Annotated in this window: 55 protein-coding genes and 3 tRNA genes (1 of these 58 running past the window's edge); 19 read left to right on the plus strand and 39 right to left on the minus strand. The window is 48.3% G+C overall.

What is annotated here, in order from left to right; translation table 11 throughout:
• The 7 genes from hflX to nnr form a co-directional block, all read right to left on the minus strand.
• Positions 1-508, minus strand: the beginning of a protein-coding gene (gene hflX, locus M988_RS18000; protein ID WP_004093608.1) for a ribosome rescue GTPase HflX. 773 nt of this gene lie to the left of the window's left edge; the window shows 508 of its 1,281 coding nt (coding positions 1-508); it begins with the start codon at positions 506-508; its stop codon lies beyond the left edge, outside the window.
• A 98-nt stretch (positions 509-606) separates the two neighbouring features.
• Positions 607-912 (minus strand): RNA chaperone Hfq, encoded by a 306-nt coding sequence (gene hfq, locus M988_RS18005; RefSeq protein ID WP_004093606.1) that lies wholly within the window; start codon positions 910-912, stop codon positions 607-609.
• A gap of 230 nt (positions 913-1,142) precedes the next feature.
• Positions 1,143-2,093 carry a tRNA (adenosine(37)-N6)-dimethylallyltransferase MiaA gene (gene miaA / locus M988_RS18010; RefSeq protein ID WP_008814847.1) on the minus strand — a complete coding sequence of 317 codons (951 nt, stop codon included), beginning with the start codon at positions 2,091-2,093 and terminating at the stop codon, positions 1,143-1,145.
• Between the two features lie 23 nt (positions 2,094-2,116).
• Complete coding sequence (mutL, locus tag M988_RS18015; protein ID WP_064575188.1) at positions 2,117-4,033, minus strand: DNA mismatch repair endonuclease MutL; 1,917 nt, start codon at positions 4,031-4,033, stop codon at positions 2,117-2,119.
• 54 nt (positions 4,034-4,087) lie between these two features.
• A complete protein-coding gene (gene amiB, locus M988_RS18020) occupies positions 4,088-5,854 on the minus strand; it encodes an N-acetylmuramoyl-L-alanine amidase AmiB (protein ID WP_064575194.1) in 1,767 nt (588 codons plus the stop codon).
• A gap of 3 nt (positions 5,855-5,857) precedes the next feature.
• Positions 5,858-6,328: a tRNA (adenosine(37)-N6)-threonylcarbamoyltransferase complex ATPase subunit type 1 TsaE gene (gene tsaE / locus M988_RS18025; RefSeq protein WP_008814844.1), complete on the minus strand. Its 471-nt coding sequence runs from the start codon at positions 6,326-6,328 to the stop codon at positions 5,858-5,860.
• A gap of 91 nt (positions 6,329-6,419) precedes the next feature.
• Positions 6,420-7,928 carry a bifunctional ADP-dependent NAD(P)H-hydrate dehydratase/NAD(P)H-hydrate epimerase gene (gene nnr / locus M988_RS18030; protein WP_039187845.1) on the minus strand — a complete coding sequence of 503 codons (1,509 nt, stop codon included), beginning with the start codon at positions 7,926-7,928 and terminating at the stop codon, positions 6,420-6,422.
• On the opposite strand from nnr, the gene queG reads away from it, so the two are divergent.
• The gene (gene queG / locus M988_RS18035; RefSeq protein ID WP_061059262.1) at positions 7,927-9,072 is read left to right on the plus strand and encodes a tRNA epoxyqueuosine(34) reductase QueG; all 1,146 of its coding nucleotides are present in this window, start codon (positions 7,927-7,929) and stop codon (positions 9,070-9,072) included. The genes nnr and queG overlap by 2 nt on opposite strands.
• A 309-nt stretch (positions 9,073-9,381) precedes the next feature.
• Here the strand turns inward: queG and M988_RS18040 are convergent.
• The 4 genes from M988_RS18040 to orn all read right to left on the minus strand — a co-directional run bounded on the left by M988_RS18040 (position 9,382) and on the right by orn (position 10,560).
• Positions 9,382-9,457 (minus strand) — tRNA-Gly (locus tag M988_RS18040).
• Positions 9,458-9,516: 59 nt separating this feature from the next.
• A tRNA-Gly gene (locus tag M988_RS18045) sits at positions 9,517-9,592 on the minus strand.
• A 55-nt stretch (positions 9,593-9,647) separates the two neighbouring features.
• Positions 9,648-9,723: transfer RNA gene (locus M988_RS18050), tRNA-Gly, on the minus strand.
• 291 nt (positions 9,724-10,014) lie between these two features.
• Positions 10,015-10,560, minus strand: coding sequence for an oligoribonuclease (orn, locus tag M988_RS18055; RefSeq protein WP_008814841.1), 546 nt, complete (start codon positions 10,558-10,560; stop codon positions 10,015-10,017).
• A gap of 237 nt (positions 10,561-10,797) precedes the next feature.
• Between orn and rsgA the strand changes: the two genes are divergently transcribed.
• From rsgA to mscM, 3 genes are all read left to right on the plus strand, one after another.
• The gene (gene rsgA / locus M988_RS18060) at positions 10,798-11,835 is read left to right on the plus strand and encodes a small ribosomal subunit biogenesis GTPase RsgA (protein ID WP_004093595.1); all 1,038 of its coding nucleotides are present in this window, start codon (positions 10,798-10,800) and stop codon (positions 11,833-11,835) included.
• Between the two features lie 246 nt (positions 11,836-12,081).
• The gene (gene asd, locus M988_RS18065; protein ID WP_248846524.1) at positions 12,082-13,026 is read left to right on the plus strand and encodes an archaetidylserine decarboxylase; all 945 of its coding nucleotides are present in this window, start codon (positions 12,082-12,084) and stop codon (positions 13,024-13,026) included.
• A gap of 112 nt (positions 13,027-13,138) precedes the next feature.
• Complete coding sequence (gene mscM, locus M988_RS18070; RefSeq protein ID WP_039187840.1) at positions 13,139-16,456, plus strand: miniconductance mechanosensitive channel MscM; 3,318 nt, start codon at positions 13,139-13,141, stop codon at positions 16,454-16,456.
• A 331-nt stretch (positions 16,457-16,787) separates the two neighbouring features.
• On the opposite strand, the gene epmA is transcribed toward mscM, so the two are convergent.
• Positions 16,788-17,765, minus strand: coding sequence for an elongation factor P--(R)-beta-lysine ligase (gene epmA, locus M988_RS18075; RefSeq protein ID WP_061059264.1), 978 nt, complete (start codon positions 17,763-17,765; stop codon positions 16,788-16,790).
• A gap of 413 nt (positions 17,766-18,178) precedes the next feature.
• Between epmA and frdA the strand changes: the two genes are divergently transcribed.
• The 5 genes from frdA (at position 18,179) to blc (ending at position 22,151) form a co-directional block, all read left to right on the plus strand.
• Complete coding sequence (frdA, locus tag M988_RS18080; protein WP_004093588.1) at positions 18,179-19,978, plus strand: fumarate reductase (quinol) flavoprotein subunit; 1,800 nt, start codon at positions 18,179-18,181, stop codon at positions 19,976-19,978.
• On the plus strand, positions 19,971-20,705 hold the full coding sequence (locus M988_RS18085) for a succinate dehydrogenase/fumarate reductase iron-sulfur subunit (RefSeq protein ID WP_004093586.1): 735 nt from the start codon (positions 19,971-19,973) through the stop codon (positions 20,703-20,705). Before frdA ends, M988_RS18085 begins: the two co-directional genes overlap by 8 nt.
• Positions 20,706-20,719: 14 nt before the next feature.
• Positions 20,720-21,118, plus strand: a complete 399-nt coding sequence (frdC, locus tag M988_RS18090; RefSeq protein WP_008814836.1) for a fumarate reductase subunit FrdC — start codon at positions 20,720-20,722, stop codon at positions 21,116-21,118.
• A gap of 17 nt (positions 21,119-21,135) precedes the next feature.
• Complete coding sequence (gene frdD / locus M988_RS18095) at positions 21,136-21,492, plus strand: fumarate reductase subunit FrdD (RefSeq protein ID WP_004093581.1); 357 nt, start codon at positions 21,136-21,138, stop codon at positions 21,490-21,492.
• 110 nt (positions 21,493-21,602) lie between these two features.
• Positions 21,603-22,151, plus strand: coding sequence for an outer membrane lipoprotein Blc (gene blc / locus M988_RS18100; RefSeq protein WP_008814835.1), 549 nt, complete (start codon positions 21,603-21,605; stop codon positions 22,149-22,151).
• A 29-nt stretch (positions 22,152-22,180) separates the two neighbouring features.
• Here blc and sugE read toward each other — a convergent pair whose 3' ends face one another.
• The 4 genes from sugE to efp form a co-directional block, all read right to left on the minus strand.
• Entirely contained in the window at positions 22,181-22,498 is a 318-nt protein-coding gene (sugE, locus tag M988_RS18105) for a quaternary ammonium compound efflux SMR transporter SugE (protein ID WP_004093577.1), read from the minus strand.
• Positions 22,499-22,676: 178 nt separating this feature from the next.
• Complete coding sequence (locus tag M988_RS18110; RefSeq protein ID WP_008814834.1) at positions 22,677-22,808, minus strand: entericidin A/B family lipoprotein; 132 nt, start codon at positions 22,806-22,808, stop codon at positions 22,677-22,679.
• Positions 22,809-22,904: 96 nt separating this feature from the next.
• Complete coding sequence (locus M988_RS18115) at positions 22,905-23,036, minus strand: entericidin A/B family lipoprotein (protein ID WP_008814833.1); 132 nt, start codon at positions 23,034-23,036, stop codon at positions 22,905-22,907.
• An 88-nt stretch (positions 23,037-23,124) separates the two neighbouring features.
• Entirely contained in the window at positions 23,125-23,691 is a 567-nt protein-coding gene (efp, locus tag M988_RS18120; RefSeq protein ID WP_004093570.1) for an elongation factor P, read from the minus strand.
• A gap of 44 nt (positions 23,692-23,735) precedes the next feature.
• Between efp and epmB the strand changes: the two genes are divergently transcribed.
• Positions 23,736-24,770 (plus strand): EF-P beta-lysylation protein EpmB, encoded by a 1,035-nt coding sequence (epmB, locus tag M988_RS18125; RefSeq protein ID WP_008814832.1) that lies wholly within the window; start codon positions 23,736-23,738, stop codon positions 24,768-24,770.
• A gap of 92 nt (positions 24,771-24,862) precedes the next feature.
• Here the strand turns inward: epmB and hemW are convergent, their stop codons facing one another.
• From hemW to M988_RS18150, 5 genes are all read right to left on the minus strand, one after another.
• Positions 24,863-25,993: a radical SAM family heme chaperone HemW gene (hemW, locus tag M988_RS18130; protein ID WP_008814831.1), complete on the minus strand. Its 1,131-nt coding sequence runs from the start codon at positions 25,991-25,993 to the stop codon at positions 24,863-24,865.
• The gene (gene rdgB / locus M988_RS18135) at positions 25,986-26,579 is read right to left on the minus strand and encodes an RdgB/HAM1 family non-canonical purine NTP pyrophosphatase (protein WP_064575197.1); all 594 of its coding nucleotides are present in this window, start codon (positions 26,577-26,579) and stop codon (positions 25,986-25,988) included. Before rdgB ends, hemW begins: the two co-directional genes overlap by 8 nt.
• Before the next feature lie 52 nt (positions 26,580-26,631).
• Entirely contained in the window at positions 26,632-26,931 is a 300-nt protein-coding gene (gene yggU / locus M988_RS18140; RefSeq protein WP_008814829.1) for a DUF167 family protein YggU, read from the minus strand.
• Positions 26,932-26,936: 5 nt separating this feature from the next.
• The gene (locus tag M988_RS18145; protein ID WP_004093560.1) at positions 26,937-27,491 is read right to left on the minus strand and encodes a YggT family protein; all 555 of its coding nucleotides are present in this window, start codon (positions 27,489-27,491) and stop codon (positions 26,937-26,939) included.
• A 66-nt stretch (positions 27,492-27,557) separates the two neighbouring features.
• Positions 27,558-28,271, minus strand: coding sequence for a YggS family pyridoxal phosphate-dependent enzyme (locus tag M988_RS18150; RefSeq protein WP_064575198.1), 714 nt, complete (start codon positions 28,269-28,271; stop codon positions 27,558-27,560).
• A 22-nt stretch (positions 28,272-28,293) separates the two neighbouring features.
• Here M988_RS18150 and M988_RS18155 point away from each other — a divergent pair, with 22 nt between their 5' ends.
• Positions 28,294-29,319 (plus strand): type IV pilus twitching motility protein PilT, encoded by a 1,026-nt coding sequence (locus tag M988_RS18155; RefSeq protein WP_008814827.1) that lies wholly within the window; start codon positions 28,294-28,296, stop codon positions 29,317-29,319.
• Positions 29,320-29,354: 35 nt separating this feature from the next.
• Here M988_RS18155 and ruvX read toward each other — a convergent pair whose 3' ends face one another.
• The 8 genes from ruvX to M988_RS18195 form a co-directional block, all read right to left on the minus strand.
• A complete protein-coding gene (ruvX, locus tag M988_RS18160; protein WP_008814826.1) occupies positions 29,355-29,777 on the minus strand; it encodes a Holliday junction resolvase RuvX in 423 nt (140 codons plus the stop codon).
• Positions 29,777-30,340, minus strand: coding sequence for a YqgE/AlgH family protein (locus M988_RS18165; protein WP_064575322.1), 564 nt, complete (start codon positions 30,338-30,340; stop codon positions 29,777-29,779). The genes ruvX and M988_RS18165 overlap by 1 nt, the downstream gene beginning before the upstream one ends.
• Positions 30,341-30,482: 142 nt before the next feature.
• Positions 30,483-31,436 carry a glutathione synthase gene (gene gshB, locus M988_RS18170; RefSeq protein WP_008814824.1) on the minus strand — a complete coding sequence of 318 codons (954 nt, stop codon included), beginning with the start codon at positions 31,434-31,436 and terminating at the stop codon, positions 30,483-30,485.
• Positions 31,437-31,445: 9 nt separating this feature from the next.
• Positions 31,446-32,177, minus strand: coding sequence for a 16S rRNA (uracil(1498)-N(3))-methyltransferase (gene rsmE, locus M988_RS18175; protein WP_008814823.1), 732 nt, complete (start codon positions 32,175-32,177; stop codon positions 31,446-31,448).
• Between the two features lie 123 nt (positions 32,178-32,300).
• On the minus strand, positions 32,301-33,011 hold the full coding sequence (gene endA / locus M988_RS18180; RefSeq protein WP_064575201.1) for a deoxyribonuclease I: 711 nt from the start codon (positions 33,009-33,011) through the stop codon (positions 32,301-32,303).
• A gap of 128 nt (positions 33,012-33,139) precedes the next feature.
• Positions 33,140-33,673 carry a SprT family zinc-dependent metalloprotease gene (locus M988_RS18185; protein ID WP_039187826.1) on the minus strand — a complete coding sequence of 178 codons (534 nt, stop codon included), beginning with the start codon at positions 33,671-33,673 and terminating at the stop codon, positions 33,140-33,142.
• Positions 33,674-33,906: 233 nt separating this feature from the next.
• A complete protein-coding gene (locus tag M988_RS18190; protein WP_064575203.1) occupies positions 33,907-34,404 on the minus strand; it encodes a hypothetical protein in 498 nt (165 codons plus the stop codon).
• Positions 34,405-34,506: 102 nt separating this feature from the next.
• A complete protein-coding gene (locus M988_RS18195) occupies positions 34,507-34,740 on the minus strand; it encodes a hypothetical protein (protein WP_061059272.1) in 234 nt (77 codons plus the stop codon).
• Positions 34,741-35,554: 814 nt separating this feature from the next.
• Between M988_RS18195 and cadB the strand changes: the two genes are divergently transcribed.
• The gene (gene cadB / locus M988_RS18200; protein ID WP_064575205.1) at positions 35,555-36,880 is read left to right on the plus strand and encodes a cadaverine/lysine antiporter; all 1,326 of its coding nucleotides are present in this window, start codon (positions 35,555-35,557) and stop codon (positions 36,878-36,880) included.
• 92 nt (positions 36,881-36,972) lie between these two features.
• Positions 36,973-39,192: a lysine decarboxylase gene (cadA, locus tag M988_RS18205; RefSeq protein WP_008814817.1), complete on the plus strand. Its 2,220-nt coding sequence runs from the start codon at positions 36,973-36,975 to the stop codon at positions 39,190-39,192.
• A gap of 79 nt (positions 39,193-39,271) precedes the next feature.
• Here the strand turns inward: cadA and M988_RS18210 are convergent, their stop codons facing one another.
• Both M988_RS18210 and M988_RS18215 read right to left on the minus strand, forming a co-directional pair.
• Positions 39,272-40,432 (minus strand): glutathionylspermidine synthase family protein, encoded by a 1,161-nt coding sequence (locus M988_RS18210; protein ID WP_008814816.1) that lies wholly within the window; start codon positions 40,430-40,432, stop codon positions 39,272-39,274.
• A gap of 2 nt (positions 40,433-40,434) precedes the next feature.
• The gene (locus M988_RS18215; protein WP_004093532.1) at positions 40,435-41,118 is read right to left on the minus strand and encodes a DUF1190 family protein; all 684 of its coding nucleotides are present in this window, start codon (positions 41,116-41,118) and stop codon (positions 40,435-40,437) included.
• Between the two features lie 517 nt (positions 41,119-41,635).
• Here M988_RS18215 and M988_RS18220 point away from each other — a divergent pair.
• The 4 genes from M988_RS18220 (at position 41,636) to dhaM (ending at position 46,034) form a co-directional block, all read left to right on the plus strand.
• Entirely contained in the window at positions 41,636-42,736 is a 1,101-nt protein-coding gene (locus M988_RS18220; RefSeq protein ID WP_004093530.1) for a glycerol dehydrogenase, read from the plus strand.
• A 101-nt stretch (positions 42,737-42,837) separates the two neighbouring features.
• Complete coding sequence (gene dhaK, locus M988_RS18225) at positions 42,838-43,908, plus strand: dihydroxyacetone kinase subunit DhaK (RefSeq protein ID WP_008814815.1); 1,071 nt, start codon at positions 42,838-42,840, stop codon at positions 43,906-43,908.
• 1 nt (position 43,909) lies between these two features.
• Positions 43,910-44,539 carry a dihydroxyacetone kinase subunit DhaL gene (gene dhaL / locus M988_RS18230; RefSeq protein WP_004093526.1) on the plus strand — a complete coding sequence of 210 codons (630 nt, stop codon included), beginning with the start codon at positions 43,910-43,912 and terminating at the stop codon, positions 44,537-44,539.
• A gap of 34 nt (positions 44,540-44,573) precedes the next feature.
• Positions 44,574-46,034 (plus strand): dihydroxyacetone kinase phosphoryl donor subunit DhaM, encoded by a 1,461-nt coding sequence (dhaM, locus tag M988_RS18235; protein WP_064575207.1) that lies wholly within the window; start codon positions 44,574-44,576, stop codon positions 46,032-46,034.
• Between the two features lie 44 nt (positions 46,035-46,078).
• Here dhaM and M988_RS18240 read toward each other — a convergent pair whose 3' ends face one another.
• From M988_RS18240 to M988_RS18250, 3 genes are read right to left on the minus strand one after another with little or no spacing between them, the layout of a single operon-like run.
• Complete coding sequence (locus M988_RS18240) at positions 46,079-47,269, minus strand: glycoside hydrolase family 88 protein (protein WP_064575210.1); 1,191 nt, start codon at positions 47,267-47,269, stop codon at positions 46,079-46,081.
• 59 nt (positions 47,270-47,328) lie between these two features.
• The gene (locus M988_RS18245; protein ID WP_008814812.1) at positions 47,329-48,618 is read right to left on the minus strand and encodes an oligosaccharide MFS transporter; all 1,290 of its coding nucleotides are present in this window, start codon (positions 48,616-48,618) and stop codon (positions 47,329-47,331) included.
• Between the two features lie 46 nt (positions 48,619-48,664).
• Positions 48,665-50,494 (minus strand): DUF2264 domain-containing protein, encoded by a 1,830-nt coding sequence (locus M988_RS18250; RefSeq protein WP_064575212.1) that lies wholly within the window; start codon positions 50,492-50,494, stop codon positions 48,665-48,667.
• A 226-nt stretch (positions 50,495-50,720) separates the two neighbouring features.
• Between M988_RS18250 and M988_RS18255 the strand changes: the two genes are divergently transcribed.
• Positions 50,721-51,581, plus strand: a complete 861-nt coding sequence (locus tag M988_RS18255) for an AraC family transcriptional regulator (RefSeq protein WP_039187810.1) — start codon at positions 50,721-50,723, stop codon at positions 51,579-51,581.
• Positions 51,582-51,652: 71 nt separating this feature from the next.
• On the opposite strand, the gene M988_RS18260 is transcribed toward M988_RS18255, so the two are convergent.
• The 5 genes from M988_RS18260 to M988_RS18280 form a co-directional block, all read right to left on the minus strand.
• Positions 51,653-52,273, minus strand: a complete 621-nt coding sequence (locus M988_RS18260) for a LysE family translocator (protein ID WP_064575213.1) — start codon at positions 52,271-52,273, stop codon at positions 51,653-51,655.
• Between the two features lie 150 nt (positions 52,274-52,423).
• A complete protein-coding gene (locus M988_RS18265; RefSeq protein ID WP_008814808.1) occupies positions 52,424-52,771 on the minus strand; it encodes a DUF4156 domain-containing protein in 348 nt (115 codons plus the stop codon).
• 234 nt (positions 52,772-53,005) lie between these two features.
• Positions 53,006-54,649: a chaperonin GroEL gene (gene groL / locus M988_RS18270; RefSeq protein ID WP_004093509.1), complete on the minus strand. Its 1,644-nt coding sequence runs from the start codon at positions 54,647-54,649 to the stop codon at positions 53,006-53,008.
• A 61-nt stretch (positions 54,650-54,710) separates the two neighbouring features.
• The gene (locus M988_RS18275) at positions 54,711-55,004 is read right to left on the minus strand and encodes a co-chaperone GroES (RefSeq protein ID WP_008814807.1); all 294 of its coding nucleotides are present in this window, start codon (positions 55,002-55,004) and stop codon (positions 54,711-54,713) included.
• Positions 55,005-55,239: 235 nt separating this feature from the next.
• The gene (locus M988_RS18280) at positions 55,240-55,746 is read right to left on the minus strand and encodes an FxsA family protein (protein ID WP_174705382.1); all 507 of its coding nucleotides are present in this window, start codon (positions 55,744-55,746) and stop codon (positions 55,240-55,242) included.
• 365 nt (positions 55,747-56,111) lie between these two features.
• On the opposite strand from M988_RS18280, the gene aspA reads away from it, so the two are divergent.
• Positions 56,112-57,548, plus strand: a complete 1,437-nt coding sequence (gene aspA, locus M988_RS18285; RefSeq protein ID WP_008814805.1) for an aspartate ammonia-lyase — start codon at positions 56,112-56,114, stop codon at positions 57,546-57,548.
• Positions 57,549-57,671 lie beyond the last annotated feature (123 nt).

A 57,671-nucleotide genomic window follows, 5' to 3' on the forward strand; every position in this document is an offset into this window, starting at 1 on the left:
GATCGCGCAATAAGCGGCGGTCTGTTTCAAGCTGAGTCTCCCCCGGTCCACGCAAACCAATCCCACCTTTTTGACGTTCAAGGTGAGTCCAGCCCCGCACTAAACGCGTGGCCAAATGGCGTAACTGGGCAAGCTCAACCTGCAACTTACCTTCATGGGTACGCGCACGCTGGGCAAAAATGTCGAGGATCAGGCCGGTGCGATCAATAACACGACACTGGCATAATTTTTCCAGATTGCGTTCTTGAGCAGCAGATAAGGCATGATCAAAAAGGACGACGGAGGCACCTGTTTCCTGAACCGCCTGAGCGATTTCTTCAGCTTTGCCTTCGCCAACAAAATATTTAGGATGCGGGGCCTTGCGGCTGCCGGTAACAACGCGCAATGCTTCAACGCCCGCTGAGGAGACCAGGGACTCAAACTCTCTGAGATCTTCAATATCTCTTTCTTGGGAGAAATAGACGTGAACCAGTACGGCCTGCTCGCCGGCTTCGTAACGGTCAAACAAACGTGAAACCTCTCAAACGGATCGGACCGATGAGAACGGAGAGCATCAATGACAAACGATCATCAACACTCTCCGACTGAGATAACAAACGATGCGGCTTATTCAGCGTCATCGCTGTCCTGAGACGACTGTGAAGGCGCCTGATTGCTACCGTGGTAGTTGCTGCTGCCGCCAGTTCCCGGATTATTGCTATGATGAGAAACAGGACGAGACGGAACAACGGTAGAAATTGCGTGCTTATAAACCATCTGGCTAACAGTGTTTTTCAACAGAATGACAAACTGATCAAAAGACTCAATCTGGCCTTGCAGCTTAATACCATTCACCAAATAGATTGAAACTGGGACACGTTCACGACGCAGTGCGTTCAGGAACGGGTCTTGTAAAGATTGCCCCTTAGCCATTCTATCTTTTCCTTATTTGCTAGTTGTTTGTTGTATGTTACTAAGAACCCTAGTGGTTCTAATCAAAATAAACTGCGTAAAAATTTGCGCACTGAGTACTTTACTCTCAATATTCTAGCGCCAAGCAATACACCTGAAACTGGAACTATGATGAGTATATGGAGCACGAATCTCCCTGATTCAAGTACCCATCGGCCTAATTACGGCCCAATCACCTCAATTGTACACAATCAATCAAGCGATGCACTAACAACCTGTGCCACACTTTCCAGAGCCTGTGCAGGTTTGTCACTATCTAGCCACTGCACTGACTCCCAACCGCGCAACCAAGTCATCTGACGTTTAGCCAACTGACGCGTCGCACAAATTCCACGGTAGACCATTTCATCGTAATCGATTTCGCCTTCAAAATATGACCACATCTGGCGGTAACCGACACAGCGTACAGAAGGTAAGTCTGTGTGCAAATCACCACGCTCAAACAGTTTTCTGGCTTCGGCTTCAAAACCCGAAGCCATCATCTGCTCAAAACGCAGGGCGATCCGCTGGTGTAACTGTTCGCGAGTTGCAGGTGCAATCGCAAACTGATGCACATTGTAGGGTAGCGTTTCACCTGAAATTTTAGTCAGTTCAGTTAAAGTTTTACCCGAAATGAGAAAAACTTCCAGTGCACGACTCAGTCTCTGTGGATCATTTGGATGAATCCTAGCCGCAGCGACCGGATCAACCTGCTGCAATTGGCGATGCAACGCATCCCAGCCCAGCTCTTGCGCCTGCTTTTCTATCTGCTCACGAATCTGTGGATTCGCCGCCGGCAAAGGCGAAAGTCCTTCAAGCAATGCTTTAAAGTAAAGCATGGTTCCACCAACAAGCAGGGGAATTTTTCCCTCTGCGGTAATAGATGCCATTTCACGCAGCGCATCAGCACGAAAATCAGCGGCAGAATAACTTTGCGCAGGATCGCGAATATCGATCAATCGATGCGGAGCCTCAGCTAATTCTTTAGCAGTCGGTTTGGCAGTACCAATATCCATTCCACGGTAGATTAGAGCAGAGTCAACGCTAATAAGTTCAACAGGAAATCGTTGACGTAGCGCCATCGCTAACGCCGTTTTTCCTGACGCCGTAGGCCCCATAATAAAAATGGCTGGGGGGTAAATATGGTTGGCGTTGTTAGTCATAAAATATCTTATTCAGCTCTTAATCAATCGGCCTGCAACGAAACCATCGCCGGCTTTAAATCTACAGGGTGCAGTAGTGCGGAAGGCGGCGACTTTACCAACTCAGGACAGAGTCGTTCAAGCTCAGCCAACAGTTGAATCGCTTGAGAAACAGTCCATTGCTCACGTTCAGTGATCAGATGGCTGGCGAGCCACTTGCTAATTGCCTCTGATTCGGCGTTAGGCTGCTCGGCCAAAAAGCTCAGAAATGCGGGAATCAACTGGGGTAAATTTTGATGGCGTAGCGGCAAAGGTACGGCGCGTAATGTCACTCGCTGACGCTCAAGCACCAAATCAACGCCTAAGTGTTTAAGCCTCTCGCTACAGCTTTGCACGCCTTTAATTTCATCGGCGCTCAGCGTGAGTTTGACGGGAATCAGCAGCGGCTGTGGTCGCAAACCTTCTGTTCCAGGCAATAGCTGTACCCGACGCAATTCTATTTCTGCCGCATCCAGGTTCAATAGCGCTATGCCGTGTTGACGCTCAAGCAAAGCAAAATGCTGCTCACAGATAGTGAGAACACGACCGAAACTACTCTCACCGTGTTCAAACAACGCAGGCGCTGGCTGTGGAAACAGTTCAGGCTTGCGCGGGTTCACGACGGGGAAAAGCTCGCTGCTACTCTGTATCTCCTGTGATTGAGGCATCCGCTTTTCGGGTACCTGCATCAAACGTTGATAGAGCTGCCCTTCTCGCTTCTGATAGCCATCGCCGCTGGAGAAATGGCGGTTGTCACTTGGCTTTTTCTTATCAGACGCCTGCCCTTGGGTTGAAGAGTGACCGTATGCCGGAGAGGCCTCGCGTAACGGGGTTTTACTGAACTGATTCACGCCTGCAGCCACTCGATTTTCGGGTTCCCAGCGTGGAGCCTCGTCCGCTGCCACTTCCGGTAAAGCCGGTTGTTCAGACTGTTGCAGAACAGAAATAACAGCCTGATAAATAAAATCATGGACTAAGCGCGCCTGATGAAAACGAACTTCGTGCTTGGCCGGATGGACATTCACATCAACCTGATGCGGATCAACGGTCAAATACAATACGTAAGCAGGCTGTTGATCGTCTTTCAACTGATCCTGATATGCCTGCCGGATAGCGTGCGTAATGAGCTTATCCCGCATCATGCGGCCATTTACATAGCTATACTGCATTTCGGTCAGTTGACGGGAACCTACAGGATCGGCGACCCAGCCGTGAATAGCCAGATCGCCATGTTCCCATTTAATCTCTAGCGCATGCTGAATAAAGGCCGTACCACAAATTGAGCCAAGACGGCGATCTTTTTGCCCATCTTCTTTCACCGCACGGTACTGGCGTATCATTTTCCCGTTGTGGTGAAGCTGGATAGTCACATCAAATCGAGCCAATGCAATGCGTCGCACGACTTCATCAATATGCCCAAACTCCGTTTTCTCAGTGCGCATAAATTTGCGGCGCGCGGGAGTGTTGTAGAAAAGATCCAACACTTCAACCGTAGTACCAACCGGATGAGCCGCAGGCTTGACCGTTACCGCCATGTCACGACCTTCAGCATAGGCCTGCCAGGCCTCATTCTGCTCCGCGGTGCGTGAAGTCATGGTTAAACGCGACACCGAACTGACGCTTGCCAGCGCTTCACCGCGAAATCCCAGACTCATGATCGCCTCAAGGTCATCTAACGAGGTGATTTTGCTCGTCGCATGGCGCGCTAATGCTAATGCCAGTTCGTCTTTGTTAATACCGCAGCCGTTATCGCGAATACGGATTAGCTTAGCGCCTCCGCGTTCTATCTCAATATCGATACGTGTAGCTCCGGCATCTAAGCTGTTTTCAACCAGCTCTTTAACCACCGAAGCAGGGCGTTCCACCACTTCACCAGCGGCGATCTGGTTGGCAAGCTGCGGAGGTAAAACCTGAATCGGCATATGATTTCCTTGGTTTACAGAACCTAAATAACAAAGTACGGGATCAAGTCGAGTTTAAGCCTGCGGGATCACCAACGTTTGCCCAATCTGAACTTCGCCGGATTTCATTTTATTCGCCTGCTGTATTTTACTCATACTAACCCCATAACTCGCGGCTATCTTGGTTAAGGTATCGCCGCGCTTGACCGTATGTGTAACACGTTTTGGCTTGCTGCTCGCGGTCTTGCTTTTTGCCGTTGACGTCGCCGTAGCGGCAATGTTGCTACCTGCTGGTACTTTTAACTTCTGACCAACCCAAACGCCCTCTTTCTTCAGGCTATTCTGCTGCATCAACTTGGTCATTGTGGTGTCATAGCGGTTTGCAATACCTAGCAACGTCTCACCGCGTTTCACCACGTGAATTTGCGTTGCTCCAGCGGTGGCACTGCTATTCGACGTACGGTTATTACTGACAACACGCTGAGGCTCTGTTACTGGGTTGGAGCTACCGGCCGACACTAATCTCTGCGGCCGGTTTTCGACCTTTGGGCCGTTTTGCAATGGATGCGTTACGAAATAGTTTCGCACCCCCTTATAGATAGCCTGCGCGATTTTCTCCTGATAGGCGGCGCTGCCTAACAAGCGTTCTTCACCGGCATTACTGATAAACCCAGTTTCAACCAAAAGTGAAGGAATATCCGGGGAGCGCAAAACTCCTAAGCTGGCATGCTCAGGACGGCGTTTATGTAGGTTACCAATTGACTGCATTTGGCGAATAACCTGTACCGCCACGTCATAGCCCACTCGCTGTGAGTGACCAAACTGCAAATCAAGAACCGCCTGACTCAAATATTTATCATCTCCGCTATTAGCTAACACATCCCCCGCACCACCAAGCAATTCAGACTGTTTTTCATGCTGCTCTAGCCAGCCCGCCATTTCGCTATTTGCACGACGGTTCGACAATACCCAAACCGACGATCCGGTCGCACTTCGGTTTGGGGCTGCATCCGCATGGATAGAAATTAGCAGGTTAGCCTGCTGCTTACGCGCGACGTCAGAACGTCCCATCACCGAGATAAAATAGTCTCCGGTACGGGTTAGAACCGGTTGAAATATCGGGTCGGCATCCATTAAGTTTTGCAAGCGCTTGGCAATCGCCAACGTGACATTCTTTTCACGCAGCCCGTTACCGCCAATGGCTCCCGGATCTTGTCCACCATGGCCAGCATCGATGGCAACCACAATTTTGGAACCATCATAGCGTGTATTACGGCGTGAAACCGGCACCGCCGGTGTTTCTGTCGTAGTCACTACGGTCGGTTTAGTTGGATTAAACGGGTTAGCGCCTTTTGTACTGGACGTTGTCGCAGGAGCACTACGCGCAGCGCTATGAGAAGTGGAGCTACGCGGCTGAGTAAAGACCGGTTTAGGTGTAGCCACCGGTGCATCATATTGCAGCGTAAAGACAACGATTTGCCCCTGATTAGACGCGCTCACTTTCGTTTTGCGTGTCACATCAAAAATTAACTGAACGGTGTTATCGCCGGAGACATTACCCGCACGAATGCGGCTCAGCATATTCTCACCGCTGAAAGTCATGGGCAACCCACTGGTGATTTTCTTGGTTTCAGTGATATTCACCAACACCCTATTTGAGCTAGGCTGAGAAGAATAAGTGTAAGTGGGTTGTCCGTTGAAACTCAGCGTTACGCGCGCTTCATTTTTTCCATTCGAAACCTGAATATTTGTAAGCTGCGCCGAATTAACCACACCAGAAAGCAGCAGTCCCACCATTCCTAACCACGTTACCGTACAGATTCGCTTCCACATGCGCATCATCGACTACCCTTGTTGCCCGTTCAATCGTGTCAAAATCAACTCACCATGCGGCGTGTGTGCGTCAATCGCGGCTTCGCGGCCTTCACCCTGATAGGAAATATGCAGGCTAAGATCGGGTTTGGGTAAAAAACCTTCGCCCTGCTGTGGCCATTCCACTAAGCAAATCGCGTTCTCATCAAAATAGTCGCGGATCCCCATAAATTCGAGTTCTTCCGGATCGGCCAAGCGATAAAGATCAAAATGGTAAACGTTCATTGGCGTGAGTGCATAAGGCTCGACCAACGTGTACGTTGGGCTCTTAACGTTGCCCTTGTGGCCTAACGCCTGCAAAAAACCTCGGCTAAAGGTGGTTTTACCTGCACCTAGATCACCATATAAGTAAATAACGGTCGCACTATCACAAGCTGCAGCCAGTGAAGTACCCAATGCGATGGTTGCCGTTTCATCCGGCAGAGAAAGTACGATGTTTTTCATAATAGTTATTTCTTACTGGTTCTTTATTAAGGTTTTTCTTTAGGATCAGTGTACGTCAATAACAATTCGAGGCTGGCTGGAATTTGGCCTTTCAAGCCCAATCAGGATTCACATATCGTCTGATAGCAACAAACAGATCCGTCGCCAGTAGACCTCGCTCGCCAAATGCTTTCGCAATTTCATCGGCAGCAGCACCATGCACCACACAACCTGCGCAGGCTGCATCATACAGCGGAAGCTTTTGTGCCAGCAAACCTCCGATAATACCAGACAAAACGTCGCCCATCCCACCGGTTCCCATTCCTGGGTTGCCAACATCGGCAATGGAGACCTTATTCTCGCTGACCATCAGCGTTCCAGCACCTTTTAGAACGACAACACCACCCAATTTTTGCTGAATACGGGTGGCTGCCTTCACTCTGTCTAGCTCAATATCGGCCACGCTACAATTCAGCAGGCGAGCAGCTTCTCCGGGATGCGGAGTTAGTACTCGCAGAGGGTTTACATTCGGAGATTTCGCTAAAAGATTAAGTGCATCAGCATCCCACAGCATCGGTTTATCAAAACGCTGCAGCGCCTTGACTGCATCAAGAGCCCACTCCGACTGTCCCAAACCAGGACCAATGACGATCACATCAGCCCAATCCAATGCGGCGTTAACAGACTCGTCAGTGAGCTCCTGCACCATCATTTCAGGACGCGCAGTTAATAAAGGTGATACATGCTCAATGTGAGTAAGTACTCGCACCAATCCAGCACCGCTACGCAACGCGGCTTCTCCAGCCATACGTATAGCCCCCGCCATACCGCGATCGCCGCCGATCAAAACGAGTCGACCATTATCGCCTTTGTGCGAACAAGGACGTCGTGGATGTAGCCACGTATTCAGCAAGCTAGCATCCAGCCGCGCAATCGGCGCATTCTGTTTTTCGAGCCAATCTGACAATCCCAGCGCATCGCAATGCAGTTTACCAACATAATCACGGGCTTGCCCCGTGAGCAACCCTGGCTTACAGACAATAAAGGTCTGCGTGTGTTGCGCATGGATTACCGCACCAGCAGCCTGTCCTGTATCCGCATTTAAGCCAGAGGGAATATCTAGCGCCAGAATTGGCGCTGGGTGCGCATTGGCGGACAAAATTAGAGAGGCATAAGGCTCCCGCGGCGCCGCATTTAATCCAATACCTAATAAGCCATCGATAATAAGGTCAGCATCTTCAGGAAAATCAGACGTAGAACCGAAGATCTGCCCTCCAGCACCCACCCATGCATCCTGAGCCTGCTGTGCTTCATACGGCAATGCTTTCGAATGTTCAACCGCGATAAGCGTAACCTGAATGCCAGACTGTCGGGCTAAGCGCGCAACGACATAACCGTCGCCCCCGTTATTACCATGACCACATAACACCAACCAGCGCCGCGTTGTCGGAAAATATTGTCGTGCTCGCTGAAAAGCGGCGTAACCAGCACGTTCCATTAGCTGATACAAAGAAAGCCCCAGCTCAGATACCGCACGCTGCTCAAGGCGACGGACGCTATCCGCAGGATAAGCGGAGTATGATAAACTGGAACTGAACTGTTTCCGATAATGGCCCGTCATGACACACCCCCTCGATCTCAATCAGTTAGCCCAACATATCAAGCAATGGGGGCAATCGCTAGGATTCCAGCAGGTTGGGATTTGCGACACAGACTTGTCTGTTGAGGAACCACGCCTAAAAGCATGGCTCGATAAGCAGTACCACGGAGAAATGGCTTGGATGGAGCGTCATGGCATGATGCGCGCGCGCCCTCATGAGCTACAGCCCGGAACACTGCGCGTGATAAGCGTGCGCATGAACTACTTACCCGCTCATGCTTTCTTTGCTAAAACCTTAAAAAACCCGCAGTTAGGCTACATTAGTCGTTATGCGCTGGGGCGTGATTACCACAAATTGCTGCGGAATCGCCTTAAGCGACTGGGGGAGATGATCCAAGAATATTGTGAAGGCATAGACATAAACTTTCGCCCATTTGTCGACTCAGCACCGATATTAGAACGCCCATTGGCCGCAAAGGCGGGAATCGGTTGGGTTGGCAAGCACTCACTAATTTTAAATCAGGAAGCCGGTTCATGGTTCTTTTTGGGCGAGTTGCTAATCGATCTTCCTCTACCAGTCGATAAGCCTCTGGAAGAACAGTGTGGCCGTTGCGTTGCCTGCATGACGACATGCCCGACGGGAGCTATCGTCGAACCTTACGTGGTAGATGCGCGCCGCTGCATATCTTATCTCACCATTGAATTGGAAAGCGCCATACCGGAAGAATTTCGCCCGCTCATGGGCAACAGGATCTATGGGTGCGATGACTGCCAAATGATCTGCCCTTGGAACCGTTTCTCTCAGCTAACCAATGAAGACGATTTCAGCCCACGACAAAAATTACATACCCCGAAGCTCATCGAGCTATTCCAGTGGGACGAGCCTACCTTTCTGAAAATTACCGAGGGCTCGGCCATTCGTCGTATTGGACATTTACGCTGGTTACGTAACATCAGTGTGGCATTAGGCAATGCCCCTTACGAAGCGCAAATCATCCCACTACTTGAATCTCGTTTAGGGATGTCTGACGTTTTAGATGAACATATCGTATGGGCTGTGAAACAGCAGTTGGAAAAACGTGGGGAAAACGCCATTGAAATCCAGACTAGCCAGCAGAAGCGTCTGATAAGGGCAGTAGAAAAAGGTCTACCAAGAGACGCATGACCCACTGATAAACGTGAAATTCTCAGCGTTAAATTTTGTCACCCTTCCCTGTGTATAAAAATAAAATTATTTGGATATTCAACGGCAAGACAAAGTGCAAGTGATCCATACTGCATTTTTAACTTTAAATTAATTATTTAAAATCAATCAGTTGGTTTAATGGTCTTGTTCTGGTTCTAGGAAGGTACGACAAAGATTCACAGGTTGACCTGTGGATAACTCTGTTCATGAAATTTATTCAGTCTGTGACAAATAAGAAAATGCCCTAAGAAAGGCGTTTCTGAATTGAGAATTTTTTTAGAAGAAAATTGGAGCGGGAAACGAGACTCGAACTCGCGACCCCGACCTTGGCAAGGTCGTGCTCTACCAACTGAGCTATTCCCGCATATGATGCTTTTAACATCGACACCTTACTACTGGGTCAGTAATAACGGCGTTTGAAATTGGAGCGGGAAACGAGACTCGAACTCGCGACCCCGACCTTGGCAAGGTCGTGCTCTACCAACTGAGCTATTCCCGCAACTTGGTATCGGTACTGCTTTTTTCATTCAGCCGCAAGAGCGACCTTCTAAATTTGGAGCGGGAAACGAGACTCGAACTCGCGACCCCGACCTTGGCAAGGTCGTGCTCTACCAACTGAGCTATTCCCGCATTGTCGTGCTTTTCGTACCAAACTTTTCGTTTTCACGCTGGATAAAACGATATTCGAAGAACTCGTAAATCCGTATCGGTACGGGGAGCGCATTATACGAGAAATTCTTTCCCCTGCAAGCCCCTAACCAGAAAAATTTTTAATTTTCGTTCGTTTGCCGATAAAAGCGGCAATGAGGGCGAATTATCGCCAACATCAGGATAAAAAACAACAATTCCTTAAATGCTGGTGAAAATACCGAGGTGAAAGCAAGCCATTAGACTTCGCTATCTCCCCCGATATTTCATGGTTTAAAGCTGTATAAAATGTTCACGATAATAAGCAAGTTCAGCAACAGATTCGCGAATGTCATCCAGCGCCTGATGAGTTCCCTGCTTTTTGAAGCCAGCGAGGATTTCCGGTTTCCAGCGGCGCGCCAGCTCTTTCAAGGTGCTGACGTCGAGATAACGATAGTGAAAGTACTGTTCTAACTCAGGCATATAGCGGAATAGAAAACGACGATCTTGGCCAACACTGTTACCACAAATGGGAGAGACACCCGCAGGAACCCACTGCTGCAGGAACTCAATGGTTTTTTGCGCAGCAGTCGCTTCATCAAAAGTACTGGCTTTGACGCGTTCCACCAGACCACTGCCAGTGTGAGTACGAACGTTCCATTCATCCATCAACGCAAGCTGTTCATCCGATTGATGTACCGCAATGACCGGCCCCTCGGCCAGAATATTCAAATTGGCATCGGTCACTAGCGTTGCGATTTCAATGATGCGATCGACTTCAGGGTTTAGCCCTGTCATTTCCAAATCGATCCAGATTAAATTCGTTTCACTTCCACTCATTTCGGCCTCGGCTCTTCTTATTCATCAATAGCGTGTATCATAGTCTTTTTGGCGACAACGAGCGATGGTCGTCAATTGCAGATTCGTTTTTGATGTACACCCTAAATGATTCGAGTGGCAGGAAAGCGGTAACGCACGTGCAACTTGAAGTATGACGGGTATAGGTTTGAATGCTTACCCAAAGCGGCGTAGCTTCAGACTAACGTCGAGTTCGTTCAAACAAATGAGTGAGGCGCAGTGAGTAAAAACAAACTATCGAAAGGCCAACAACGACGGGTTCAGGCAAACCATCAGCGTCGCCTGACCAAAACTGATAATAAACCAGAACTGGATGACTCCCTGTTTGGCGAGCCACAAGAAGGGATCGTTGTCAGCCGATTCGGCAAACATGCCGACGTTGAAGCCACCGATGGCACTCAGCATCGCTGCAACATCCGTCGAACTATCCGTTCACTGGTCACTGGCGACCGCGTTGTGTGGCGTTCTGGTGCTCAACCTGGCGTAAAAGGCATTGTTGAAGCCGTGCATGAACGCACGTCGATGCTAACTCGCCCTGATTTTTATGACGGCTTAAAGCCTATCGCGGCCAACATTGACCAAATCGTGATTGTTTCGGCTATTTTGCCCGAGCTGTCTCTGAACATCATTGACCGCTATCTGGTGGCCTGCGAAACCCTAGAAATTGAGCCCTTAATCGTGCTCAATAAAATCGACCTGCTTGATGAAGAAGGACGAGAGTTTGTCGAAGAGGCGATGGATATCTATCGCCATATTGGCTATCGCGTGCTGATGGTTTCAAGCCAAACTCAGGAAGGCATCGTCGAATTACAGGATGCGCTTACCGACCGAATCAGTATTTTTGCTGGCCAATCCGGCGTGGGTAAATCCAGCTTGCTAAACGCCCTTCTACCTGAGCTCAATCCAATTCTCGTTGGCGCGGTGTCAGATAACTCGGGTTTAGGCCAGCACACGACAACGGCTGCACGCCTGTATCACTTCCCACAGGGCGGCGATATTATTGACTCGCCTGGAATTCGAGAATTTGGACTATGGCATCTCGATCCAGAACAGGTTACGTTGGGTTTCATCGAGTTCCGCAAATATCTGGGCGGCTGTAAATTCCGCGATTGCAAACACGACAACGATCCGGGCTGTGCACTACGTGAAGCGGCCGAGAAGGGGGAGATTGCTGAAGAACGCTTTGATAATTATCACCGCATTCTGGAAAGTATGTCTCAGGTAAAAACGCGTAAAAATTTCTTTAACGAAGACTAGCGTGTATTGATGAATTTTTAATTTATCGATAGCCAACCGCGCCCATCTGGCGCGGTTTCTATGTGACTTGAGTCACCACAAAAACGTCACGGTTTTGCTTTAGTAGTAGGTTATCCACCGTTTTTTATAAGGTGGAAAAACCATATGCGAAATGTTAAAAAGCAAACCAATTTTTGAGAATGTATTTCGACGGCGCATACTTTTTTCATGAGCCGCCCGAACACTGACCTATTGGAAGAGGCTAACGTGCTCGATAGCATTAAAATTAAACTTCAATATTTACTGCCTAAGCAGGGCTTAACTCGTCTCGCTGGTTGGGGGGCGAACAAACAGGCCGGCTGGCTAACTCAGGCGGTCATCAAAGCCTTTGTCGGATATTACAAAGTAAATATGAAAGAAGCGCTCTATCCAAACCCTGAGCACTACAAAACATTTAACGAATTCTTTGTTCGCCCGCTGCGTAATGGTGTGCGCCCAGTTGCCGATCACGCTGACGGCTTAGTATTGCCAGCCGATGGCGCAATTAGTCAGTTAGGCAAAATTGAACAAGGTAAAATTTTGCAGGCGAAAGGCCATGACTACTCCCTTGAGGCACTTTTAGCAGGTAACTACCTGCTAGCCGAAGAGTTCAAAGATGGCCAGTTTGCGACCACCTATCTGTCGCCACGTGATTATCACCGCGTTCATATGCCATGCGATGGTGTACTGCGTGAAATGATTTACGTGCCCGGCGATCTCTTTTCCGTTAATCCGCTTACGGCGGCTAACGTTCCTAATCTGTTTGCTCGTAACGAGCGCCTGATCTGTATTTTCGATACCGATTTTGGCCCTATGGCACAGATTTTGGTCGGTGCAACGATCGTCGGCAGTATCGAAACCGTATGGTCTGGAACCGTTAACGTGACCCGCGAAGGTATCATTCAGCGTTGGACTTACCCAACCGCTGGCGAAGGTGCTGTAGCCCTGAAAAAAGGTGAAGAAATGGGTCGCTTTAAACTGGGGTCCACGGTGATCAACCTGTTTGCAGCTAACCGTGTCCAGTTCACGCCAACGCTTACCAGCGGTTCTAATACCCTGATGGGCGCTGAGTTTGCGCATAGCGTAACTGCGGTGCCAACTGAATCAGTGATCATGCAGGAAGAGTCGGAAGTAGAACCCAAAGTGCGGCCGGAAACACCTGCCGCCGAGTAAAACGCTTTAGTGGCAAGCTACTGAATTATCAGTACTTGCCATCTTTCCCGTCTTTAACTCTTTTTTCAAAAGGGTTAATCAGAGAAACGTTCGCCAAAAGGAAGGAAGAGCTATGCGCCTGATTACCAAATTGTTGATAACCGGGTTACTGATGTTATCCCTTCCGCTCGGCGCGAACGCAGCGCTGAATGAAAAACAGCTCGCCCAAGAATTAAAACAGGCCGAGAACAACAAAAACGCCCCAAATCAGGCTGAAATTGTTGAGACGCTACAGAGCGCCCTCAATTGGCTCAACGAAAGTAAAGAATCAGCGCAGCGCACCCAACAATACCAAAAGTCCATCAGCGACTTCCCTAAGCTGACGCGTGAACTGCGCCAACAGCTTAGCGATGAAAGTACGCCGCCACTGCCAGCATCCGCCATACCGGCCAATGAAGCGGAGCAGCAAATTCTGCAAATTAGCAGCCAACTGCTGGAAGTTTCTCGACAGTTACAGCAAGAGTTGGATCGATCACGTGAAATCAGTGACTCACTCGGTCAGGTTCCACAAAAGCAGGCAACGGCCCGTAAAGACTTAACCGAAGCAGAACGTCGGTTACAAAATCTGACCACCACCAGCACCCCGCTATCGCAGGCTCAATCTAATCAACTACAGGCCGAAGTAGCCGCACGTAAGGCGCTGGTAGATGAATTAGAACTTGAGCAGCTTTCAGCGAACAATCGTCAAGAGCTCGCACGTCTGCAAGCCGATGTATTACGCAAGCGCCACGAGCGGCTCGATCTTCAGCTGCAAGATTTACGCAACACCCTCAACTCTCAGCGTCAACGTGAAGCAGAACAGGCACTGGAACGCACTCAGCAACTGGTAGAACAAAGCGGTGATCTCCCGCGATCTATCGCTGAACAACTAAAAATAAACCAAGAACTATCGCGCGCTTTGAATCAACAAGCGGCTCGCATGGATGACATTGCCAGCCAGCAACGTATCGCTGCAACACAAACGATTCAGGTTCGTCAGGCGCTCAGCACCATCCGTGAACAGGCTCAGTGGCTAGGAGTTTCAACCGCATTGGGTGAAACGCTACGTGCGCAGGTCGCTCGTCTGCCAGATATGCCTAAACCTCAGCAACTTGACGGTGACATGGCAAAACTGCGTGTACAGCGGCTGCACTTTGAAAACCTACTCAACAAAATCGAACCCGTTGCCGACTATAAGCAAAATGACGGTAAGCCTTTAACCGCTGCGCAGCAACGCCTGCTACAGCCACAGCTCACCACCCAGCGCGAATTGCTCAACTCGCTTCTCTCTGGATGCGATTCACAAATCTTAGAGCTGACCAAGCTTAAAGTTGCCAATACACAGCTTATCGATGCGCTCACAGAAATCAAAGATGCAACCCATCGCTATCTCTTCTGGGCGGCTGACGTCGATCCTCTTAGCGTTGCCGCGCCGTTAGACGTGATCCAGAGCCTGAATCGGCTATTGTCGCTTGATACCCTATCGCAGCTCAGCAAAGCGTTTTTGATGATGCTGACCTCTAAGGAAACCCTGTTACCGCTGTTTGGTGCCCTGCTGCTGGTGGGTTTTAGCTTCTATTCTCGCCGCCACTATCAGGCATTCATGGAACGCGCGAGCAGCAAGGTTGGCAAAGTCACCCAAGATCACATTTCGCTCACTCTGCGCACCGTTTTCTGGTCGATACTGGTCGCATTACCGCTCCCTGTTCTCTGGGCAGCCTTAGGTTATGGACTGCAAAATGCATGGCCTTATCCGATGGCTGTGGCAATCGGTGATGGCGTAACCGCCGCGCTCCCCGTGCTGTGGGCATTTATGATCAGCGCTGCATTCGCCCATCCAAACGGATTGTTCATTGCCCACTTCCGTTGGGAAGAACAGCAGGTTAAGCGCGCAATGCGTTACTACCGAATGTCTATCTGGTTGATCGTGCCGCTACTGATGGCCTTGGTCACTTTCGACAATATGGACGATCGAGCCTTTGCCGGATCGCTAGGGCGAGCCTGTTTTATCATGCTCTGCGTGGCTCTCAGCCTGCTTACCACCAGCCTGAAACGAGCAGGTATTCCGCTCTACCTAAATAAGCAGGGCGACGGTGAGAATCTGATCAACCACGCGCTGTGGTGGATTTTACTCTGTGCTCCGTTAGTCGCCGCTTTTGCTTCACTGTTTGGCTATTTCAACACCGCACAGATTTTATTAGCCCGCTTAGAGAGCTCGGTTGCGATATGGTTTATTTTGCTCGTGGTGTACTACATCATTCGCCGTTGGATGCTGATTCAGCGTCGCCGCATCGCTTTCGAACGCGCCAAACAGCGCCGTGCAGAGCGTCTTGAAAAACGAACTAAAGGCGAAGAGGAGTCCACGCCGCACAGCGTGGAAGGCAGTCAGGATATTGAAGAGCCCGTCGTCGATCTTGATGCCATCAGCGCACAGTCTCTGCGCTTAGTGCGTTCAATTCTGACCATGGTGGCGTTAGTGTCACTCATCTGGCTGTGGTCTGAATTGCATTCTGCTTTTGCATTTCTAGAAAACATTAGCCTATGGGATGTAACGTCTTCGGCAAAAGGGGTGGAAAGCATCCAGCCGATCACCTTAGGCGCTGTGCTTATTGCCATACTGGTAATGATTGTTACCGTACAATTGGTTAAAAATCTGCCCGCGCTGTTGGAACTCGGCCTACTGCAACACCTCGATTTAACTCCAGGTACCGGATACGCCATTACCACTATCACCAAATATCTGCTGTTGCTGTTTGGTGGTCTGATTGGTTTCTCTATGCTGGGAATTGAGTGGGCCAAATTACAATGGCTCGTCGCCGCGCTGACCCTAGGTTTGGGCTTTGGCTTGCAGGAAATCGTTGCTAACTTTGCCTCTGGCTTGATCATTCTGTTTGAAAAGCCGATCCGTATTGGCGATACGGTGACCATCCGCGATCTCACCGGCTCAGTGACCAAGATCAATACGCGTGCGACAACGATTTCGGATTGGGACCGTAAAGAGATCATCGTACCGAACAAGGCGTTTATCACCGAGCAGTTCATTAACTGGTCGTTAAGCGATGCAGTAACCCGCGTGGTGCTCACCGTTCCTGCCGAAGCGAGCGCCAATAGCCAAGAAGTGACTGATGTTTTACTTGAGGCGGCATCAAAATGCTCGTTGGTACTCGATACGCCTGCGCCAGAAGCTTATCTTGTGGATATACAGCAAGGGATCCAAATTTTCGAGCTGCGTATTTACGCCGCTGAAATGGCACACCGTATGCCACTGCGCCACGAGATCCATCAGTTGATCTTGGCTGGCTTCCAGCAGCACGATCTCAAACTGCCATTCCCACCGTTCCAAGTCAGTACCGATACGTTACGGCAGTCACGTAACAGTATGAGAAGAACGTTTACGACTGGAGGGTTATAGTTTTTTATGGCTCGATTATCCAGAAATTCCGTCTGTCGTATATATCATGAAGGTGTAAGGTTTCGTTCGCCTATCTAGGGCGCCCCAAACTCCGCCAGCAGGGATACTGATGGCAGGTTGAGGTCGCATAGGACGTGCGCTCCGAGACCGGTCGGCCAAACGACTCGGTAAAAAGCGCGAAAGTGAAGAGGTTGCGCGCTGGCAACCTCTTCTCGGACGCCTGCGCCAGCGGTTTCATGGAAACGCATATAATCACGGGCGGACGAAATCTTTCACTGCTCTCACATAAAAGATTCTAGATACAAGGCGGCGGCGCTCAGCCAAAAATGACCTACGCCCTATCCACCGGAAACGCTATCACCTCACTCAATCGCTCGGCCTTCAGCGCCAGCATAATCAAACGATCTACGCCTAACGCGACACCAGAACAATCCGGCAATCCATGCTCCAACGCAGCCAGCAGGTTTTCATCCAAAGGATGCTGTGGCAAGCCCAGTGCGGCACGTTTACGATTGTCTTGCTCGAAACGCATACGCTGTTCGCGAGCATCGGTGAGCTCATGGAAACCATTGGCCAGCTCAATGCCCTTGAAATACACCTCAAAGCGCTCGGCGACACGATGATCTTCAGTACTGATTTGCGCTAAAGAGGCCTGAGACGCTGGAAAATGATAAACAAACGTTGGCTTATCACGGCCAATATTCGGTTCCACGCCGAAGGTGAATAGCAGTTGCAGCAGCGTATCACGATCTTCTTCCTGATCGGCTACGTTACTCAGATCGAGCTTTGCTGCCACTTCACGCAGTTGGATTTTGTCGGCAGACAGCGGATCGACATCCAGATGACGAATAAACGCCTGTTGGTAGGAAAGCGTTTCTGCGCTATCACATTCCAATACCTGTTGTAGAAGATCGTCCACTTCATTCATCAAACGATACATATCGTAGTGTGGGCGATACCACTCCAACATGCTGAACTCTGGATTGTGGTGACGGCCAGACTCCTCATTGCGGAAGCTTTTTCCCAACTGATAGATAGGGCCACTACCGGCAGCCAGCAGGCGCTTCATGTGATATTCCGGGCTCGTCATCATGTACAGCGTCATACCCTGTGCCGCCCCAGGCCCCACAAAATGAGTTTGGAATGGAACAAGATGAATATCCGTTACCGTTGCTTGACTCATCGCTGGCGTATCAACTTCCAAAACACCGCGGTCTGAAAAGAATCGACGGATGGTGGACATTATTGTCGCGCGCTTCAACAAATTGGCGATTGGAGCACTAGGCTGCCAGCTTGCCGTTTCGCTCATGATAATTACTCCGCTATAAAACAGGATGTGCAGTCTACTCGTATCGCCGCAGGCAAACAAATAGCGCTCGGTTAGTGAGCTAATAACTTCAATGCCAAACTATTAACTGCTCTTTATTGGATAAAAAGAACATAAAATACATAAAAACCACTGACTCAGGGAAAAATAGCGTTGAGATCACGTTTTTGTACTACAGTCAGTAGGGAAAAACAGCAAAACAATCGATCACATCAAGTTTCCACTACTTCGTATTAGGTATACTTTCATCACTCGAATTTATAAATCTTAGCCATTCCCTGTGCGTATTAAAGAGAACAAATGTCAGAAACTCTGCTAAACCTCTCTGTAGTACGACATTTGGAATGGTTATTCATTTTAATTGATATTGACAATTGATCACCCGGAGGAATGCAGTGCAAACCTTTAACGCAGACCTTGCCATCGTCGGGGCAGGGGGTGCTGGTTTACGTGCAGCAATTGCAGCAGCGGAAGCCAACCCTCAACTGAAGATCGCGCTTATCTCTAAAGTATACCCAATGCGTAGTCACACCGTGGCCGCAGAAGGTGGATCAGCAGCCGTTACTCAGGCTCACGACTCTTTTGATTACCACTTCAACGATACCGTTGCCGGTGGTGACTGGCTTTGCGAACAGGATGTGGTCGATCATTTCGTCCATAATTGCCCTCGCGAAATGGCTCAACTTGAGCAATGGGGTTGCCCTTGGAGCCGTAAACCAGATGGCTCCGTCAACGTGCGTCGTTTCGGCGGCATGAAGATTGAGCGTACTTGGTTCGCCGCGGATAAAACCGGCTTCCATATGCTGCACACTCTTTTCCAAACCTCTTTAAAATATCCACAGATTCAACGCTTTGATGAGCACTTCGTTCTCGACATTCTGGTCGACGAAGGCAAAGCGCGCGGCCTAGTCGCGATGAATATGATGGAAGGTACATTAGTTCAGATCCGCGCCAACGCGGTCGTTATGGCAACTGGCGGCGCTGGCCGTGTCTATCGCTATAACACGAACGGCGGCATCGTGACCGGTGATGGTATGGGCATGGCGTTGGATCACGGTGTTCCTTTACGTGATATGGAATTTGTTCAGTACCACCCAACTGGCTTGCCAGGTTCAGGTATCCTGATGACCGAAGGCTGCCGTGGTGAAGGTGGTATTCTGGTCAACAAAGATGGCTACCGCTATCTGCAGGACTACGGAATGGGTCCTGAGACGCCACTGGGCGAACCAAAAAATAAATACATGGAATTGGGTCCACGCGACAAAGTTTCGCAAGCCTTCTGGCACGAATGGCGTGCAGGCCGCACAATTTCTACTCCGCGCGGCGACGTTGTTTATCTGGATCTGCGTCATTTGGGTGAGAAAAAACTGTTGGAGCGTCTGCCGTTCATCTGTGAGCTGTCGAAAGCTTACGTTGGCGTTGACCCAGTTAAAGAGCCCATCCCAGTGCGCCCTACCGCTCACTACACCATGGGTGGTATCGAAACCAACCAAAACTGCGAAACGCGTATTCAGGGTCTGTTCGCCGTAGGTGAATGTTCTTCTGTTGGTCTGCACGGTGCAAACCGTTTGGGTTCTAACTCTCTGGCAGAGCTGGTGGTATTTGGCCGCGTTGCGGGCGAACACGCAGTTCAGCGTTCGCAGGAAGCCACTCCGGCTAACGGCAGTGCGCTCGATGCACAGGCTAAAGACGTTGAAGCACGTCTACACGCGCTGGCTAATCAGGAAGGTACTGAAAGCTGGGCGAAAATCCGTGACGAGATGGGCATGTCAATGGAAGAAGGCTGTGGTATCTACCGTACCACTGAGCTGATGCAGAAAACCGTTGATAAATTGGCCGAACTGAAAGAACGTTTCAAACGCGTCAAAATCACTGATAACTCAAGCGTCTTTAACACCGATCTGCTGTACACCATCGAACTGGGTCACGGCCTGAACGTTGCTGAATGTATGGCTCACTCGGCAATCAACCGTAAAGAATCTCGTGGCGCACACCAGCGTCTGGATGAAGGTTGCACCGAACGTGATGACGTTAACTTCCTGAAACACACTCTGACCTTCAAAAGCGCTGACGGCCTTGCCCCACGAATTGAATACAGCGATGTGAAAATTACCAAGCTGCAACCAGCAAAACGTGTTTACGGTGCTGAAGCAGACGCTCAGGATGCAAAGAATAAGGAGCAAGCGAATGGCTGAGATGAAAATCTTGAAAATGGAAGTCATGCGCTATAACCCAGAACAGGATGCCGAACCGCATTTCGTGACGTATGACGTCCCGTATGACGAAACGACTTCCCTGCTGGATGCGTTAGGCTACATCAAAGATAATCTGGCTGCCGACCTGTCTTACCGCTGGTCTTGCCGTATGGCAATCTGCGGCTCTTGCGGCATGATGGTTGACCGCGTGCCTAAGCTGGCTTGTAAAACCTTCCTGCGTGACTACCCAACCGGTATGCGCGTTGAAGCATTGGGCAACTTCCCGATCGAGCGTGATTTAGTGGTCGATATGACCCACTTTATCGAAAGCTTAGAAGCGATTAAGCCTTACATCATCGGCAACAACCGCAAACCAGAAGACGGCACCAACCTGCAGACTCCAGCTCAGATGGAAAAATACCATCAGTTCTCCGGCTGCATTAACTGTGGTCTGTGCTATGCAGCCTGCCCACAGTTTGGTCTGAATCCTGAGTTCATCGGCCCAGCCGCTATCACTCTGGCACACCGTTACAATCTGGACACCCGTGATCACGGGCAGAAAGAGCGTATGCCTGTACTGAACTCCGATAACGGTGTTTGGACATGTACATTCGTCGGTTACTGCTCAGAAGTTTGTCCGAAACACGTCGACCCAGCCGCTGCTATCCAGCAGGGTAAAGTTGAAAGTGCGAAAGACTTCATGATCGCGATGCTGAAACCGCAATAAGGGAGGATGAATCAATGACGACTTCAACTAAACGCAAACCTTATGTGCGCGGTATGCAGGCAAACTGGTGGCAGAAGCTGGGTTTCTACAAGTTCTATATGCTGCGTGAGAGCTCAGCTCTCGGCAACGTATGGTTCAGCATCGTGCTGATTTATGGGATTTTCTCCATGAAAGACGGCGCTGCTGGTTGGGAAAGCTTTGTGGCCTTCTTGCAGAATCCACTGGTGCTGATCCTGAACATCATCTCTCTGCTACTGGCAGCACTTCATACCAAAACCTGGTTTGAACTTGCCCCCAAAGCGGCCAATATCGTGGTTGGTGACTCGAAAATGGGCCCAGGTCCGGTGATCAAAGCCCTGTGGGTAGTGACCATCATCGTAACCGTGGTCATTTTGGCCGTTACCCTGCTATAACCGTAAAGGAGAACATTGTGAATAATAAAGTATACAAACGTTCTGACGAGCCGGTTTTCTGGGGGCTATTTGGTGCAGGCGGTATGTGGGGTGCAATCGTTGCGCCTGTGGTTATCCTGATTGTTGGCATCATGCTGCCTCTAGGCTGGTTCCCTGACGCGCTGACCTTCGAACGCGCACTGAGCTTCAGTCAGACATTCATCGGCCGTATTTTCTGGCTGTTGATGATCATTCTGCCACTGTGGTGTGGCTTGCACCGTTTGCATCACATGATGCATGACCTGAAAATCCATGTACCAGCAGGTAAATGGGTATTCTACGGTTTGGCTGCGATCTTGAGCGTTGTTGCGCTGATCGGCGTATTCACGCTGTAAGTTGCCACTGCAACGTACTATGAAAGCCTCCTTATAGGAGGCTTTTTTATTGGTGAGATTGCCTCTATCGGGTCTACACTTAAACGGTATCCATTTGAAAAGGAGCGTTTATGTCCCGTTGGTCACGTTTTGCCGCCATTGTTACCGCTCTGCTTTCCGTTGGCTGCAGCACTAAACCCCCGTCTGATGTCACCGTTATCAGCGATTTTCAACTGCCAGAATATCTAGGTCACTGGTACGAAATTGCCCGCTTAAACCACCCTTTCGAGAGAGGATTAGACCACGTCACAGCGCACTACAGCATGCGTAGCGATGGCGGAGTCAAAGTGGTTAATCGCGGATACGACGTTGAGAAAAAGCAGTGGAAAGAGAGCATCGGTAAGGCCTATTTCACTCAAACGCCAAACATTGCCTCGCTTAAGGTTTCCTTCTTCGGCCCATTCTACGGCGGCTATAACGTCATCGAACTTGATAAACAGTATCGCTATGCGTTGATTTGTGGCCCCAATAAAAATTACCTGTGGATACTTTCACGCACGCCAACGCTAGATGATGCGGTGAAACAACGGTTATTAGCAACGGCACAGAAATATGGATTTAAAACACAGGATCTGATTTGGGTAAATCAATCCCCTATCGATATGAACTCGCCTCGCTAGAGGCGAGCTATGACCATCACAGTTGCCGATTAGTGACTGCTAAACTTCAGACCAAGAATGCCAATCACGATCAGGCACAGGCTGAGGATGCGTGGCAGACTGGCTGATTCGCCCAACAATACGATACCCATAATGGCCGCCCCCACCGCGCCAATACCGGTCCACACAGCATAGGCTGTACCTGCTGGCAGTGTTTTCATCGCATGCGCCAATAACAGCATACTCACTATCATTGCAGCGATAGTAATAATGCTGGGCGTTAGACGAGAAAAACCATGGGTATATTTTAGGCCGATGGCCCAGACAACTTCTAAGAGGCCAGCGACCATCAGAATGATCCAAGACATGCGATTTATCCACAACGATGGGGTCGTCCCCGAATTATGATACGTACACAGGTCGTCCTGCGTAGTTTTTGGAATGGTAAAGCGGAATTAGGATACGATGTTTTTGCATAAAAGTTAAGACTGATAGGATCAGGGCGCAGACTGCACGACAACGCCCTTATCGGAATGGCAAAGAGAACTATTGCGCAGCGCGCTGAATTGCCTGACCACCCGCTTCAACGTCTTCACCGGCACCACGAGTGGTATTACAGCCAGCCAGAGCGGCAAGAACTAACAGAGAACATACTAATGCGATGCTTTTCTTAATCATTGCTATTTTCCTTATCTGCGATTTTAAAAATAATGCCTTTTAAGCATAGACAAGAAATCCAGCACGGGAGAAAAATTCATCATTTATCTTAATTGATTAGCTGGCTACACGAGAAATCGCGCCACCAAGATGTTGTACATCCTCACCAAAACCGCGCGCGGTATTGCAGCCGCTGAGCGCTGCGAACGCTACCACCATCAAAGCCAACATAATTATTTTCTTCATCATGCTTATTACCGTTCCTCAAACGAGCCTTTTAGGCAAAAAAAAACCGCGTCATACGCGGTTTTTTAAAGCAAATTAGCCGTTTTCGCAATTACTTAACGCGAGAAACGTATTCGCCAGAGCGGGTGTCAACTTTGATCACTTCGCCGATCTGTACGAACAATGGAACTTTAACCACTGCGCCAGTGCTCAGGGTTGCAGGCTTACCGCCGGTACCCGCGGTATCGCCTTTCAGACCTGGATCGGTATCAACGATTTCCAGCTCTACGAAGTTTGGAGGAGTAACCTGAATTGGACGGCCATTCCACAGAGTAACAATGCACTCAGCCTGATCCAGAAGCCATTTAGCATTATCGCCAATCGCTTTCTCATCGGCAGCCAGCTGCTCGAAGGTTTCGTTGTTCATGAAATGATAGAACTCACCGTCGTTGTACAGGTAAGTCAGGTTCAGATCGACAACGTCCGCGCCTTCTGCGGAGTCAGTAGATTTAAAGGTTTTTTCAACACGGGTGCCGGTCAGCAGGCGACGCATTTTCACGCGAGCAAAGGCTTGGCCTTTACCTGGTTTAACGAACTCACTGCTTTCTACAGCATAAGGCTCGCCTTCGAACATGATTTTAAGACCGGGACGGAAATCGTTGCTAGAATAAGTCGCCATAAAGGCCCTCTGAATTATTTATAACTGGTAGCTTAGCCAAAAAAATGGCACATATTGTAACTCAAAATACGCAGTCTAGAGAAGATTGGCTGCAACAACTTGCCGATGTTATTACTGAACCGGCAGAATTGCTTGAATATTTAGCACTTTCCGACAGCCCTGAATGGCAAAAAGGCCACGATGCGCGGCGTCTTTTCGCCCTGCGCGTTCCTTACGCCTTTGCGCGACGCATGAAAAAGGGCGACCCCAACGATCCTCTCCTACTTCAGGTCATGACTTCCGCCAGCGAATTTATTACAACGCCAGGCTATTCGACCGACCCACTGGAGGAGCAAGATGATGCCATTGCCGTGCCGGGACTGCTGCACAAGTATATTAACCGAGCCCTGCTATTGGTCAAAGGCGGCTGTGCGGTTAACTGCCGTTATTGCTTCCGCCGTCACTTTCCCTATCAAGATAATCAGGGCAATAAGGCTAACTGGCGGCAGGCACTAGATTATATTCGCCAACAGCCAGAACTGGATGAAATAATTTTTTCCGGTGGCGACCCTTTGATGGCAAAAGACCACGAGCTAGCTTGGTTACTCGACGAAATCGAAGCGATTCCCCACATCAAACGCTTGCGTATCCACAGTCGTTTGCCAGTCGTCATCCCTGCACGCATTACCGAAACACTGACAAAACGCTTCTCGCAGTCACATCTTCAGATCCTACTTGTCACGCACATTAATCATGCCAACGAAATCGATCGCGAATTGTGCGATGCCATGACGAGGCTAAAACATGCGGGTGTAACGTTACTTAATCAGGGTGTACTACTGCGCGGCGTGAATGATAATGCGGATACGCTCGCAGCGCTTAGCAACGCGCTGTTTGACGCGGGAATTATGCCTTATTACCTGCATGTGCTCGATAGAGTTCAGGGCGCAGCACACTTCATGGTGTCTGACGATGAGGCACGCGTGATTATGCGAGAGTTGATGACAAAGGTTTCTGGCTATATGGTGCCGAAACTTACGCGAGAAATCGGCGGTGAGCCGAGTAAAACCCCGATTGATTTAGGCTTACGTCAGCGTTGATTCTGATATCCCCCATCTAATCCCGGTAAGGGCTCGATGGGGGAACTCACAGAATCGATAACGCGACAATCTGCTCTACAAAAACAGCTGCTCTACAAAAATAGCTCCAACAGCGAGTTTAAAAACAGCTTGCCGTGCTCGGTGATTTGCCAATATTCATCGGTTTCTACTATATAATTCTGTGACAGCGCTTCGTCGAGCTGAGCACGAATAACCGCTTCACCAAGTCCGGTATACAGCTGGAATTCCGCGCGCGGCGTTGGTTCAAGCAATCTAAAGCGGTTCATAAAGAATTCGAACGGACGATCGTCATTTCCCACTTCATGCTGCTTATCCAGATAGCGCCCCTGCATATATCCACGCGGATGACGCGTTTTCGCGGTACGTAGAATACGGCCATCCTCAAACGTAATCTTGCCATGAGCGCCACAGCCAATGCCAAGATAGTCGCCAAAACGCCAATAATTCAGATTGTGATGACACTGGTAACCGGGTTTGGCATAGGCCGACGTTTCATACTGCTGATATCCTGCAGCACGCAGCAGTTCGTCACCTCGCTGGAAAATATCCCACAGCGCGTCATCATCTGGCAATTTTGGAGGACGCGAACCAAATAGCGTATTTGGCTCAATCGTCAGTTGATACCATGATAGGTGTGGAGGATTAAGCTCAATAGCCTGCCGTAAATCATCCAGCGCTTCATCCAGCGACTGATCGGGTAAACCATGCATCAGATCAAGATTAAAACTGCGTAGCCCTAATCCTTGCGCCAGATGTGCCGCTCGCTTAGCTTCTTCTGGCCCGTGTATGCGGCCTAACCGTGTTAACTTCTCCGCGCTAAAGCTTTGCACACCGATGGATATACGATTGATGCCGGCTCTTTGGTAGGCGCTGAAGCGATCGGCCTCAACCGTTCCCGGATTCGCCTCCATGGTCACCTCGGCATTTGGTGCCAAAGGCAAACGCGCACGCACACCATCCATCAAGCGCTGCATACCTTCTGCGCTCAACAGACTTGGAGTTCCACCACCAATAAAGATGGTGCCAATTTCACGCCCAGAAGTGAATGCCACGTCAGCGTCCAAATCGGCCAACAGATGGTCGACATATTCCGTAGACGGGATATCTCCTTTTTGAGCATGAGAATTGAAATCGCAGTATGGGCATTTCTGCACACACCACGGGATGTGAATATAGAGACTGAGCGGGGGAAGCTTAAGCATTACGCATGGCTTCCAGCAACAGCTTCAATGCCTGCCCACGGTGCGAAACCGCAATTTTCTGCTCTTTAGTCAGCTGCGCAGCAGAACAGCCCAGCTCAGGCACATGGAAAATAGGATCGTAACCAAAACCGCCGTCGCCTGATGGTACGAAGCTGATTTCACCCGCCCAGCTCCCATGACACACCAGCGGCGTTGGATCTTCTGCATGGCGTAAGTAAACCAGCACACAGTGGAACTTAGCTTGGCGTTGATCTGCAGGCACATCTTTCAGCGCATCCAGCAGTTTCTCGAGATTTTGACGATCGCTCGCCTCTTCACCCGCATAACGCGCAGAATAAATCCCCGGAGCCCCACCCAGCACATCAACGGCAAGTCCAGAGTCATCGGCAATCGCCGGGAGTCCTGTGATTTGCGCGGCGTGGCGTGCTTTCAGAATCGCATTCTCAATGAAGGTCAGCCCCGTTTCCTCAGCAGAATCCACACCCAGCTCGGTCTGGGCCACAACATCTAAACCGAAATCAGCCAGCAAGCTTGCGAGCTCGCGTACTTTGCCCGCGTTTCCAGTTGCTAATACAATTTTTTGCATGATAAATCCTATATATAGCACCGGCAGGCCAAAGCCTGCCGGTAGGAGAGGGTTACTGAGAGCGTAGCGCTGAGACAACCTCTGGGATTTGTTGAGGCTGACTGATGCGCACTTGCTTATGGCGCCCCAGTTCCCCCTTTTCAATCACCACCTGACTTTTCGCAACCCGAAACTGTTTGGCGATAAACTTTTGCAAATGCGCATTTGCCTGCCCATCTACCGGTGGTGCGGTGATGGCGACTTTTAGCTCATCACCGTGTAGCCCAACAATCTGGTCACGGCTGGCTTTAGGCTGAATATACAGCCGCAAAACCAGCGCTTCTTTCTCATACTTTACAGCATCTGTACTCATCGCGATCACAGCAGGAACCAGAGCTGCCCTAACAGATCCATACCCAGATAATTCAGCATGTACAGCACTAAAATCACCACCATGGCAGAGAAGTCTAAACCGCCCATCGCAGGAATAATGCGGCGTACCGGTGCCATCAACGGCTCAGTCAGTTGTAACAGCACATAATCCATTGGGCTACGGCCTTGGCTGATCCAGCTCATGATCGAACGAATGATAATGACCCAGAACACCAGATACCCTGCTGATTTAATTACTGAAATCAGGCCAAATAGAAGGTTATATGGGCTTAGAGAAATTTCTCCGCTTTGGATCAGTAATAGCAGCGGATACTTGATGGTCATAAGTAAGAACGCCACCAGCAGCGAAGAAGAATCAATCGGCCCCAAGGACGGAATCACTCGACGTAGCGGCCCAACAATCGGCTGCGTAACTTTCACGATAAACTGTGACAGCGGATTGTAAAAGTCGGTGCGTGCCCATTGCATCCAGATACGCAACAATAAAATCATGACGTAGAGGTCAATGACGGTTTTGACCAAGAAAGTCAGTGTCAGCATGAAAAACCCTTTATCCGTTAAATGGTAAGGTAAAGAAAAAAGAATCAGTACATTAACTGATAATTATTATGTATTTGTGCCGTAATCACGTGCGCCAAAAATTGCCGTTCCGATGCGCACCATCGTACTACCGGCGGTAATCGCCGCCGCCATATCGTGAGTCATCCCCATCGACAGCGTATCAATATGCGGGTACTGCTTTTTAAGTGCTAAAAACGCCTGTTCCATCCGATCAAACACCGCTTTCTGTTTCACGGGATCTTCTTCTGGTGCGGGGATCGCCATCAGGCCACGCAGACGCAAATTCGGCATTTCAGCAACCTGAGCAGCAAGTGCATCTAACGTTTCCAGGTCAATGCCCGATTTACTGCCCTCATCGCTGATATTAATTTGGATCAGCACGTTGAGCGCAGCTTTATCTGCAGGACGCTGTTCGCTCAGGCGTTGAGCAATTTTCACACGATCGACGGTATGAATCCAATCAAAATGCTCCGCGACCAAACGGCTTTTATTCGACTGAAGTGGGCCGATAAAGTGCCATTCTAGCTCGTCTGCATGCGGAGTCTGAGCAAAATACTGGATCTTGCTAACGCCTTCTTGCACGTAATTCTCACCAAAAGCGCGCTGTCCTGCCGCGATTGTTTCTTCGATATCGCTCACAGGCTTAGTTTTACTGACTGCAAGCAAAGTAACTTCTTCTGGAGACCTGCCGCAATCCTGAGCCGCAGCGCTGATACGGCTCCTGACGGCCTCTAAATTTTGTTGGATATTGCTGTTCATAATTTTTGGCTCAGGAGGTTAAATGGATTTTTGTGATTTATTGGCCCGTAGTGTAAAGCAAAACGCATCAGATCTGCATCTTTGCACCGGATATCCACCCGTTTTGCGTATCGATGGCGCATTACAAACGCTAGGAACTGAGGCGATAACCTCTCGCGAAATCGAGTCATGGCTTACAATGAACCTTCCCTCTGAAGCTGACGTTGTATGGCGACAACAACATCAGGTTGATTTCGCCTTAAATCTAAATGGGGGCACTCGGCTCAGAGTCAATGCTTTCCAACAATTACATGGCCCTTCACTAGCGCTGCGGCTCATTCCCAGCACAGTCCCCACGTTAGCGTCTCTCGCTACGCCAGAGGTGCTTCAAGAGCAGCTTGCCCAAGGATCAGGGTTGATACTGGTTTGCGGTGCGACCGGCAGTGGGAAATCAACCACGCTAGCAGCCATGCTTAATGAAATTAATCATCATCAGCCATGGCATATTATTACGCTCGAAGATCCGCTGGAGTTTATTCACACGCCGTCCAAATCGCTTATCCAACAGCGCGAAATCGGCAGCCACGTGATTAACTTTCACCACGCATTGCGTGCCGCACTGCGAGAGGATCCTGATGTCATTTTGCTCGGTGAATTACGCGACGCAGAATCCATTCGTCTGGCTCTCACAGCGGCTGAAACAGGGCATCTAGTATTGGCAACGTTACACACTCGAGGTGCAGCACAAGCGGTAGAACGCCTAATTGATGTTTTTCCAGCCGAAGAAAAAAACTTTGTACGCACACAAATTGCAGGAAGCCTGCGAGCCGTTTTAGCACAGCAGCTTTTGCCCAAACAGGGTGGCGGCAGGGTCGCCGCTTTTGAGCTGCTGCTGAATACGTCCGCGGTGAGCAATTTAATCCGCGAAGATAAAGCCCACCAGATTGCCTCTATTCTTCAAACCGGCCAGCGGCAAGGCATGCAAAGCTTCGAGCAGCATCTTACCCACTTAGAAAACGAGGGGAAACTGTATAAAAATAGGAAGATAACACCTGACAAGACAGGCTAATTATCCTGCCTTGCCGATACTCTCATTAATCAGTTTTAGACAACCTGTTGTTCAAACCAGCTTTCCAAAATGATCACCGCTGAAGCGGCGTCTACGCTGCCTTTGTCCAAGGCACGATAGCCTCCACCGGCAAAAAGATGGGCACGAGCTTCTACGGTACTAAGGCGTTCATCATGCAAAGCAACTTGCACCCCAAAACGACCATGAATCCGGTTGGCAAACTTACGTGCTTGAGCGGTGACAGGCTGTTCCGTGCCATCCATATTGAGTGGTAGGCCGACGACAACAAGATCCGGCTGCCACTCTTTTAACATTTTCTCTATTTTCGACCAGTCTGGCGATCCCTCATTGGCTTTAAACGAAGCCAATGGGCGTGCGGTACCGGTGACTTCCTGCCCGATGGCCGCACCAATACTTTTTGTTCCAAAATCGAAAGCGATAATAGTTCTGTTACCCATCAAGCATGTCCTGCTGAAGTGGCCATATTGCGAATGTCTACGCCCAGCTTTTTAGCCGCGTTAACCCAGCGTTCTGAGATTGGTGTGTGGAATAACAGATTGGCGTCAGCCTCAACGGTAAGCCAAGCATTATCTAGCAGTTCTTGCTCCAATTGACCCGCATCCCAACTGCAATAACCTAATGTAACCAGAACATCCTTGGGTTGCTCTTTCGTGCCAAGCGTTTCTAGGACATCGCGTGAAGTCGTCATCATACACTCAGCAGAAATGGCGACGCTGGAACCAAAATCAGGTTGTGGAGTATGCAATACAAAGCCGCGATCTTCGGCCAATGGACCACCGTACATCACCGGCTTATCCAAACGAATTTTTGTATCTCTCGGCTCTGGCGTGATTTTTAGCTTTTCCAATAGTGTTTCCAGAGTGAGCTGTTCCAACGGTTTGTTAATGACTAAACCCATTGCGCCTTCACTATTGTGCTCACACACATAGAGAACGGTGCGCTTGAAGCGGCTGTCCTGCATAGAAGGCATTGCTATAAGAAAATGATGCGCTAAATTCATCGTAATGGCTTCAACTCGCTGTATTTGTTTATGTGATGACTGAATTTTCAGTATGCGAATTTTTTGGCTGGATGTCACGGGAGAAGCCCCCTATCTGTCTGCTCGCTCAAACATATCGCGAGCAGACTCACAGGAGGAAAAACTATTTCTTACTAATACGAGTTTCAATCGCATCCATCAACATGCCGGTCACAGACACATCAGGGAAGGCAGCTTCAATCTCGCGAGCGCAGGTCGGGCTAGTAACGTTAATCTCTGTCAAGCGATCGCCAATGATATCTAAACCAACAAAGATCAGGCCTTTTTCTTTCAGTACTGGGGCAACTTTGCGAGCAATAGCCCAGTCACTTTCTGTCAGTGGGCGTGCTTCACCACGGCCACCCGCGGCCAAGTTACCACGAGTCTCTCCGCTCTTAGGAATACGAGCCAAACAGTATGGAACCGGCTCACCATCAACCACCAGAACACGTTTGTCACCATCTTTAATCGCTGGTAGGAAATTCTGCGCCATGCAGAAGCGGCTACTATGTTCTGTGAGCGTTTCGATAATGACAGACAGGTTAGGATCTTCTGCTTTCACACGGAAAATAGATGCACCACCCATACCGTCTAACGGTTTAAGAATGATGTCACCGTGCTTGGCATAGAACTCACGAATGTGCTCGGCTTTACGCGTCACCAACGTGTCCGGCGTTAGATCGGCAAACCACGCGGTAAACAGCTTTTCGTTGCAATCACGCAGACTTTGCGGCTTGTTGACAATGAGCGTCCCTTTATCTTCAGCGCGCTCAAGGATATAAGTAGCATAAATAAACTCGGTATCAAACGGAGGATCTTTACGCATTAAGATGACGTCGAGATCGGACAGAGCAATATCCTGTTCGCCGTGGAACTCATACCAGCCCGCTTTATCTTCCTTCACGCTCAGCAACTGAGTACGCGCGCGCCCTTCGCCGACATACATGTAGAGATCGTTCATTTCCATGTAGTGCAACTCATAGCCACGGCGCTGTGCTTCTAGCAGCATCGCAAAGCTGGTGTCTTTTTTGATATTGATGGAAGAAATCGGGTCCATCACAATGCCAAGCTTAATCATTCTTTTCTCCTAGCCTAAATCGCCAAAGCGAACCTGAAGTGCGGTTATGGCTGTCAGCGCGGTGGTCTCAGTGCGTAATACACGAGGTCCTAACAGAATATCAGTAAATTGGTAACCTGCGGTCATAGCAATTTCATCGGCCGATAATCCACCTTCTGGCCCTATCAGCAGACGAACGCGTTCAACAGGAAGCGGTAATGTGTTGATACTCGCATTGGCGCGTGGATGCAAATTCAGCTTCAGAGAATCATCCTGTTCAGCGCACCATTGCTCCAAAAGCATCGTCGGGCGAATTTCAGGGATCACGTTACGTCCACACTGCTCGCACGCTGCAATAGCAATTTTCTGCCATTGCCCCAACTTTTTCGCCATACGTTCAGCGTCTAACTTAACGCCACAACGCTCGGAAATCAGCGGAGTAATAATGCTAGCCCCCAATTCAATGGATTTTTGAATAGTGAACTCCATCTTCTCACCGCGGGAAATTACCTGTCCTAAATGCAGATGCAGCGGGGATTCACGATCTTCAAGCACACCTGACTGCACCTTCACACGCACGTTTTTTTTACTGGCCGCAACAATATGTGCCACGAAAACCTGATTGCTACCGTCAAACAGTTGAATCTCATGGCCTTCGCTCATGCGTAGAACTCGACCCACGTGATTGGCAGCCTCCTCACTCAGGTCTATTTCGCAAGGCGCCTCAAGGCGTTCAGGGTGATAAATACGAGGGATACGCATGAAATGGCTCATCCTTATGAATGACGAGATAAGCGCCGCAACGCAGCGCTGCTAAAAAAGATATACGGGATTATAAAGGCTGGAGTAGCGACAATGCTAATCATCACGTCAAACCGTTAAAACTCAGCCTTTAAGATTCTCGCAGGCTTGCTGGACATAAGGGTTATGATTCCCCTGCATGTTTGCAATCCGCTGGTCACGCAGACACTCCCACTTCGTGACTGGATATTGCCGATTCCATACATCAAATAGCTGAGTTTGCTGTTTCGACAACCTAATATTGTACTGGTCACGCATATAAAAATAGGTTCTAGCAATAGCACCACGAGCACGGGCGGGTGGCTCCGCCTGCTTGTTTTTGAAATCAACTTTCATCGGACATTGGCCATACTGCCCTTCTCCACCGCGCCATTGACTATACATAAAGTTGTTGCGGTCACCGTTAACCTCTCCCACGGCAGGCTGTAAATTATGTAAATCAGTTTCAATTTTCACGTACTGGGGAATTTTGGCGCAGTTTTTTCGCCCCCCATCCTGCCAGCACTGCATTTGATGACCAAACTGCCATGCCGGTACAACGTGCTCCCATTCAATGCGTGAGGCACGGTTCAGGTTTTTACGCGGCTGATAGCCACAACTTTCAAGGTCGGGAATACCTTTTTTCCCCTGCCATTCAATCTTGCAGCCACAGTAGAACGAACCGGGTGCGTCTTGATTAACCTTAACCGCAGCCGCTTTTGCTTGAGTGAAATTATTAATTTTTTGTGCCTGCCCCGAAAACGGGTAAGCCAGAAGCGTCGATAACGTCAGCGCGTAATAAAATTTGCGAAGCATATTCCAAAAACAACATAAAAACGGAAAGGCCGCAGGGTAGACAATCCGCCTTAGTCACGCAAACTTTGAAGAGATTAAATTGTTAATAAATGAAGATTTGGATGTTTATTGCACATTTTAGGAAAGCTTTAACGCTCAGCAATCGTTCCGGGGCTGAAACTCAAAACTTGACCACATTGTCGACAGCGATATTCTGACTCCTTGCGCATCACTTTATTATGACGACGCACGGTCAGCTGATGCAGTTGGCAGGCACAGCGATAAGGGTAAGTCTTACCACTCACTGACTCCACGCCGAATTTATGGGTACGACGCGGTTCGATACCCAAAACATGTCCCATCATCCACTGCCATTCACGGCCATGAGGGGAAACCTTACCAAACTGTTTATAGACCAAAAGATGTGCCAACTCATGTGGCACCACTTCATCAATAAACGCCTGACCATTCTCTAGTAATAAGACTGGATTTAGACGAATCTCCCAATCTTGCAGCCATGCGGTTCCCGCAGTGGTGCCACGCTGTTGATAGCTGATTTTGGGTTCAGGATATTGAGTTTTTAGCTGTGCATTTGCTCGAGCCAACGCATTACGTAAGCACTGCATGACAGCCTGCTGTAAAGCAATAGGAAGTCTTCGGGAAACAAGAGCGCGTTGTGTCATGCGTATTAGGATAATCAGAGAAGGAGTCGCTCGCAAGCCCCATAGTTTTGAGACAATGACGCAGGGTAACACAGCGCCTATGCATCATTGCACCAATCAGTAAAAACATTAAACACTAAAGAATATCTGAACATTATCTTGTAGATATCTTTGAAGCCTTTCATCGTTAAATGTCTGCTCCAGCCAATAGGGTTGAGAATCTAACCTATTACATCTTTATTACGATGAGATCATTAACGTTGAGCGCTTTTTATTTCTGATGCAGCTTCAACTCTTTGTTGTAGATTTGAAACACGTGCATCACACTCAGTTGAAGATATACTGGCCATCGAAAATGCTTTGCTATCTTTAAAATAGCGGCCGCAAATAGCGGAAACATCTTCGGCGAACTTATTTGAGAAATTTTTCAACATATCCATTTTACTTGTTTTTTTCTGTCTAAAATTTTCAAAGGAAAAAGTATCAGGATGATTATTAATCACACTGTATATTGCATATATTTCAACAGACTTACGTCCCGACAACGCATTGCTCATTAAGGTATTTTCATCTATATCCTTAGACCATTTAAAAACAGTTTTATTTCCGCTGTCGAAATTTTTTCTATCATTTTTTAATAATGCAGAAAATACCTTACCCGCTTCTGTCTGATAAAAATCAGAAGGAAGAACGGCACCTGCCTTCAAAGACACGCTAGCCAACAGCAATAAAATAACAAGATCCTTCGTCATTCGTTCTCCTATGTACCACAATTAAATTACAGGCATAGCTGACTGATTTGCAGACGTTTTCATAATCGATATACCTACAAGACAGAGTCATAATAAATATTATCAATGTTCATGATGGTGATGTTTATCATCGTGATGATAATCATGATGGTCATAGTTATCACTACTATCATAATTACTATCATCACCTGAGTCACTTACCGCAATGGCAGCAACAACACCCACGATAAGGACCAATGCCCCTAAGGTTTTAAAATCGTCTCCGCTGAAATTTGCACACCCAACAACGGATAGTGAAAGAATACCTATCAGAGAATTCCTTAAAAACTTCGCCATTCATATCACCTATACATCCATGTTGATTTTCTATTAAAGAAAATATATACCGTAATTATGCCCATCGACCAAAACGCCTGCAGCAATATTAGGCTTTAATAAAATAAAAACAACTATAAATAGCATGTTTTCCCATTACAAATAACTATTAAATATATATTAAGGGTAATTCATATCGTATTAAAAATAACTATCCACTCTATTTTTAATCTTCCTGAAAATCTACGGCAATATAACCGCCTCATCTACCTACCCACCGATGTAGAATAAATCATATTTATTTCTTTCTTGCTGACAACTTATCTCATATATTAATTATTGTTAACACGGCGAAACGTTCACTCCAAGAATCATCAGCATGACAGCTCAAAACGTGTTCACCCGAGATACAACCTCGACAAGCAATGCTGAGAAGTCACGCAGGTGCCAGCGCTATAACAATGAAGGTGATACTGTGGCAGCGGACTGAAAGACGACCAATCATGCCCCATCATGCACAGACAGCTATGTAATATAACAATTATATTAATACTTACATAAAACCACTCAAAATAATTAAATTCATATTTATCATTACGATAAAACATTCCCATAATGACCATGAAATATTATTTTTAATAAAATCATACATATGCTAATAGCATATAGCTTGCTGATTTTTTTGAATAAAAAGCCGCCATCAAAAATGATACTCACTAAAGCAAAATATTGATTATTACCTATACTTATTTTCGTGGTGTGTATTGCTAAGCAATTGACGCAATAAGATTACGTCTATTTGTCGAGCTTAATATTCTTATGGGAGTGGCAGTTTATGGCATCTGCAAAGAAAATTGGCCTCATTGCCTGTACTGGTGTCGTTGCCGGTAATATGATGGGAAGCGGCATAGCATTACTACCCGCTAACCTCGCAAGCTTAGGGTCTATCGCTATTATTGGTTGGATCGTTGCACTAATTGGTGCAATTTCATTAGCTTATGTTTACGCCAGATTAGCAACCAAAAACCCTCAGGAAGGTGGTCCTATCGCCTACGCGGGTGAAATCGGTCCGGCCTTCGGTTTTCAAACCGGGGTACTCTATTACCATGCAAACTGGATTGGTAACCTTGCGATAGGTATTACCGCCGTATCGTATCTTTCTACCTTTTTCCCTATGTTTAACAGCCCGATACCCGCCGGTATCGCCTGTATCGCGATTGTCTGGATTTTTACCTTCGTCAATATGCTCGGCGGCGCATGGGTTAGTCGTTTAACCACCATAGGTCTGGTTCTCGTACTCATTCCCGTTATCGGTACAGGTATCGCGGGCTGGTACTGGTTTGATATGGGAACCTATCAAGCTAACTGGAATACCTCGGGCGGTACCGATTATCACGCCGTCATTAAAAGTATTCTGTTATGTCTGTGGGCCTTTATCGGCGTTGAGTCTGCGGCGGTAAGTACCGGTATGGTGGAAAACCCAAAACGTAACGTTCCTATCGCAACGATGCTGGGGACATTCCTTGCCGGTATTGTCTACATCGCCGCAACACAGGTGATTGCCGGTATGTATCCCGCCTCTCAGATGGCAGCATCCGGCGCTCCGTTTGCCGTCAGCGCCTCGACGATGGTCGGTAGCTGGGCTGGCCCAGTTGTTTCTGCATTTACCGCCTTTGCCTGCTTAACATCATTAGGCTCATGGATGATGCTGGTTGGTCAAGCCGGCGCTCGTGCTGCCCACGATGGGAACTTCCCGAAAGTGTATGGCGAAATGGATAAAGATGGTATTCCGCGCAAGGGGCTATTCTTAGCAGCCATAAAAATGACGGTGCTGATGATTCTGATCACCGTGATGAATGCCAGCGGCGGTAAAGCCTCAGATCTGTTCGGTGAGCTGACAGGGATTGCCGTCTTGCTGACCATGCTGCCGTACTTCTACTCCTGTATCGACCTGATTCGCTTTGACGGTGCAAACCTGAAAAACATCCTGAGCCTGATTGCTTCAGTGTTGGGATGCGTGTTCTGCTTTATCGCCCTGATGGGCGCCAACTCGTTCGAACTCGCCGGTACCTTCATCATCAGCCTGATTATCCTGATGTTCTACTCACGTAAAATGGGGCGTGATAAAGAAGCCAGCGCAGCCACCGGTGGCCAATCCTAACTAAGATCTAAATATTTGCTAATACATGATACCGAAGGCCTTCGCGCCTTCGGTATTAATAACCCAGCCCACAGAAGTCTGGAGAGTTTTGCATGAATATCATTGCCATCATGAACGACTTAAGCGCTTATTTTAAGGAAGAACCACTGCGCGAACTGCATCAAGAATTGGAAAAGGAAGGATTCCGTATCGCCTACCCAAAAGACCGTAGTGATCTTCTGAAGCTTATTGAAAACAACTCTCGCCTGTGCGGCGTTATTTTCGATTGGGATAAATACAATCTTGAGTTAAGCGCTGAAATCAGCGAACTCAACAAGCTGCTCCCTATTTATGCATTCGCAAATACTTACTCGACGCTTGACGTTAACATGAGCGATCTTCGCCTGAATGTTCGCTTCTTTGAATATGCACTAGGCAGCGCACAGGATATTGCGACCAAGATTCGCCAGAGTACGGATCAATATATCGACACCATTCTGCCGCCGTTAACTAAAGCGCTGTTCAAATACGTTAAAGAAGAGAAATACACGTTCTGTACCCCCGGACACATGGGCGGCACCGCCTTCGATAAAAGCCCCGTCGGCAGTCTGTTCTACGATTTCTTTGGCGAAAATACTATGCGTTCAGATATTTCGATCTCCGTATCTGAACTGGGGTCGCTGCTCGATCACAGTGGGCCACATCGTGATGCAGAAGAGTATATCGCACGCACGTTTAATGCCGATCGCAGCTATATCGTCACCAACGGCACTTCAACAGCCAATAAAATCGTCGGTATGTACTCCTCGCCCGCCGGTGCCACCATTCTGATTGACCGTAACTGCCATAAATCTTTGACCCATCTAATGATGATGAGCAACGTGGTTCCGGTGTATCTGCGCCCAACGCGTAACGCCTACGGCATTCTCGGCGGTATTCCACAAAGCGAATTCACCCGTGCCAGCATTGAAGAAAAAGTGAAAAACACGCCAAACGCAACGTGGCCCGTGCATGCTGTGATAACCAACTCCACTTACGATGGCCTGTTCTACAATACCGAATACATTAAAAAAACGCTGGATGTTAAGTCGATTCACTTCGACTCCGCTTGGGTTCCCTATACCAACTTCCATCCGATTTACCAAGGCAAAGCGGGGATGAGCGGTGAACGTGTTCCGGGCAAAATCATTTATGAAACACAGTCCACGCATAAACTGCTAGCGGCGTTCTCGCAAGCTTCAATGATCCACGTGAAGGGCGAAATTAACGAAGAGACGTTTAACGAAGCCTATATGATGCATACCTCCACTTCACCGCATTACGGTATCGTTGCATCAACGGAAACCGCAGCGGCCATGATGAGAGGTAATGCAGGTAAGCGTTTGATCAATGGCTCAATTGAGCGAGCAATTCGCTTCCGTAAAGAGATCCGCCGCCTGCGTGCAGAATCCGATGGTTGGTTCTTTGATGTTTGGCAGCCAGACAATATCGACGAAGTCGCATGCTGGCCGCTGAACCCACGCAATGAATGGCACGGGTTCCCGAATATCGACAGCGATCATATGTATCTTGATCCCATCAAAGTTACCCTATTAACTCCAGGGCTTAGCCCGAACGGCACATTAGAGGATGAAGGGATCCCTGCATCGATCGTTTCCAAATACTTGGACGAACACGGTATTATCGTGGAAAAAACGGGGCCATATAACCTGCTGTTCCTGTTCAGCATCGGGATCGACAAAACCAAAGCGCTCAGCCTGCTGCGTGCACTGACCGACTTCAAACGCGTATACGATCTCAATCTTCGGGTGAAGAACGTTTTACCATCGTTGTATAACGAGGCACCGGATTTCTATAAGGAGATGCGGATTCAGGAGTTGGCACAGGGCATCCATGCACTGGTAAAACATCATAATTTGCCCGATCTCATGTACCGAGCCTTTGAAGTATTACCGCAGTTGGTGATGACGCCGCACGACGCATTCCAAGAGGAAGTACGCGGCAACATCGAACCCTGTGCGCTTGATGACATGCTAGGTAAAGTCAGTGCGAATATGATCCTACCGTACCCTCCGGGCGTTCCGGTGGTTATGCCAGGGGAAATGCTCACAAAAGAGAGCCGCCCAGTACTGAGTTTCCTGCAAATGCTGTGTGAAATTGGCGCACACTACCCAGGCTTTGAAACCGATATCCACGGCGTCCATCGCGATGGAAGCACCGGTAAATACATGGTGGTGGTATTGAAAGAAGGCGCGGATGAGCCCGGTGATAAACCGAGTGATACGGTGAAAAAGGCACCGGGGAAAAAGCCTTCGGCCGCTAAGAAAAAGTAACCGTTTGAAGATGTAAAAAAACCCGCCATTTATGGCGGGTTTCTTCATCGTGTATCGTGAGACAACTGCTAATTCAGCATTAATCTACAATTACATGCGGATAATAACGCGACAGATCTTGGGTGATCAGGCTGTGATCTTCTCGGATACCCATTCCAGCAGGCTGATCGTTGACCAGCCAGCTACCAATCAGCACATAGCTGTCACCGAATTTAGGCAACGGATGGAATTGCTGAATGATCATGCCTTCCTCACCGTAAGGGCCATCGACGCTAGCCACTTCCTTACCATTCTCCACAATGCGAATATTGGCACCTTCACGGGAGAACAACGGCTTAACCACATAATGATCCAGCTCGGGCTGATTGCCATCGGCAAAATAGGCCGGTAACAGGTTAGGATGGTTAGGGAACATTTCCCACAGCATCGGCAACAACGCTTTATTGGAGATAATGCTCTTCCACGCGGGTTCTAACCAACGCACACCGGCGTCTTCCAGCTTGGTAGAGAAAATCTCGCGCATCATGAATTCCCACGGGTACAGTTTAAACAGGTTGCTAATCACCTGATCCTGCGTATCCGTGAACTGACCACGCTCACCTAAGCCAATATCTTCAATAAAGACAAACTCGGTCGCTAAGCCTGCTTCATGCGCACAATCCTGCAAATATTGCACCGTGCCGCGATCTTCATCAGTATCCTGACAGCAAGCCATATGCAGTAGGCCAAAACCATGAGCCTCTTTCAGCTCGGCAAAACGCTCGATCAGTTTCTCTTGCAGACTATTAAACTGGTCAGCGTCCTGCGGCAGTTTGCCAGCAGCTATCTGATCTTCCAGCCAGATCCATTGAAAGAAGGCCGATTCATATAAAGATGTCGGCGTGTCCGCGTTGTTCTCCAGCAGCTTAGCCGGATTAACACCGTCGTAGGCCAAATCCAGACGCGAATAAAGCGAAGGCTGCTGGGTACGCCAAGAACTACGCACAAACTCCCAAACATGCTTAGGGATCTGGAATTTAGTCATCAGCTCATCGCTGGCGATCACCTTCTCGACCACTTTCAAACACATCTGATGGAGTTCCGCTGTGGTTTCTTCCAGCTCTTCCACCTGCGCTAGGCTGAACTGGTAGAACGCATCCTCACACCAGTAGGGCTCGCCATACATAGTGTGAAATTGGAAACCATACTCCGTGGCTTTTTCGCGCCAGTCCGGACGCTCACTAATAGGTACACGTTTCATGCTTAGCCACCCATGCTACGGGTGCCAGATTTACTGCTGGTCGCGGCGCTGCTACGCTGCATCGCGCTCTGTTTTGCAACGCTCTCACCAAATCCACCGCGAGTAACGGTTGAAGTCGTGGCTGGCTTTGGTGCCATCGCGGTTTTTGGCACGTTCATAGTGCGTCCGCCTGCGGTGGCAGGGCCATAGCTCTTACCGGTCGCATCCACAAATTTGCCATTAGCCGGGCTGGTTGCTGATTTAGAGCTAAACAGCGGCTGTTGGTTATAAGCGCCGCCGCCCATCATCCGACCCATCATGTAACCCGCCATCAGAGGCATCCAGAAGCTGCCGCTCTGTTGTGGCTGAGCCTGAGTTTCGCCGTTAGTGCTAGGAGCCATACCTGCCTGAGCGGGTGCCTGAGTACACTGGCCTTCGCCAAACTCAGCAATACAGTCTTCACGCGATGCGTATTTTGGTGCCGTTTTTTCAGCTTCTTTCAGTGCGTTTTGATATGACTCTTTACACTGCGCGCTCATGGAAGGATTCGCATTGCTGCAGTCATCTGCGTTTTGATACAGAGAAACCGTCTCATCCGTCTTCTCGCAGCCTGCCAGCATAAACACGGCGCTCACCGCAATCGCTACTGGCGCAAAACGCCAGCTCTTGCGGAAAGCAGCGCGGTTAATATTCTTAGTCCGTTTCATTTGTGGATTTCCTCTTATTTCACAGGCCTGCTTACTTTATACATACCCAAATGAGCTGGAACGGCGTCAAGGCGGCAATGGAGTAACCCCCGACAAGCTTACCTCAATAAGCGATTCGGATGAGCGTAAGCCACCAACGCAGGAACAGTCTCAAATAAGAAGGGTATACAAAAATTGTGCCTATGTGTCCCAGATACCCGTTAGCATAGGTTAAAGCTGATTAAATTTAAAGCGTAACCGCCTATTCATCGCGTGATTTACACAGCCTGAAAGAGGAATGTGCGATAGGTCTCTCTTTCTCGCTTTCCGTCCTTTTTATCGTTCCATTTCGAAACAACATCCCTCACTATGCGTTTCAATATGAAACGTAAATCCGCTTTGTTTTTTGTTCTTTTTTTCGCCGTATAGTCATCAACAGAGAAATAACAGCACCAATAAATATCCCGCTTCCGAAGTATGGAAGCTACGCGCTTAAGTTCTAATCCGATTGCTTAGTGATTTATTGAGGAGCTTTATTATGTTGAAAGTAATCCAATCCCCATCCAAATATATTCAAGGTGCAAACGCGCTGCAGTCTATCGGTCAGTACGCCAAAATGCTGGCAAATAACTACTTCGTCATTGCCGATGATTTTGTCATGAAACTGGCTGGCGACACGGTCGGCAGCAGCTTAAAGCAGCACGAAGTAGAAAGTCATTTCGCCCTGTTCGGCGGCGAATGCAGCCATAAAGAAATTAACCGCCTGATTGCTGAGCTGAAAAAACATGGCTGCAAAGGCGTCATCGGTATTGGTGGGGGGAAAACACTAGATACCGCAAAAGCTATCGCGTTCTATCAAAAACTGCCGGTAATCGTGGTTCCAACCATTGCATCTACCGATGCGCCGACGAGTGCCCTTTCTGTCATCTATAGTGAAGAGGGCGAGTTCGAAGAATATCTGATGTATCCAACCAACCCAGACATGGTGATTATGGATACGGCTATTATCGCCAAAGCGCCTGTGCGTTTATTAGTGGCCGGTATGGGTGATGCGCTCTCTACCTATTTCGAAGCCCAAGCTTGCTACGATGCGCATGCTATTAGCATGGCCGGTGGTGAATCCACGCTTGCGGCGGTCACGCTGGCACGTCTGTGCTACGAAACACTGCTTGAGGAAGGTTATAAAGCCAAGCTCGCGGTTGAAGCTGGCGTGGCGACCACGGCAGTAGAACGCATCGTTGAAGCCAATACCTACCTGAGCGGCATCGGTTTTGAGAGCTCAGGTTTAGCGGCTGCTCACGCCATCCACAACGGTTTTACCGTGTTAGAAGAGTGCCATCACCTGTACCACGGCGAAAAAGTGGCGTTCGGTACCCTGACCCAGTTAGTTCTGCAAAACAGCAGCAGCGAACAGATCGAAACCGTCCTCGACTTCTGCTTGCAGGTTGGTTTGCCGGTTACGCTGAAAGAGATGGGCGTGAAAGCCGACGATAAGCTGGAAGAGAAAATCATGGCTGTTGCTAAAGCGAGCTGTGCCGAAGGCGAAACCATCCATAACATGCCGTTCAAAGTCACTCCAGAACAGGTCTTCGCTGCCATTCTCGCGGCAGACCGCTTGGGCCAAGCTTGGCTGAAGTAAATCACTGGTCCACGTAAATCAAAGTGAACGACCGCAACCCCTTCCCTGTTTGATTTTCAGGGAAGGGTCTATCAAACACAGATTTCTTCGGAGCCTTTTTAATGAAAAAGCTAATCAACCAGGTCGAAACCGTTTTGCAGGAACAAATTCTTGGATTGGTGGAAGCCCATCCTGAATTAACGCTACACCAAGAGCCCGTGTTTGTGACTCGCGCCGATGCCCCTGTGGTAGGCAAGGTCGGAATACTGTCCGGCGGCGGCAGCGGTCATGAGCCCATGCACTGTGGCTTTATCGGGGAAGGTATGCTGGATGGAGCATGTCCGGGGGAAATCTTCACGTCACCCACACCCGATCAGATGTTCGAATGCGGCCAAGCTATTGACGGTGGCAAAGGCGTTTTGATGATCATCAAAAATTATACTGGCGACGTTTTGAATTTTGAAACTGCGGCGGAATTACTGCACGACAGTGGCACTCAGGTAGGAACCATTCTGGTTGACGATGACGTTGCCGTAAAGGATAGCTTATATACCGCTGGGCGTCGTGGCGTAGCAAATACCGTATTGATTGAAAAATTACTCGGGGCAGCCGCTGCGCGCGGCGACTCACTCGACCAGTTGGTCGAGCTCGGACATAAACTCAATAACGAAGGCCACTCTATCGGCATCGCACTTCAAGCATGTACCGTTCCTGCGGCCGGTAAGCCCTCTTTTGTACTGCCTGAAAATGTTATGGAATTCGGCGTCGGCATCCACGGTGAGCCGGGTATTGAACGTCGTGAATTTACCACGCTCAACCAAACCGTTGACGAGATGTTTGCAACCCTGATTGCACACGGAAAATATCAGCGCACGTTACGCTCTTGGGACCGTAAGGCTGGTGAGTGGAAAGAACAAACACAGCCTAAACACCCCCTGCAAAAAGGCGACCGCGTCATTGCATTGGTCAACAATCTGGGAGCAACACCGCTTTCTGAACTCTATGGTGTATATCATCGCCTGCAACACTGTTGCACTGAGTTTGGCATCACCATCGAACGTAAATTAGTAGGCTCTTACTGCACATCACTCGATATGCAAGGTATCTCAATCACGCTTCTGAAAGCTGACACTGAAACGCTATCCCTGTGGGATGCGCCCGTCAATACACCGGCTTTGCGTTGGGGAATGTAATATGTCATTGACTAAACAACAAATTGTTAACTGGCTCATGCGCTGCGGCGAAGTTTTTGCCGAACAAAAAGACTTTCTGACTCAGCTCGATACTGAAATCGGTGATGCCGACCACGGTCTCAATATGAACCGTGGCTTCAATAAAGTCGTGGAGAAGCTGCCATCGTTCGCAGACAAAGACATTGGCTTTATCTTGAAAAACACCGGGATGACGCTGCTTTCTAGCGTAGGAGGAGCCAGCGGCCCCCTCTTCGGTACCTTCTTTATTCGTGCATCACAAAGCACCGCGGCCAAACAAAGTTTATCGCTGAGTGAGCTGACCCAAATGCTCAAAGAGGGTGTTGAAGGTGTCGTTAGCCGCGGCAAAGCAGAACCGAATGACAAAACCATGTGCGACGTTTGGTGGCCAGTAGTGGCATCGCTGGAAGCCTCTAGTCAAAAAGATCTGTCAGTACCACAGGCTTTGGATCTGGCCGTTGATGCGGCACGTCAGGCACTCGAAGGCACGATTACCATGCAGGCTCGTAAAGGTCGCGCTAGCTATTTAGGCGAACGCAGTATTGGCCATCAAGACCCTGGTGCGACTTCAGCGTGGCTGATGATGCAAACCTTGGCTGAAGTCACACATTAGTCGTGTATTCCGTTCACTGCTCTAGGGATAAAGTATGGTCAACATCGTTGTAGTCTCGCACAGTGCCAAACTGGCCGATGGCGTCGCTGAGCTGGCCGCTCAGATGACGCAAAACGGCTGCCGTCTGGTCGTCGCCGCTGGGGTAGACGATCCCGATCATCCCATCGGGACCGATGCCATTAAAGTGATGCAGGCAATCGAAGAAGTATTCGATCCTTCAGGCGTATTGATCATGATGGATCTCGGAAGCGCATTGTTAAGCACCGAAACCGCGCTAGAACTGCTCGATCCTGAAATGAGCGCTAGAGTGAAAGCCTGCTCTGCCCCCATCGTTGAAGGAACTTTGGCGGCGGTGGTTGCCGCTTCAGCAGGGGCTTCATTAGCAGAGGTGGAGCGCGAAGCCCAGTCGGCATTGCAGGCAAAAAAAGCACAGCTCGGCGAGAAAGAACCACAAGCAAAAGAAATGACCAGTGAGTCACCCACGCTACGTAGCGACGAGCGTGGCGTTAGCTGGAAAATTAACAATCCCAATGGATTGCATGTTCGCCCTGCCGCCAAGCTAGCAACGGCGATGGCTCCATTTGACGCTGAGTTGGTTTTATACAAGCTGGATAGCGTCAGAGGCAACCGCCATGCCGATCCTCGTAGTCTTAACCAGCTAGCTTTATTGCAGATACGCAAAGACGATGAGATCCGCTTAGTTGCCAAAGGTTCACAGGCCGAAGAAGCCTTAGCCGCATTTAAACAACTCGCAGAAAGCAATTTTGGTGAAAACATCGCGCCTGATACAAACGCAGGGCAAATATTGCAGGGTAAATCCGTTATGGATACTCAGGTCAGCGCTCCCGCGTTTGTGCTACCCACGCAAGATGTCGAAGTGCCCGACCGCCAGATCTTATCCGATCGAATTGAGATTGAACAACAACGGCTGCGTCAGGCGATCGCCAAAACCTTGCAAGACCTTAGCCGACTCGCGGATCGCACAAATCAACTGCTCGGCAAACAGCACGCAGGGATCTTCGGTGCACACAGCATGTTAATTGACGATCCCGACTTGCAAAATTCAGCGTTTAGCCGCATCGCCAGCAGTTTGTGCAGCGCAGAAATCGCTTGGCAAACGGAGCTCACCGAGATGGCAGATGCTTACCGTGAGCTAGATGATGAATATTTGCAGGCGCGTGAGCTCGACGTTCGAGATATCTTGCAGCGTACCCTGCTTCATCTGGCCGGTGAAACACAGGAAATTCAAAACCCGAGCGTTCCGTCTATTCTTCTCGCTCGCGAGCTCATGCCCTCAGATACCATTATGTTAGACCGTCGTCTGGTGCAAGGTATCGTGCTCTCTCAGGGAAATGCGCTGTCCCATTCCGCTATTTTAGCTAATGCGCTAGGTATCCCAATGATTGTCGGCGTTGGCGATAGCCTGAAACGAGCACAGGAAGGGCAAAAAATCACCCTGAATGCGGCACGCGGCGAAGTCATTTTGGGCCATTAATATTCATCCGGCGGGGTTCTCTCCCCGCCACGATTCCTACCGTCTTACCAATACATCTTCCAAACTCGCGTTGCTCGCACCAACGCTTCGAGATAAAAATAGTCCCCCCAGCTGCAGCACTCATCAATCCCCTTCCCTCCGCTGAGGTGATAGACCGAATGCTTCAATAGGCCATCGGTTTGGTCTTCATCACCCGCTAAATAATTTTGCGTCAATGAAGATAAAATCCGCAGCGCCATTTCTTCATAATAAGCACGCTCAGGATCGAGAACCGGTAACGTCTCAAGCAGCTCCAGCAACCCGCAGACAGCAATCGCAGCAGCCGAACTATCGCGATACTGATCTGTACCAAGCAGTGCCAGATCCCAATGGCATACATCATCCTCCGGTAAGCGATTCAAGAAGTAATGTGCTAAACGACGTGAGATCTCAACGAACTCAGACTCCCCTGTGTAGTGATAAGTCAGCAAAAAACCGTAGATCCCCCATGCCTGCCCTCGCGACCAACAAGAGTCATCCGCATAGCCTTGATGGGTATTGCCATAACGAGGCTCCCCGCTGACGGTATCCATATAGTATGTGTGATAGGTCGAAGCGTCTGGCCGAATAATATATTTCGCCGCTTGATGTGCATGGGCCTGAGCGGCTGCTGCAAAACGTGGATCCCCCGTCTGCTCACTCGCCCAGTACAGCAGCGGCAAATTCATATTGCAGTCGATGATCATGCGTCCATGCTGATCTGGATCGTTAAGATCTCCCCATGCTTGAATGATCTGCGCCGTGGAGCTATAGCGCTCAAGCAGAGCCTCTGCCGCATGCAAAGCAAAGCAGCGAGCATCACGATTACCGGTCAATCGCCACGCACTCACACAAGAGAGCGTATAGAGAAAACCAAGATCGTGAGTGTCGGTATCTATGCGATGAGTGATTCTATGTCCAAAAGAACGCACTTGTTTTTCTGCCGCTAGCCGAAATTCTTCACGACCACTCAGCTCCCACGCCAACCAAAGTTGTCCCGTCCAAAAACTGGTTGTCCATTCCTCGTTTTCGGTCAGCTTATAGCGTCCTTTCTCACAGGTTTCTGCGGGGAATTTGTCACCGAAAGCATGGAGATTGTGCGACAGCTTTTGCAGAACGCAACTCTGAGCCAGCTGTAATTGGTGCTTGAGCGCAGCGCGATCAATCCGATTTAACTCTATTGGCCGCAAGGGCTCTTTAATAAGATTAATTAACACCAGTTATCTCCCTTAAGTTATCGATAGCCCTAAATCATTCAAGTGCTGAGGTAAAAAGGCTACGCCTTTGAACCGTGAATAGCGTCAGTCTCTGCGGTACTAGGCTCAGGCAAAATCGTCGGTTTAGAACGGCTGCAATGACATTCCGACAAGGTAAAGGCGGAAATTAACGTGAATACCAGAGCGCAAGAGCCCATTAATAAATAGGTGTGTTCAAAACCAATGCGGTCATACAGGTAGCCTGCTGGCGGGGCAACAACGATGGAGCCGACGTAAATCATGGCCTGATAGCCGAGCAAATACATGGTGGCATTAACGCGCTTATCGAAATGCTCAGCGATATATTTGAACACTGAAATCAGCAGCATAGAGATTTCCAGTCCATAGAGAGGCTTAATGAAAGAGATCATAATGGGATCGCTAGTTAGCCCCGAGGCAATCAGTCGCGCCCCGACAACACATCCCGTCATTAGAAGCGTTTTCTTAGCGCCATAACGATTCACCACCCACGGGATCACCATCATCATCAAAAATTCGGTACCGGATTGGGCCGTGCTCAAATAGCCATACATGGCATTGCCCTGCTCTTTACTGGCGAAAAAAGAAACGAAGTAGCGAGGAAACTGTTGTTCGGCAATAAACATCATCCATGCAACGCCCGCAACGTAAAGACAAAACATCCAGAATTTATGGTTTTTTAAGAGCGCAATCACATCAGAAAAAACAATTTTATCATTGGAAATAACGTTATTATTTTTTAACTTTTCATCGCTAATTTTCAAACTAACCATCACCAACAACATCAATAATGAAGTGATACTACTCACCATAAAGTTATAAGTTGGCGTAAGGTTAAATAATATGCCAGACACCGATGCAGCTAATGCCCAACCGAGAGAGCCCCACATCCTTATTTGGCCAAATTCCATTTTGTATAGTCGACTGAAACGATCTGCATAAGACTCTGACGCCGCTACACCCGCATACCAACCTAAACTTAGATAGAGAGCCCCCACAACAATCCCAACAAAAGTATGAGTCAATAACAGAGGCAGATATAGGTAAACAAAAAAGGGAGCCATACATGCCGAAATAACGATTACAAAATAGAGTAGTTTTTTACTCATACCAATTTTATCCATGATATAACCGTATATCGGTTTTAATATCACGGCAAAAACACCATTAATTGCAAAAACACTACCAATAGTTACGCTATCTAGCCCAACCTTTTGACTCAGCCATAATGCATACAAACCAAAGCTAGATGACCATGTAAAGAAATAAAGAAAAATGAAAGTGCTTATGCGGTAATAAGCACCGCGATTAATTTCAGAAATACTTTTCATGGCCATCTCCTGAGAAATTGGCAAACGGAAGGTTAAACGCGAGTTTTTACTTTATGACCGTAAGTAATATTATTTTGTTTTCACCATTAACCGTAATAGATAAATGATGCTTCTCTAAACGCACGTTAATTTCACTTTTATATTCCTCTGATGGGAAAGCCCCTATGGCACTCATCAACCAATGATCTCCACGTTCCAAACTCGTTCTAAATACAGGAATTATTGCTCGATCCGCAAAGAGAATATGACTATTCGGCGGAGTTATTACCGTGTCAGCCGCGCTTCCACGGGAGAATGAACGTAGGATGCAGAAATCGTCATCGGTGGTTATTTGTACCCGATCGTCTTCAGTTTTCACCTTCGGAAGAGGACGGTATTTAAGTGCAAACCCTCCGTCAATGGCTTCTAGATGGCGTTCATTAATAATGTGATGAACTCGGACTTGCCAATGATTAACCGGAATCAGCCACGTTTCTACACTTACGTCAGGCCATGCCTGCCAACGACTATAAATAAAGTCATCATGAGTCAATATCGCATCACAAACGCGTCGAGAACGATAGTAACCATCACATTCACTCAGCAATAAGGCGCTGTCACAACCCGCATGGCTTAGCCCATATCGACCGCGATCGAGCGTGAAGCCGAAGCGATTGGAATAGGCAAACTTGGTATATTTTGCATCCGTATTCACAAAATTATTCAATTCGCGCTGGCCGGAAGTTGTCATCCACACATGGCGAGAATCATCGTTATGAGTCAATATTTGTGCGGCCTCGTGAATCACATGACCGCCGTTCATCGTAGGTAATGGTTTCTCAGCCTCTTGCCAAAAGGCATCTGAATCAGGCAACGCTAAAATAAGAAAGAGTTTGAATGCCCAATATGGTGAGCCCGGAGCATTATAATCCTCAGCCATAATCAGATTAGGATAGGCATAACCGATACTAAGGATGCCATCACGATCAAAGATCGGTTGCTTCATCCACCAACGCAGATGACGTAAAATAAGCCCCTTAATTGTTCCTTTATCTAAAACATTGAGATCAGAAAATGCCGCCGCGCTCCAGAATGCGGCCTCTGCAAATCGATAACTGAGACTACGACCAAAAGGCACCGCAGAACCATCCCGTGCAAACATCCAAATGAAATCCTGAGCAAACAGGGTAGCTCGCTGACGCAGTTCTTGTGAGCGCTGCGGATCTTCTTTTTCCATCATCTTTGCATAAAGCAAACCATAATAATGAAAGCCCATGGAAATATAGTAATCACGAGGACGATCTGGTCCATCGGAGTACCAACCATTACCAATATAGTAGGCCTCCATACTGGAAAACCTTTTTTCCACAGCATCTTTATTAAACGGTAATCCTGCCTTCAAAAAACCAACCTGGACTAATATAGGAAAATAATTCCAGTTATTATCGGGTATTTCTGCCTCCGCACTTTGGTTCAACCAAAGATAGATATTCTCTTGTTCCTTTGAGGTGAAATAAGACAACAGTTTTTTATTTAATAGCGCAAGACCAAGACCATAGACCGCCATTTCAACACATCGCTGATCGTAGTCACTAATATCCCCCCAATAGGCTGGATGATTAGGATCAGTACCACAACGAATACCTTGAATGAAAAACTCCCACTGTTCACAATTACCACCACCGTGAATTAATGGAAATAACCCCCATAAAACGCGAGAGAAACCTTCCATTTTAGCAATTTCAGCGCCGTAATGCGTTGTGGTATTCGCAATATCTAAACCACTTTGCTCTACCTGCATTAAAGGTGAAAGTGCAGCAACCATTTCTTTTAGCGCTAACTCAGTATCATTCTTATTTTCTAAACTTGGATTTAACGTGATATTAGTTGGTTGCACGATATGGTCTCGCTCTATTTTTTACTTCAGTTAGAGGATTATAGAATTAACAGTTATGTTTAATATTGCGTGACAGGAATAGTAGACGCTAGACATTAGGTTGAATTGTTATGATGCTCACACTTTTATCATCATTATTAAATTCCGATTGATAAATAAGCTCATTAATGCGCTAAATTACAAAATAAACGCTAAAAATTATAATCTGTTGTCATGGTGGCAAAGCATGAAGCAGCAAGATCTTCTCGAACGTATTACTCTGAATGAACGTTTTGTATCGTTTAACCGTATGCATAACATGAGTGCTAACTACTACCATTGGCATCAGTGCCTAGAGTTGTTATTCGTCAGTCAGGGCTACGGCATTGTGATTGTCGATAATCAGCAGTACACGGCAAAACCGGGAAGACTTTTTATATTCCCTCCTTTTCGATTACACAAAGTTCATGTTGAGCAGGACGATCGTAATATCTACCACCGAACGACGATCCATGTGGATCACACCATAGTGGAAAGCTTCCTCGCCCCTTTTCCTCGCCAGCAAGAGCACTTTCGTCATATTTGCAACCCACAAGGGCTGGCTCAGGTTTACGATCTGGAAGCCGATGCTGACTTTATGGAACGGTTGCTTGCACAGTTTGATCAACGTGAACCACAACAAAGCCATCAACTCGCCGAGCTCTCTCTACTTTTAATGCAGATGTTAGAGTTGCTACCGGAAAGCATGGCAACTCATCCAGCCTATACCTCCACCAACGCCTCACGCGTCATGAGCTGGATTGAGCAACACTATGCTCAAAAATTTGTGTTAGATGACTTGGCTAAAGCCCTTAATCTTTCGAAGAGCTATACCTCTCGAGTCTTCCGACAAGAGACGGGAGGATCGATTCAAGAATATCTAGCAACTCGCCGTATCAAACGCGCCTGCGAGCTTCTATCGATGAGTGATGAGCCGATTGAAAGTATCGCGAACCAAACTGGTTTTAGCGAAACCTCATATTTCATTACCACATTCAGAAATAAATTGGGGCAGACACCGCTGCAGTACCGAAAACTTCGCCGCTTGCAGGCAAGTTTTGAGCAATAAAAAACCACCTCATATGAAGGTGGTCTAGAAGATTTAAGCATTCTAGCCGTGCTAAATGCGCCACACAGCGCTTACTTCATGATAAGCCGGACGCCCAAAATAGCCATAACACATCCGCTAAGCCTATCAAGATAACGTCGATACCCGAGATACCAACGGCGCGGACGGTCAGAAGAGAGCGCATAAGCAACCAGTCCGTACCACACAAAATCAATCAATAGCGCTAACACCGGCAGCAGCAAATACATGTATACAGGAATTTTATGGCTGAGCGTAGCGGCAAAGATACTACCAAATACAAGAGCCGTATTTGGGTTACTCAACTGGGTCATGAGACCGGTGATGAATGCTCTACGTATGTTCAGCTCAGAACCTTGTGTGCTCCCCAAATCAATCGTTGTTTGAGGCCTAAAAAATATCTTAAGGGCTAGCCAAATCAGATACATTCCACCCGCAGTTTTTAAAGCCGTATATAACCAGGGAACCAGCGTTAAAATTGAATGCAATCCCGTCAGTGCAATAATCGCGAAAATCATACACCCAACGCCCATCCCTAATGAAACCGCTAGCGCTCCACGCCTCGACGAGGACACCGCCGTTCTTGCAACCAGAACAAAGCTCTGCCCTGGGCTCATGGCACCTAGCAGAATGGTGGTTGATATAGTCAAAAGTGCCAGTAAATCTCCAACCATATTGTTTATCCATTCATAGCGAAATTGTCTATGTAACGTACTAGTTAATGAATTGAAGAGGCAAGTTAAATATCGATATATGATGAATAATAGGCAATAAAAAAACCGGAGATGCATGCTCCGGTTTTTCGTGTGTCGCGTACCCGTCGATCAGTTCGGGCATTTATACACTTGGCCACTCATTTTACTGTCTAACGGTGCAAAGCCAGACCAGAAATTTTCGCTTGGGCTAACTGCGCCGTAGATTACGTTCCCGCCCATCGCTGCGGCTTTATTACGCAAATCATTTGCTGCGCCACGCATAGAGCTAGACTCGCCACCCTGCCCTGATAGCCAGTTGCTTTGGGAGCCAGTGACTTCGCCTAACAACTGACATTCAGTACCTGGCTTGGTGTCGGTGAATTTAATCTGCTGACCTGCGGTGTCCAGCTGTGTGGTTGAACTACAGCCAGCTAACAGCATCACTGCCGTCAGGCCCAATAAACCTTTAATCCGCATCTTCTTCCCCATTTAATGTGATCCCCATCATTGTTCGAATAGCCTATGCGTTGACTGCAACTCGAATTATCTAGGGCATAGAAAGTTCACGTTCAAATATTACCAGAATCAGGAAATTACGCTTATAAAAAAACAAAACCCCCGCCGAAGCGAGGGTTTTGTCGAATGCCTAGAGCAGCATTTCCTTAAGTCACTGGTATTGCAGCATAGCGGCAATGTGAGTGACAGAAGAAATTACATCATGCCGCCCATGCCACCCATACCGCCCATACCACCAGCGGCACCCATATCTGCTTTATCATCACGCAGATCGGTAACCATACATTCGGTAGTAATCATCAGGCCAGCGATAGACGCTGCGTACTGCAGAGCAGAACGAGTGACTTTGGTTGGGTCAAGAATACCCATTGCGATCATATCGCCGTACTCTTCAGAGTATGCATTATAACCGTAGCTGCCTTCGCCCGCTTTCACGTTGTTAGCGATAACAGAAGCTTCTTCACCGGCGTTGATAACGATCTGACGCAGAGGAGCTTCCATTGCGCGCAGCGCAACTTTGATACCTACGTTCTGATCTTCGTTAGCGCCTTTCAGACCAGCGATTTTGCCAGCAACACGGATCAGGGCAACACCACCACCAGCAACAACGCCTTCTTCTACCGCTGCGCGAGTTGCGTGCAGGGCGTCTTCAACGCGTGCTTTCTTCTCTTTCATTTCAACTTCGGTAGCTGCACCGACTTTAATTACTGCAACGCCGCCAGCCAGTTTAGCTACGCGCTCTTGCAGTTTTTCACGGTCGTAGTCAGAAGTTGCATCTTCGATCTGCTTACGGATCTGACCAACGCGGCCCTGAATTGCAGCTTCGTCACCGATACCATCGATGATGATAGTGGTGTCTTTGTTGATAACGATACGTTTAGCCTGACCCAGATCTTCCAGAGTTGCTTTTTCCAGCTCCATACCGATTTCTTCAGAAATTACGGTACCACCGGTCAGAGTTGCGATGTCTTGCAGCATGGCTTTACGACGGTCGCCAAAGCCAGGTGCTTTAACAGCAGCCACTTTCACGATGCCGCGCATGGTGTTAACCACCAGAGTCGCCAGCGCTTCGCCTTCAACATCTTCAGCAATGATCAGCAGAGGTTTGCCAGCTTTAGCAACGGCTTCCAGAACAGGCAGCATTTCGCGGATATTGGAGATTTTTTTGTCAGCCAGCAGAATGAACGGGCTTTCCAGTTCGATAGAACCGGTTTCTGGCTTGTTGATGAAGTATGGAGACAGGTATCCACGATCGAACTGCATACCTTCTACCACGTCCAGCTCGTCTTGCAGGCCGGTGCCTTCTTCAACGGTGATAACGCCTTCTTTGCCAACTTTTTCCATCGCTTCAGCGATCAGTTTACCCACGGTTTCGTCGGAGTTAGCAGAGATAGTCCCTACCTGAGCGATAGCTTTAGAATCAGAGCAAGGCACAGACAGTTTTTTCAGTTCTTCAACCGCAGCAACGACAGCTTTGTCGATACCACGTTTCAGATCCATTGGGTTCATGCCCGCAGCAACGGCTTTCAGACCTTCGTTGACGATAGCCTGAGCCAATACGGTTGCCGTGGTAGTACCGTCGCCCGCAGCGTCGTTCGCTTTAGAGGCAACTTCTTTAACCATCTGCGCACCCATGTTTTCGAATTTGTCTTCCAATTCGATTTCACGCGCTACAGATACGCCATCTTTAGTGATGGTCGGCGCACCGAAAGATTTATCCAGAACGACGTTACGGCCTTTAGGGCCCAGGGTCACTTTCACTGCGTCTGCCAGAACGTTCACGCCGCGCAGCATTTTCACACGTGCGTCGCTACCAAATTTTACGTCTTTAGCTGCCATTGTTCTTTCCTTTAAACTTATTCAGTTAAGAAGATTATGCGTTAATAAGAGGAAGCGGTTATTACGCTTCAACCACAGCCAGAATGTCGCTTTCGGACATGATCAACACTTCTTCATTGTCGATCTTTTCTGCTTTCACGCCGTAACCATCGTTGAAAATGACGATGTCGCCAACTTTAACGTCCAGCGGCTTAACTTCGCCGTTTTCCAGAATGCGGCCTTTACCTACAGCGACGATTTCGCCACGGGTAGATTTGCCAGCTGCAGAACCGGTCAGAACGATGCCGCCAGCAGATTTGGACTCGACTTCTTTACGCTTGACGATTACACGGTCATGCAATGGACGAATATTCATTGATAGCTCTCCTTTGAGAAGGTCCATATCGTTTAGGGTTGAACGCCGCAGCTTGAGGAATACCCTCCGCTCTCGGACTCGTGGTTACCAGATTGGGGCAACCAACACCCCCTTCAAGGGGGGACAAGTAAAAAAATTGTGTTTTTCTTCAACCTCTGCGACGCAGAGCCAGTAAAAGAAAAGGCGCGGCCGAAATGTGCCACGCCATTGCTGAGAAGGAAAGACTAATAGTCTGCTATTTGTCGTTTTTGTATTGGTCGTCTTCGTTGTCTAAACGATTATCCAATCGCGGGTGGCTCTCGTCTTTGCGTTCAAACTCACCATCAAAGGTATTGCCGCCTTGAGAACCATAAAAAGTGCCACCGCCAAAACCACCGCCCGAGCGAGAAAAACTGAAATAAGGCAGAAGTTTCAAGGTGAGATGCTTTTGCACCGGAGGCAAAATCAGCAACAGACCCAAGAAGTCAGTGAAAAAGCCTGGCAAGATCAAAAGAAAGCCAGCCATAACTAAAGAAACGCTTTTCACCATCTCCGCTGCGGGGCTCTCACCCATCGCCATTTTTTGCTGCATTTGCATCAGCGTTTTCATTCCCTGATGGCGAACCAGCGAAGCACCAAGGCAAGAGGTTAGAACAACGAGCAACAATGTCAGGGCAACCCCGAGCACTGCGGCAACCTTAATAAAAATAGATATTTCTATATAAACAAACAGAAATATCAGCATGAGCGGTAACCAACGCAACATCGTTCTCCTAAATTACAGTGCTTTCTAATGAGTAGTATTACATTAAAGAACAACTGAAATAGTTAAAATTTAAAATCGTATATGTCAAAAAACAGTCTATATATGAGAAGTGGTGGCATTTTATACGTTTTCAACCCTATAACTCTTGTGGGTTATTTTCTTTATCTGTGAGTGTAGTCACAGATATGTAAACGACTGAAACTAGAAGCGCCATATAGTGATCTGGGTTCATGCTTTTCCACGCCAGCAGCATATGATCAGCCACAGAACAGAGAGGACGGATGATCCTTTCGAATTTGAAAATCTAAACGATATAAATCCATTAGCAAGTTTACTATTCGGCATCTATAAAGAAGGTTCTTATGTCAAACAACATTCGTATTGAAGAAGACCTGTTAGGCACCCGTGAAGTTCCAGCAGACGCTTATTATGGTGTTCATACTCTGCGTGCAATCGAAAACTTTTATATCAGCAACAACAAAATCAGTGATATCCCTGAATTTGTTCGCGGCATGGTAATGGTTAAAAAAGCTGCGGCGTTGGCGAATAAAGAGTTACACACAATTCCACGCAAAATTGCCGATACGATTATTCAGGCTTGCGATGAAGTATTGAACAACGGTAAGTGCATGGATCAGTTCCCTGTTGACGTATATCAGGGCGGTGCAGGTACTTCAGTCAATATGAACACTAACGAAGTATTGGCCAATATCGGTCTGGAACTGATGGGGCATCAGAAAGGTGAATACCAGTACCTGAACCCTAATGACCACCTGAACAAATGCCAATCCACCAACGATGCCTATCCTACCGGTTTCCGTATCGCAGTGTATTCATCCATCATGAAACTGCTGGATGCAATCAACCAACTGCGTGAAGGTTTCGACCGTAAAGCAAAAGAATTCGAAAACATTCTGAAGATGGGTCGTACCCAGTTGCAGGATGCGGTTCCTATGACTTTAGGTCAGGAATTCAAAGCGTACAGCGTGTTGCTGAAAGAAGAAGTGAAAAACCTGCAGCGTACCTCCGAGCTGCTGCTGGAAGTGAACTTAGGTGCAACAGCTATCGGTACCGGCCTGAACACGCCAGAAGGTTACTCTCAGCTTGCAGTGCAGAAACTGTCTGAAGTCAGTGGTCTGCCATGCTCTGTAGCGGAAGACTTAATCGAAGCAACCTCAGACTGTGGCGCATATGTCATGGTTCACGGTGCTCTGAAGCGTCTGGCAGTTAAACTGTCTAAAATCTGTAACGACCTACGTTTACTCTCTTCTGGCCCACGTACCGGTTTGAACGAAATTAACCTGCCAGAACTGCAAGCAGGCTCTTCTATCATGCCGGCTAAAGTGAACCCAGTCGTTCCTGAAGTCGTCAACCAGCTGTGCTTCAAAGTTATCGGTAACGATACAACGGTGACCATGGCCGCTGAAGCTGGCCAGTTGCAGCTGAACGTTATGGAACCTGTTATCGGTCAGGCGATGTTTGAATCCATCTCCATTCTGACTAACGGCTGCTATAACCTGCTGGAAAAATGCATCAACGGTATCACCGCTAACAAAGAAGTGTGTGAGAGCTATGTATTTAACTCCATCGGTATCGTGACTTACCTGAATCCATTTATCGGCCACCACAACGGTGATATCGTTGGTAAAATCTGTGCCGAAACAGGTAAAAACGTGCGTGAAGTTGTTCTAGAACGTGGTCTGTTGACCGAAGCGGAACTGGACGACATCTTCTCTGTTGAGAACCTGATGCACCCTGCTTATAAAGCAAAACGTTACACTGACGAAAGCGAACAATAATAAAGTTCGCTAGTCGAGCTCAGGCACGTCTGTCCCTTGGTCAGCCGTGCCTTTTTATTGCAACCGACATACTTAAAACAAGAATTACACCCGATGTCATTGGGTTGCAGCGAAGCGATGAAT

Source organism: Hafnia paralvei ATCC 29927 (genome assembly GCF_001655005.1).
Lineage (GTDB): Bacteria > Pseudomonadota > Gammaproteobacteria > Enterobacterales > Enterobacteriaceae > Hafnia > Hafnia paralvei.

Bases quoted from the DNA above. Each gene is read 5' to 3' on its own strand.
- hfq (WP_004093606.1), bottom strand. From the start codon at position 912: ATGGCTAAGGGGCAATCTTTACAAGACCCGTTCCTGAACGCACTGCGT.
- miaA (WP_008814847.1), bottom strand. From the start codon at position 2,093: ATGACTAACAACGCCAACCATATTTACCCCCCAGCCATTTTTATTATG.
- mutL (WP_064575188.1), bottom strand. From the start codon at position 4,033: ATGCCGATTCAGGTTTTACCTCCGCAGCTTGCCAACCAGATCGCCGCT.
- amiB (WP_064575194.1), bottom strand. From the start codon at position 5,854: ATGATGCGCATGTGGAAGCGAATCTGTACGGTAACGTGGTTAGGAATG.
- tsaE (WP_008814844.1), bottom strand. From the start codon at position 6,328: ATGAAAAACATCGTACTTTCTCTGCCGGATGAAACGGCAACCATCGCA.
- queG (WP_061059262.1), top strand. From the start codon at position 7,927: ATGACACACCCCCTCGATCTCAATCAGTTAGCCCAACATATCAAGCAA.
- nnr (WP_039187845.1), bottom strand. From the start codon at position 7,928: ATGACGGGCCATTATCGGAAACAGTTCAGTTCCAGTTTATCATACTCC.
- orn (WP_008814841.1), bottom strand. From the start codon at position 10,560: ATGAGTGGAAGTGAAACGAATTTAATCTGGATCGATTTGGAAATGACA.
- mscM (WP_039187840.1), top strand. From the start codon at position 13,139: ATGCGCCTGATTACCAAATTGTTGATAACCGGGTTACTGATGTTATCC.
- epmA (WP_061059264.1), bottom strand. From the start codon at position 17,765: ATGAGCGAAACGGCAAGCTGGCAGCCTAGTGCTCCAATCGCCAATTTG.
- M988_RS18085 (WP_004093586.1), top strand. From the start codon at position 19,971: ATGGCTGAGATGAAAATCTTGAAAATGGAAGTCATGCGCTATAACCCA.
- frdC (WP_008814836.1), top strand. From the start codon at position 20,720: ATGACGACTTCAACTAAACGCAAACCTTATGTGCGCGGTATGCAGGCA.
- blc (WP_008814835.1), top strand. From the start codon at position 21,603: ATGTCCCGTTGGTCACGTTTTGCCGCCATTGTTACCGCTCTGCTTTCC.
- sugE (WP_004093577.1), bottom strand. From the start codon at position 22,498: ATGTCTTGGATCATTCTGATGGTCGCTGGCCTCTTAGAAGTTGTCTGG.
- M988_RS18110 (WP_008814834.1), bottom strand. From the start codon at position 22,808: ATGATTAAGAAAAGCATCGCATTAGTATGTTCTCTGTTAGTTCTTGCC.
- M988_RS18115 (WP_008814833.1), bottom strand. From the start codon at position 23,036: ATGATGAAGAAAATAATTATGTTGGCTTTGATGGTGGTAGCGTTCGCA.
- efp (WP_004093570.1), bottom strand. From the start codon at position 23,691: ATGGCGACTTATTCTAGCAACGATTTCCGTCCCGGTCTTAAAATCATG.
- epmB (WP_008814832.1), top strand. From the start codon at position 23,736: ATGGCACATATTGTAACTCAAAATACGCAGTCTAGAGAAGATTGGCTG.
- hemW (WP_008814831.1), bottom strand. From the start codon at position 25,993: ATGCTTAAGCTTCCCCCGCTCAGTCTCTATATTCACATCCCGTGGTGT.
- rdgB (WP_064575197.1), bottom strand. From the start codon at position 26,579: ATGCAAAAAATTGTATTAGCAACTGGAAACGCGGGCAAAGTACGCGAG.
- yggU (WP_008814829.1), bottom strand. From the start codon at position 26,931: ATGAGTACAGATGCTGTAAAGTATGAGAAAGAAGCGCTGGTTTTGCGG.
- M988_RS18145 (WP_004093560.1), bottom strand. From the start codon at position 27,491: ATGCTGACACTGACTTTCTTGGTCAAAACCGTCATTGACCTCTACGTC.
- M988_RS18150 (WP_064575198.1), bottom strand. From the start codon at position 28,271: ATGAACAGCAATATCCAACAAAATTTAGAGGCCGTCAGGAGCCGTATC.
- M988_RS18155 (WP_008814827.1), top strand. From the start codon at position 28,294: ATGGATTTTTGTGATTTATTGGCCCGTAGTGTAAAGCAAAACGCATCA.
- ruvX (WP_008814826.1), bottom strand. From the start codon at position 29,777: ATGGGTAACAGAACTATTATCGCTTTCGATTTTGGAACAAAAAGTATT.
- M988_RS18165 (WP_064575322.1), bottom strand. From the start codon at position 30,340: ATGAATTTAGCGCATCATTTTCTTATAGCAATGCCTTCTATGCAGGAC.
- gshB (WP_008814824.1), bottom strand. From the start codon at position 31,436: ATGATTAAGCTTGGCATTGTGATGGACCCGATTTCTTCCATCAATATC.
- rsmE (WP_008814823.1), bottom strand. From the start codon at position 32,177: ATGCGTATCCCTCGTATTTATCACCCTGAACGCCTTGAGGCGCCTTGC.
- endA (WP_064575201.1), bottom strand. From the start codon at position 33,011: ATGCTTCGCAAATTTTATTACGCGCTGACGTTATCGACGCTTCTGGCT.
- M988_RS18185 (WP_039187826.1), bottom strand. From the start codon at position 33,673: ATGACACAACGCGCTCTTGTTTCCCGAAGACTTCCTATTGCTTTACAG.
- M988_RS18190 (WP_064575203.1), bottom strand. From the start codon at position 34,404: ATGACGAAGGATCTTGTTATTTTATTGCTGTTGGCTAGCGTGTCTTTG.
- M988_RS18195 (WP_061059272.1), bottom strand. From the start codon at position 34,740: ATGGCGAAGTTTTTAAGGAATTCTCTGATAGGTATTCTTTCACTATCC.
- cadB (WP_064575205.1), top strand. From the start codon at position 35,555: ATGGCATCTGCAAAGAAAATTGGCCTCATTGCCTGTACTGGTGTCGTT.
- cadA (WP_008814817.1), top strand. From the start codon at position 36,973: ATGAATATCATTGCCATCATGAACGACTTAAGCGCTTATTTTAAGGAA.
- M988_RS18210 (WP_008814816.1), bottom strand. From the start codon at position 40,432: ATGAAACGTGTACCTATTAGTGAGCGTCCGGACTGGCGCGAAAAAGCC.
- M988_RS18215 (WP_004093532.1), bottom strand. From the start codon at position 41,118: ATGAAACGGACTAAGAATATTAACCGCGCTGCTTTCCGCAAGAGCTGG.
- M988_RS18220 (WP_004093530.1), top strand. From the start codon at position 41,636: ATGTTGAAAGTAATCCAATCCCCATCCAAATATATTCAAGGTGCAAAC.
- dhaK (WP_008814815.1), top strand. From the start codon at position 42,838: ATGAAAAAGCTAATCAACCAGGTCGAAACCGTTTTGCAGGAACAAATT.
- dhaL (WP_004093526.1), top strand. From the start codon at position 43,910: ATGTCATTGACTAAACAACAAATTGTTAACTGGCTCATGCGCTGCGGC.
- dhaM (WP_064575207.1), top strand. From the start codon at position 44,574: ATGGTCAACATCGTTGTAGTCTCGCACAGTGCCAAACTGGCCGATGGC.
- M988_RS18245 (WP_008814812.1), bottom strand. From the start codon at position 48,618: ATGAAAAGTATTTCTGAAATTAATCGCGGTGCTTATTACCGCATAAGC.
- M988_RS18255 (WP_039187810.1), top strand. From the start codon at position 50,721: ATGAAGCAGCAAGATCTTCTCGAACGTATTACTCTGAATGAACGTTTT.
- M988_RS18260 (WP_064575213.1), bottom strand. From the start codon at position 52,273: ATGGTTGGAGATTTACTGGCACTTTTGACTATATCAACCACCATTCTG.
- M988_RS18265 (WP_008814808.1), bottom strand. From the start codon at position 52,771: ATGCGGATTAAAGGTTTATTGGGCCTGACGGCAGTGATGCTGTTAGCT.
- groL (WP_004093509.1), bottom strand. From the start codon at position 54,649: ATGGCAGCTAAAGACGTAAAATTTGGTAGCGACGCACGTGTGAAAATG.
- M988_RS18275 (WP_008814807.1), bottom strand. From the start codon at position 55,004: ATGAATATTCGTCCATTGCATGACCGTGTAATCGTCAAGCGTAAAGAA.
- aspA (WP_008814805.1), top strand. From the start codon at position 56,112: ATGTCAAACAACATTCGTATTGAAGAAGACCTGTTAGGCACCCGTGAA.